Origin of the sequence: Streptomyces sp. NPDC055966 (genome assembly GCF_042269865.1) — a bacterium.
Classification (GTDB): domain Bacteria; phylum Actinomycetota; class Actinomycetes; order Streptomycetales; family Streptomycetaceae; genus Streptomyces.
This window is the reverse complement of sequence record NZ_JBHJYK010000040.1, coordinates 1-46,165: the sequence shown is the minus strand read 5'-3', so window position 1 is coordinate 46,165 and position 46,165 is coordinate 1. Positions and strand designations below refer to the sequence as shown.

42 protein-coding genes and 4 pseudogenes are annotated in these 46,165 nt (G+C 69.4%); 24 read left to right on the top strand and 22 right to left on the bottom strand.

Features of this window, described 5'->3' with window-relative positions; all coding sequences use genetic code 11:
- Positions 1-109 precede the first annotated feature (109 nt).
- Positions 110-1,795 (bottom strand): ISAzo13 family transposase, encoded by a 1,686-nt coding sequence (locus tag ACFC8N_RS46065; RefSeq protein ID WP_376295644.1) that lies wholly within the window; start codon positions 1,793-1,795, stop codon positions 110-112.
- Positions 1,796-2,090: 295 nt separating this feature from the next.
- Between ACFC8N_RS46065 and ACFC8N_RS46060 the strand changes: the two genes are divergently transcribed.
- A complete protein-coding gene (locus ACFC8N_RS46060; protein WP_376295642.1) occupies positions 2,091-2,429 on the top strand; it encodes a cold-shock protein in 339 nt (112 codons plus the stop codon).
- Between the two features lie 72 nt (positions 2,430-2,501).
- Here ACFC8N_RS46060 and ACFC8N_RS46055 read toward each other — a convergent pair.
- A pseudogene (locus tag ACFC8N_RS46055) lies at positions 2,502-2,683 on the bottom strand (SpoIIE family protein phosphatase); the annotation flags it as partial.
- Positions 2,684-4,680: 1,997 nt separating this feature from the next.
- A pseudogene (locus ACFC8N_RS46050) lies at positions 4,681-4,806 on the bottom strand (IS701 family transposase); the annotation flags it as partial.
- Between the two features lie 572 nt (positions 4,807-5,378).
- On the opposite strand from ACFC8N_RS46050, the gene ACFC8N_RS46045 reads away from it, so the two are divergent.
- On the top strand, positions 5,379-6,647 hold the full coding sequence (locus ACFC8N_RS46045) for an MFS transporter (protein WP_376295641.1): 1,269 nt from the start codon (positions 5,379-5,381) through the stop codon (positions 6,645-6,647).
- A gap of 56 nt (positions 6,648-6,703) precedes the next feature.
- Here the strand turns inward: ACFC8N_RS46045 and ACFC8N_RS46040 are convergent, their stop codons facing one another.
- Entirely contained in the window at positions 6,704-7,690 is a 987-nt protein-coding gene (locus ACFC8N_RS46040) for a LysR family transcriptional regulator (protein ID WP_356034403.1), read from the bottom strand.
- Positions 7,691-7,810: 120 nt separating this feature from the next.
- Here ACFC8N_RS46040 and ACFC8N_RS46035 point away from each other — a divergent pair, with 120 nt between their 5' ends.
- The 8 genes from ACFC8N_RS46035 to ACFC8N_RS46000 all read left to right on the top strand — a co-directional run bounded on the left by ACFC8N_RS46035 (position 7,811) and on the right by ACFC8N_RS46000 (position 15,731).
- Entirely contained in the window at positions 7,811-8,794 is a 984-nt protein-coding gene (locus tag ACFC8N_RS46035) for a fumarylacetoacetate hydrolase family protein (RefSeq protein WP_376295639.1), read from the top strand.
- The gene (locus tag ACFC8N_RS46030) at positions 8,791-9,753 is read left to right on the top strand and encodes a cyclase family protein (RefSeq protein ID WP_376295638.1); all 963 of its coding nucleotides are present in this window, start codon (positions 8,791-8,793) and stop codon (positions 9,751-9,753) included. The genes ACFC8N_RS46035 and ACFC8N_RS46030 overlap by 4 nt, the downstream gene beginning before the upstream one ends.
- Positions 9,754-9,901: 148 nt before the next feature.
- Positions 9,902-11,080 (top strand): FAD-dependent oxidoreductase, encoded by a 1,179-nt coding sequence (locus ACFC8N_RS46025; protein ID WP_376295636.1) that lies wholly within the window; start codon positions 9,902-9,904, stop codon positions 11,078-11,080.
- The gene (locus tag ACFC8N_RS46020) at positions 11,077-12,111 is read left to right on the top strand and encodes an amidohydrolase family protein (RefSeq protein WP_376295635.1); all 1,035 of its coding nucleotides are present in this window, start codon (positions 11,077-11,079) and stop codon (positions 12,109-12,111) included. The genes ACFC8N_RS46025 and ACFC8N_RS46020 overlap by 4 nt, the downstream gene beginning before the upstream one ends.
- Before the next feature lie 11 nt (positions 12,112-12,122).
- Positions 12,123-13,073, top strand: coding sequence for a VOC family protein (locus ACFC8N_RS46015; protein ID WP_376295634.1), 951 nt, complete (start codon positions 12,123-12,125; stop codon positions 13,071-13,073).
- Between the two features lie 87 nt (positions 13,074-13,160).
- Complete coding sequence (locus tag ACFC8N_RS46010; RefSeq protein WP_376295632.1) at positions 13,161-14,126, top strand: fumarylacetoacetate hydrolase family protein; 966 nt, start codon at positions 13,161-13,163, stop codon at positions 14,124-14,126.
- A complete protein-coding gene (locus ACFC8N_RS46005; RefSeq protein ID WP_356034385.1) occupies positions 14,123-14,893 on the top strand; it encodes an SDR family oxidoreductase in 771 nt (256 codons plus the stop codon). The genes ACFC8N_RS46010 and ACFC8N_RS46005 overlap by 4 nt, the downstream gene beginning before the upstream one ends.
- A 22-nt stretch (positions 14,894-14,915) precedes the next feature.
- On the top strand, positions 14,916-15,731 hold the full coding sequence (locus ACFC8N_RS46000; RefSeq protein WP_376295630.1) for a CoA transferase subunit A: 816 nt from the start codon (positions 14,916-14,918) through the stop codon (positions 15,729-15,731).
- Between the two features lie 25 nt (positions 15,732-15,756).
- Here ACFC8N_RS46000 and ACFC8N_RS45995 read toward each other — a convergent pair.
- From ACFC8N_RS45995 to ACFC8N_RS45975, 5 genes and pseudogenes are all read right to left on the bottom strand, one after another.
- Positions 15,757-16,461, bottom strand: a pseudogene (locus ACFC8N_RS45995) (AAA family ATPase); the annotation flags it as partial.
- A gap of 323 nt (positions 16,462-16,784) precedes the next feature.
- Positions 16,785-17,297 carry a DUF3291 domain-containing protein gene (locus ACFC8N_RS45990; RefSeq protein WP_356034379.1) on the bottom strand — a complete coding sequence of 171 codons (513 nt, stop codon included), beginning with the start codon at positions 17,295-17,297 and terminating at the stop codon, positions 16,785-16,787.
- Positions 17,298-17,329: 32 nt separating this feature from the next.
- Positions 17,330-18,019 carry a helix-turn-helix transcriptional regulator gene (locus tag ACFC8N_RS45985; protein ID WP_376295629.1) on the bottom strand — a complete coding sequence of 230 codons (690 nt, stop codon included), beginning with the start codon at positions 18,017-18,019 and terminating at the stop codon, positions 17,330-17,332.
- A gap of 88 nt (positions 18,020-18,107) precedes the next feature.
- A pseudogene (locus ACFC8N_RS45980) lies at positions 18,108-18,320 on the bottom strand (IS256 family transposase); the annotation flags it as partial.
- 75 nt (positions 18,321-18,395) lie between these two features.
- Positions 18,396-18,689 (bottom strand): transposase, encoded by a 294-nt coding sequence (locus tag ACFC8N_RS45975; RefSeq protein WP_376295648.1) that lies wholly within the window; start codon positions 18,687-18,689, stop codon positions 18,396-18,398.
- A gap of 847 nt (positions 18,690-19,536) precedes the next feature.
- Here ACFC8N_RS45975 and ACFC8N_RS45970 point away from each other — a divergent pair.
- Positions 19,537-20,133, top strand: a complete 597-nt coding sequence (locus tag ACFC8N_RS45970) for an isochorismatase family protein (protein ID WP_356034358.1) — start codon at positions 19,537-19,539, stop codon at positions 20,131-20,133.
- A 166-nt stretch (positions 20,134-20,299) separates the two neighbouring features.
- On the opposite strand, the gene ACFC8N_RS45965 is transcribed toward ACFC8N_RS45970, so the two are convergent.
- Positions 20,300-21,838 carry a flavin-containing monooxygenase gene (locus ACFC8N_RS45965; RefSeq protein WP_376295628.1) on the bottom strand — a complete coding sequence of 513 codons (1,539 nt, stop codon included), beginning with the start codon at positions 21,836-21,838 and terminating at the stop codon, positions 20,300-20,302.
- Positions 21,839-22,024: 186 nt separating this feature from the next.
- On the opposite strand from ACFC8N_RS45965, the gene ACFC8N_RS45960 reads away from it, so the two are divergent.
- From ACFC8N_RS45960 to ACFC8N_RS45950, 3 genes are all read left to right on the top strand, one after another.
- Complete coding sequence (locus ACFC8N_RS45960) at positions 22,025-23,056, top strand: aromatic ring-hydroxylating dioxygenase subunit alpha (RefSeq protein ID WP_376295627.1); 1,032 nt, start codon at positions 22,025-22,027, stop codon at positions 23,054-23,056.
- Between the two features lie 250 nt (positions 23,057-23,306).
- Entirely contained in the window at positions 23,307-24,524 is a 1,218-nt protein-coding gene (locus ACFC8N_RS45955) for a transposase (protein ID WP_376295626.1), read from the top strand.
- A 404-nt stretch (positions 24,525-24,928) separates the two neighbouring features.
- Positions 24,929-25,114, top strand: coding sequence for a hypothetical protein (locus ACFC8N_RS45950; protein WP_376295624.1), 186 nt, complete (start codon positions 24,929-24,931; stop codon positions 25,112-25,114).
- Positions 25,115-25,312: 198 nt separating this feature from the next.
- On the opposite strand, the gene ACFC8N_RS45945 is transcribed toward ACFC8N_RS45950, so the two are convergent.
- Positions 25,313-25,714: a nucleoside 2-deoxyribosyltransferase domain-containing protein gene (locus tag ACFC8N_RS45945; protein WP_376295646.1), complete on the bottom strand. Its 402-nt coding sequence runs from the start codon at positions 25,712-25,714 to the stop codon at positions 25,313-25,315.
- A gap of 289 nt (positions 25,715-26,003) precedes the next feature.
- Between ACFC8N_RS45945 and ACFC8N_RS45940 the strand changes: the two genes are divergently transcribed.
- Positions 26,004-26,618, top strand: coding sequence for a hypothetical protein (locus tag ACFC8N_RS45940; RefSeq protein WP_376295623.1), 615 nt, complete (start codon positions 26,004-26,006; stop codon positions 26,616-26,618).
- A gap of 326 nt (positions 26,619-26,944) precedes the next feature.
- Here the strand turns inward: ACFC8N_RS45940 and ACFC8N_RS45935 are convergent, their stop codons facing one another.
- Both ACFC8N_RS45935 and ACFC8N_RS45930 read right to left on the bottom strand, forming a co-directional pair.
- Entirely contained in the window at positions 26,945-27,595 is a 651-nt protein-coding gene (locus ACFC8N_RS45935; protein ID WP_356034343.1) for a response regulator transcription factor, read from the bottom strand.
- Positions 27,583-28,842: a histidine kinase gene (locus ACFC8N_RS45930; RefSeq protein WP_376295622.1), complete on the bottom strand. Its 1,260-nt coding sequence runs from the start codon at positions 28,840-28,842 to the stop codon at positions 27,583-27,585. Before ACFC8N_RS45930 ends, ACFC8N_RS45935 begins: the two co-directional genes overlap by 13 nt.
- A gap of 135 nt (positions 28,843-28,977) precedes the next feature.
- Between ACFC8N_RS45930 and ACFC8N_RS45925 the strand changes: the two genes are divergently transcribed.
- Both ACFC8N_RS45925 and ACFC8N_RS45920 read left to right on the top strand, forming a co-directional pair.
- Entirely contained in the window at positions 28,978-29,496 is a 519-nt protein-coding gene (locus tag ACFC8N_RS45925; protein ID WP_376295620.1) for a hypothetical protein, read from the top strand.
- A gap of 53 nt (positions 29,497-29,549) precedes the next feature.
- Complete coding sequence (locus ACFC8N_RS45920) at positions 29,550-30,266, top strand: class I SAM-dependent methyltransferase (RefSeq protein WP_376295619.1); 717 nt, start codon at positions 29,550-29,552, stop codon at positions 30,264-30,266.
- 337 nt (positions 30,267-30,603) lie between these two features.
- On the opposite strand, the gene ACFC8N_RS45915 is transcribed toward ACFC8N_RS45920, so the two are convergent.
- Together ACFC8N_RS45915 and ACFC8N_RS45910 are read right to left on the bottom strand one after the other, a co-directional pair.
- A complete protein-coding gene (locus ACFC8N_RS45915) occupies positions 30,604-31,131 on the bottom strand; it encodes a ricin-type beta-trefoil lectin domain protein (RefSeq protein WP_376295618.1) in 528 nt (175 codons plus the stop codon).
- A 144-nt stretch (positions 31,132-31,275) separates the two neighbouring features.
- Entirely contained in the window at positions 31,276-32,595 is a 1,320-nt protein-coding gene (locus tag ACFC8N_RS45910) for an MFS transporter (protein ID WP_376295617.1), read from the bottom strand.
- A gap of 108 nt (positions 32,596-32,703) precedes the next feature.
- Between ACFC8N_RS45910 and ACFC8N_RS45905 the strand changes: the two genes are divergently transcribed.
- Complete coding sequence (locus ACFC8N_RS45905) at positions 32,704-33,306, top strand: CGNR zinc finger domain-containing protein (RefSeq protein ID WP_376295615.1); 603 nt, start codon at positions 32,704-32,706, stop codon at positions 33,304-33,306.
- A 300-nt stretch (positions 33,307-33,606) separates the two neighbouring features.
- Here ACFC8N_RS45905 and ACFC8N_RS45900 read toward each other — a convergent pair whose 3' ends face one another.
- From ACFC8N_RS45900 to ACFC8N_RS45890, 3 genes are all read right to left on the bottom strand, one after another.
- Positions 33,607-34,368, bottom strand: coding sequence for a maleylpyruvate isomerase family mycothiol-dependent enzyme (locus ACFC8N_RS45900; RefSeq protein ID WP_376295613.1), 762 nt, complete (start codon positions 34,366-34,368; stop codon positions 33,607-33,609).
- A 677-nt stretch (positions 34,369-35,045) separates the two neighbouring features.
- Positions 35,046-35,741, bottom strand: a complete 696-nt coding sequence (locus ACFC8N_RS45895) for a hypothetical protein (RefSeq protein ID WP_376295611.1) — start codon at positions 35,739-35,741, stop codon at positions 35,046-35,048.
- 148 nt (positions 35,742-35,889) lie between these two features.
- Positions 35,890-38,256, bottom strand: coding sequence for a glycoside hydrolase domain-containing protein (locus ACFC8N_RS45890; RefSeq protein ID WP_362821849.1), 2,367 nt, complete (start codon positions 38,254-38,256; stop codon positions 35,890-35,892).
- 314 nt (positions 38,257-38,570) lie between these two features.
- Between ACFC8N_RS45890 and ACFC8N_RS45885 the strand changes: the two genes are divergently transcribed.
- Positions 38,571-38,936: a hypothetical protein gene (locus ACFC8N_RS45885; RefSeq protein WP_356034314.1), complete on the top strand. Its 366-nt coding sequence runs from the start codon at positions 38,571-38,573 to the stop codon at positions 38,934-38,936.
- Positions 38,937-38,965: 29 nt separating this feature from the next.
- Here ACFC8N_RS45885 and ACFC8N_RS45880 read toward each other — a convergent pair whose 3' ends face one another.
- Together ACFC8N_RS45880 and ACFC8N_RS45875 are read right to left on the bottom strand one after the other, a co-directional pair.
- Complete coding sequence (locus ACFC8N_RS45880) at positions 38,966-40,060, bottom strand: DUF4037 domain-containing protein (RefSeq protein ID WP_376295610.1); 1,095 nt, start codon at positions 40,058-40,060, stop codon at positions 38,966-38,968.
- Positions 40,057-40,863: an IS5 family transposase gene (locus tag ACFC8N_RS45875; protein WP_376295609.1), complete on the bottom strand. Its 807-nt coding sequence runs from the start codon at positions 40,861-40,863 to the stop codon at positions 40,057-40,059. The genes ACFC8N_RS45880 and ACFC8N_RS45875 overlap by 4 nt, the downstream gene beginning before the upstream one ends.
- Positions 40,864-41,165: 302 nt before the next feature.
- On the opposite strand from ACFC8N_RS45875, the gene ACFC8N_RS45870 reads away from it, so the two are divergent.
- Both ACFC8N_RS45870 and ACFC8N_RS45865 read left to right on the top strand, forming a co-directional pair.
- Positions 41,166-41,498: a hypothetical protein gene (locus ACFC8N_RS45870; protein ID WP_362821852.1), complete on the top strand. Its 333-nt coding sequence runs from the start codon at positions 41,166-41,168 to the stop codon at positions 41,496-41,498.
- Between the two features lie 614 nt (positions 41,499-42,112).
- Positions 42,113-42,520: a hypothetical protein gene (locus ACFC8N_RS45865; protein ID WP_376295608.1), complete on the top strand. Its 408-nt coding sequence runs from the start codon at positions 42,113-42,115 to the stop codon at positions 42,518-42,520.
- 174 nt (positions 42,521-42,694) lie between these two features.
- Here ACFC8N_RS45865 and ACFC8N_RS45860 read toward each other — a convergent pair whose 3' ends face one another.
- A complete protein-coding gene (locus ACFC8N_RS45860; protein WP_356034301.1) occupies positions 42,695-42,898 on the bottom strand; it encodes a cold-shock protein in 204 nt (67 codons plus the stop codon).
- A gap of 282 nt (positions 42,899-43,180) precedes the next feature.
- Between ACFC8N_RS45860 and ACFC8N_RS45855 the strand changes: the two genes are divergently transcribed.
- Entirely contained in the window at positions 43,181-43,393 is a 213-nt protein-coding gene (locus ACFC8N_RS45855; protein ID WP_376295606.1) for a hypothetical protein, read from the top strand.
- A gap of 273 nt (positions 43,394-43,666) precedes the next feature.
- On the top strand, positions 43,667-44,059 hold the full coding sequence (locus tag ACFC8N_RS45850; RefSeq protein WP_376295605.1) for a hypothetical protein: 393 nt from the start codon (positions 43,667-43,669) through the stop codon (positions 44,057-44,059).
- Positions 44,060-44,325: 266 nt separating this feature from the next.
- On the opposite strand, the gene ACFC8N_RS45845 is transcribed toward ACFC8N_RS45850, so the two are convergent.
- Positions 44,326-44,805 (bottom strand): SRPBCC domain-containing protein, encoded by a 480-nt coding sequence (locus ACFC8N_RS45845; protein WP_356034294.1) that lies wholly within the window; start codon positions 44,803-44,805, stop codon positions 44,326-44,328.
- A gap of 105 nt (positions 44,806-44,910) precedes the next feature.
- Here ACFC8N_RS45845 and ACFC8N_RS45840 point away from each other — a divergent pair, with 105 nt between their 5' ends.
- Positions 44,911-45,642 carry a TetR family transcriptional regulator gene (locus tag ACFC8N_RS45840; RefSeq protein ID WP_376295604.1) on the top strand — a complete coding sequence of 244 codons (732 nt, stop codon included), beginning with the start codon at positions 44,911-44,913 and terminating at the stop codon, positions 45,640-45,642.
- The last annotated feature ends 523 nt before the right edge of the window (positions 45,643-46,165 follow it).

Here is a 46,165-nt window from a genome sequence, read left to right as displayed (position 1 = left end):
CGCACACCGACGGACGTCGCAGCCCACCTCGACCAATACGGAACCCACCTCCCGACCCGGATCAAACCCGCATGTTGATTCTCTGCGGGCCCTTAGGGCTTGCAGAGAATCAACATGCTGATTTGATCTCCGTGGGGCTGCGGTTCGCGAGGAACGCCGTGACGTCAGCGGGGGTGCGGAACCTGGCGGTCGAGGGCGGGATCGTGTAGCCGTGCTCGGCCAGGAGGGGCTGAACTTGGTGGACGGCCCTGGTGAGGGTGCTTCCGGTGACTCCGAAGAGCTGGGCAAGCAGATCTCTGGTGCCGAGTTTGCGCAGGTAGAGCACGGTGGCCAGGACTCTGTCGGCGGTGGTCAGCTTGTCCTTGGCCCCTGCACCGCGAGCACGGATGCGTTCGCCTCCTCGCTGCTGGAGCCGTCCTTGCTCACGTAACTCGTCCAAATCCACGGCCAGTTGGCTGATGAGTTCGTCCAGCGCGGGTTCGGGCATGCCGGTCAGCTCCGGGTCGTGCAGACTCCTTGTGAAGGGCTGCGGGGACGGGCCGCCGGCTGACCGTGGGTTCTGGGCTGCGCCGGTGGTGTCGCGGGGGTGAGGGTGGAGGGTGTAGTTCCAGTCGCCGTGGAAGCGGTGGCGGTGCATGGGCAAGGCGTCGATGTCGCGGTCGGTGACCTTGATGCCCGTGTCGTAAGTGCCCGGGTCGAGTTCGGCGTGAACTTTCAGCCCGGTGCGGGTGGTGGTCGCCGCGATGCTGTTGACGATGACGTCGTGGCTGGTGAGCGGTCGGCCGCGCCAGTTCATGGAGATGTGGGAGAACAGCCGGTGCTCGATCTTGTTCCACTTCGATGTGCCCGGCGGCATGTGGCAGACCGTGACGTCCAAGCCCGTTTCGGCGGCCAGGGCTGCGAGTTCCGTCTTCCAGGCGCGGGTGCGGTAGCCGTTGGACCCGCCCGCGTCCGCAGTGATCAGCAGACGCGTGGCGGCCGGATAGTCGTGCTGGCCCCGGGCCTGCCACCAGCGGCGGATCGAGGCGACAGCGAACGCGGCGGTGTCGTGATCGGTGCCGACGCTGACCCAGCCGGTGTTCGCGGCGATGTCGTAGATCCCGTAAGGGATCGCCTTGCCCGGTCCCTGCCGGTCCAGGAAATCGTGCGTCTTGACCAGTACCGGCTCACCGGCAGGCCGCCACTGGTGGCCCGCGTTCTTGTAGTCGCCGACGAGTTCCTTCTTCTTCGCATCAACGCTGATCACCGGCTGGCCGGCGTCCATATGCTGCCTGGCCCGCTCGTTGATGTAGCGGAACTGGGCGTCACGGTCCGGATGCTGCTTGCCCTCGATGGTCTTGGCACCGGCCTGCAGGCTGAAGCCCTCCTCACGGAGCAAGTCCCCGACCGTGTCCGCGCTCACCTTGTGCCCCTGACGGGTGAGCTCGGCCGCTAGGGTCCTGGTCGATTTCACCGTCCAACGCAGTGGCGACATGGGATCGCCGCGCTCGTCAGGTTCCACCAGTGCCAGCAGCGCGCGCCGCAGTCCCGGATCAAGGTCAGCGACCTTCTTACGGCCACCACCGGGCCTGCGCACCCGGCCCAGAGGCTCCTCGCCGGCCTCCAGCTCGTCCACGCCCTTGCGGACTGTCGTCTCGCTGACCTGGGCCGCCCGTGCGACCGCCCGGATACCGCCGTGCCCCAGGATCCGGGCCTCGGCTCCCATCAGCAGACGCCGCTGCCGCTCGTCCAGGTGTGGGAACAACACCCCGAACTTCACGGCGAGTTGACCACGGACCTCATCGGAGACGCTCATATCACAACAACGAGCCGCATCACACGAAGCAACACCTTGATTCTCCGCAAGCCCTTAGCCGACCCTCCCACGCACGTGGCCAACCTGTTGGGCGTTTCATCCCGTAACTGCACCGCCCCGAGCACCCTGCCGGCCGCGTGCCGCCGCACCGCGGCCGGATGCTCGGCGCGGGCGGTGCGCGGACCATTCACCTCGGGCGCCTGGGTACGCGCGGGTTGCCGCCGTCAGCACACGGGCGGAGGCTGAACCACTTCCTCAACAACGGTTGGGAGTCGTCGTGGTGTGGAGGTTGCCTATGCCCAGCGGAGTGGTGAAGTGGTTCGAGCGCGAACAGGGACGCGGCGTCATCACCCGAAACGGCGACGGTGAAATCACCGCTCAAAGCCCGGCCGTCCGTGACAGTGCAAACCGAGGACTCCTCGCCGGCCAGCAGGTGTGCTTCGACGTCGACCGCGACGCCGACGGTCACCGGGCCGAGAACATCAGCCGTCCGACACCGGGATGCTGCGAGCCAACCGCCAGTCGACAGGCCGAACCCCCGATGTGGCCGGTCCCGAGCATCCCTGGCAATGACGCAGAAGACACCTGCCCGTGGTGCATTCGCATGCAAGAGGCCGACACCACCAAGCAGTGAGGGCCGGCGAGAAACCACAGCAAACAGATCCCGCGCGCCGCTCCGCCACGTAGCGGTGCGGCGGCGCGCGGTTCACAGGCGCAGGACGATCAGCGCGATGTCGTCGCGGGCGCCGCTACTGACGCCGAGGTACGCGAGCAGGGCATCGGCGAGGCGCTCGGGATGTGGCGGGCATGGCAGGCGAGCGCGTCGGTGAGGCGTTGCAGGCCGGCGTCGATGTCCTCGCCGCGGCGTTCGATGAGGCCGTCGGCGAACTGTGCGCGCGAGTAGCGGTCAGGGAGGCCGCGCGTGCGGCATGGGCAGAGGGGATCGAGCACCGACTGCAGCTGCGGGCGCTCTCCGAAGCCGGCCTGGCCGACTCGGCGGGCACGAGGCAGCCTGACGCCCCCTCACCCGGGCCCGCCGACCTTGCCCTGCCAGGAGGCGTCGCCTGCTGTCCGCGACCGACCGCGTCAAGCTCGTGTGCCGTCCGGCCTCGGCCGATGAAAGCTGCAGACCGACTCCGAGGGGCTCTTCACCAGCGCCCAAGCTTGATCACGAACGGGTGCGGAATAAACTTTCAGGTAGCGACTATTCCCACCCTAGGGAAATACTACAAATAGTTGTGATTTGAGGACTTCTCAGAGGGCTACTAGCATCTGGATATGCGTCAATCCGCTGTTCAACTTGTCTTTACGGCTGTCCAGTTGCCTCTCGCAACCATCGCGGTGGGAACTGTTTCGGTATCTGCGTTCAGGAGGCAGGTTGCACGGAACCAGGCCAAGCAGGAGTGGAGAGCTGCCGCCGCCCTCCACGGCCGACGGGGCAAACCTCTGCGGCCAGCCCATGAGTCGGCCGGTCTCCCATCCCGTCATGCCGACGACCCGCGGCGAGGCGGCGGTGATGTCCGAAGCGGCTTGACGCCGAGACACGGCAGATGCCCCGATGCACTCAGGCCGGAGACAGAAAGTCCCGCGAAAAGCCTGGAATCCGTACAGGAGTGGGCCGACGTGCGCAGTGCGGTGAGTAGATCCCAGGACGCACTCCCCCTCGGCCGGAGCCCCCTTGCGGGGACGTGTGACTGACTACTTGTGGCGGTGGCCGCAGCCGGCACAGATCTCATACGCGTCGCCATTCTCGCCACGGCAGAAACTGCAGGTCCACGAACGCCACAGGCTTCCGAGAATTACAGCGCGACGGCATCAGACCGGAACTCAGGCGAGTACTTCGACACCCCCGACGGGAACTCCTGCCCTTCGGATCCTCACGATCCAATGATCAGGGTGTCCACGATCAAGGGCTAATACTCCAGTGCGAGTTTGTGATCTGTGTGCTTCGACCGTGCCTGAGTGCGGGCCGCGACCGGGGGTCACGTCCGGCGTCGGCGGCGCCAGTAATGAACGGTGACTGCCAGTAGCAGCGGCCCCCAGAGGATGATGGGCGCGTAGCAGAGGTTCAGGACCACGACGGAGATGCCGTGGGGAGCGTCGGGGTCCGGATTGACGAACATGTTGTGGATCAGGCCCGCGGAGTACAGCATGACCAGGCCAGCTCCGACCAGGGCGGGGATCACTGCGGCCGGGACCGGCACTGAGCGGCCGCGCAGGCCCGGCACCCAGCGCGGCCAGACCTCGCCCCAGGACTGCACCAGGCCGAGCGTCAGGAAGGCGAAGACCTCCGAGAACACCGTCAGGCCCACGATGTAGAGCGACCCCCAGCCGGGCACGTGGAGCGTCCTTTTGGCCTCCGGCCCGAAGCCCATCATCCAGCCCCAGGCCATCGGGAGCCGCCATAGGCTGGACGGCAGCGGCGTCAGGACCGCCAGGCGCGCTGCGTTGCGCGCCCAGCGCGGGACATCGGGCAGGGTCTGCAGGGCGGAGAATATTGGCATGGCGACGATCCTGGCCGCAGTGCCGACCTCGCCGCGTCGGCCTCCGGTCGCAAATGGATCATGCCCCAGCAGGAGCTGTCCGTCCGCCTCGGGTCGCACGCGCCCGCCCGGCGACCCGGACCCACCCGGTACTCCAGTGCGTTTCGTGATCTGTCCAGCGGGCTCGCCGGCGATTCGGCGACGGTAGTGGCTGCGTCGGGCTGTTGCTTGGTGGCGTCGGCGCCAGTTGGACCAGTGCAGCAGTTTGGTCGCTGTCACGGCTGGTGGGTTGAAGACGGCGGCGAGCAGGTGGCGGATTTCCGGGACGGTCAGCGTGATCGGATCGCAGCTGCGGGCGAAGTGGTGCGTATCTGCGGGCGGTTCGCGGGTCGCGTCGGAGACGAGGGCGGTCAGGAAGGCCAGGGCGAGCATGGCAAGCGTGATGTGCCGGTGCCATGAGGTCCAGTTGCGGACCTGATAGTGGTCGAGTCCGACCTGGCTCTTGGCGGCCTGGAAGCACTCCTCGACGTTCGCCGGTGGACCCGTTGCGTCGGATGAGCAGGTGCCGATGGCTGCCGGTGTCGATGTGGATCCAGGCCCAGTGCACCGGCAGGGGCGGGCGGCGGAATCGAAGGCGGAGAGCGTGGTCGGCGCGGGGAGGTTGAGCCATCGGTTGGCCAGCGGCCGCCTGAGGGCGGGTGCCGATGGTGTGGTGGCAGGCGGATCCGCCGCGGGCAGGATGGCTGTCGCCTCCGCCATGTGGTGGCGGACGGCGGCGAGAACACGCTCCAGCGGGACGGGGACGCGGCGAGTGTGACAGCCAGGATCACCCTGAGACCGGCGCGCTGACCCAGCTGGAGGACGGCCCACAGACGTCTTCCGTCTGCGTGACGGTTGCCCATCCCATCCACCGTGTGGATAACCCGGATACGGGATTCGGATTGCGCTGGGGATGGCACCGGCGCTTTGGCGCCCCCATAGTCGTCGCTACCGCACGCCGCTGTCCGGATGCTGCCGGCATGCGCGTTCCCCCGGCATGCCGTGCGTTGTCGGTGCCCGTGAGGCATGCCCGCTTCCTTACGCCGTCCCCTGGAGTCGACATGCCCGGTTCCGTGCCCCCGCCGCCTCCCGGCGCGATCGATGCCACCGCTCCGTCATCCGCCGCCGTGTCGGGCCCGGCCCATCTGCTGCGGGTGACCCTTCTGATGGCGGGCAGCTGTCTGCCGATCCTGGGGGCGGTGCTGATCGCCCCCGTGCTGCCGAAGATGCAGGACCACTTCGCGTCGGTCCCGGGGGCCAAGGCGCTGGTGCCCCTCGCGTTGACCGTCCCGGCGCTGGCGCTGGCGCTGCTGGCCCCGTTCGCCGGTGTGATCGTGGACCGGGTGGGCCGCAAGCGCCTGCTGATCGTGGCGACTCTCCTGTATGCCGTGCTCGGCACGGCTCCGCTCTGGCTGGACTCGCTGGGCGGCATCATCGCCAGCCGCGCCCTGGTCGGAGTCGCCGAGTCCGCGATCATGACCTGCTGCACGACCCTGATCGGCGACTACTACAGCGGTCACCGGCGGGTGAAGTACCTCGCCCTGCAGACCATGTGCGCCTCCGCGTCGGCCACCGTCTTCTTCGTGCTCGGCGGCGCCGCCGGGTCGGCGGGCTGGCGCGTGCCCTTCTGGGCCTACGCCGTGAGCCTGGTGCTCGCCCCGCTGATGGCAACCGCCCTGCCCAACCCGGCGGTCCGTGCGGACGGCGACGAGGCTCCGGCCGAGACGGAGGCCCTGCGCTCGTTCCCCTGGCGGCAGCTGGCGGGCATCTGCGCCCTCACCTTCTTCGGGGCGATGGTCTTCTACACCGTTCCGGTGGAGATGTCGTACCTGCTTGACGACCTCGGGGTGGAGAACCCCGGCGTGATCGGACTGGCCACCGCGATCGCCAGTGCCGCCACCGTGGGCGGAGCGGTCACCTTCGCCCGGCTCAAGCGTTCTCCCGACCCGATGCTGCCCGTCGTTCTCGCGGTCTGCGCGGTCGGCTTCGGGGTGATCTTCCTCGCGGGCAACGCCCCGCTGCTGGTCATCGGGGCGGTCGTCAACTGTGTGGGAACCGGCATGCTGCTGCCCGCCCTTCTCACCAGTGCCATGTCCCGCCTGGCGTTCGAGGACCGCGGCCGCGGCACGGGGCTGTGGATGGCGGGCTTCTTCGGCGGTGAGTTCGTCTGCCCGCTGGTGCTGCTCGCCGGGGAGTCTGCCGTCGGCAGTCTCGCCGGTGCGGTGGGCGTGCTGGGGCTGGCCGCCGCGCTCGTCGCGGCGGGGCTGTGGGCGGCCCGCCGCCGGGTGGGCGCCGTCGATCCCCGGCCGTTGCCAGAGCAGTTGGCCTGATGGTGCGCAGGACGACCGCCGAGAGCGCGTCGATCACGGGCTGCCGCCGGGCCCGGTCAGAGCCGTCCCGGCGGCAGCAGCCCCGCGCTCTGGTCGACGGGCACAGCCTTTCCTGGGCCCTTGCCATTGCTGTAGCCGTTGCCCGCCAGCGTCGCGCCCACCTCCGCGGCCTTCTGTCGCAGCCAGATGTGGCCCGCGTCCTGCGCGTGCACCGGGTGCCACCACATCGCCTCCCGCACCGGTACCGCCTCGAACGGGCAGGGCAGGACGCGCACCGCCGCGGATCGGACCGCCTTCCGCGCCAGGCGCTCCTGGATCATCGCGACCCGACGGGTGCCTTCGACCATGGGCGGCAGCAGCTGGAAGGTCTGCACGGACACCTCCACCTGGGGACTGATCCCTATCATGCTGAGCTGGCGGGCCGCGGGGGCGTCGTAGGGACGCTGGTAGACGGCCCAGGGCAGACGCCCCAGCTGGTCCAGGGTGAGTTCGTCACCGATCTCAGGGTGATCATCGGCGACCAGGCACAGCCAGCGGTCCTGGTGGAGGTCGACGGCGGGGAAGCCGTCGATGACGCCGTGCGGCATCAGCAGTCCGTCGACGGTGCTCAGCACCGCGGCGGCGTTCTCCACGACGGACGGTGCCGGGTGCTGGAAGGTGAGCCGGATGCCGGGCGCCTCCTCGTGCAGGGTGCGGGCGAGTGCGGCACCGAACACGGCCGCCCCGTAGTCGGAGGCGAGCAGGGTGAACTCACGTGACTCCGCCGCCGGGTCGAAGTCGGCCTGGCTGGCGAAGACCCGCTCCAGCAGGTCGCACGCGGTGGCGCTGCGGTCGCGCAGGGCGGCGCCGAGTGGTGTCAGCTCGTAGGCGTTGCCGGTCCGGGCGAGCAATTCGTCGTCGAAATGGCGGCGCAGCCGGGACAGCGCAGCGCTCATGGCTGGCTGGCTGAGGCCGATGCGCTCGCCGGCCCGGGTGACATTGCGCTCCTCCAGCAGCGCGCGAAGGGCGAGGACCAGATTGAGGTCGAGTCGGGACAGGTTCACCGGGCAACCACCTAGCAACGAGAGTCATCCATGGCATGGATTCGATGCATCCACAGGATTGATTTCCGTGATTGGACGATCGGGGTCAGAGTAGACCCCAACCCCGCAGGAGGAAATCTGATGGCAATGCGCGCGCAATCAGCCGGCCCGTTCGCGCTCGGCACGTTCTCCGCTCCGGACGGGGAGCCGTTTCCCGGCCTCTTGGTCGAAGACCGGGTACTCGATCTGCGCAGCGCCCTGGACTGGGCGCCATCGGATCTGCGCGCCGTGGTGCAGCGGTGGGAGGAGACACTCCCCCTCCTGCACGCCCTGGCAGACGACGACGCCCTCGGCTGGCGGCCACTGGAGGGCCTGCGGGTGCACGCCCCCATCGAGCCGCGGCAGATCTTCCAGTCCGGCGCCAACTACCGGCAGCACGTGATCGACCTGGAAGTCGCCCACCGCTCCCCGGACGACCCGCGCACGGTCGAGGAGGCACGCAAGGAGATCGCCGCGGTCATGGACCGCCGGGCCGCCGAGGACCTGCCGTACGTGTTCATCGGTCTGCCGAGCGCGATCACCGGCCCGTACGACGACGTGCTCCTGCCCGCCTGGGCCGAAAAGCCGGACTGGGAGCTGGAGTTGGCGGCCGTCATCGCAAGGCCCGCCTACCAGGTGACGGTCGAGGAGGCCCTGGAGTACGTCGCCGGGTACACCATCGCCAACGACCTCACCGACCGCGCCACCGTGTTCCGCCGGGACATGAAGGCCATCGGCACCGACTGGCTGCGCAGCAAGAACGCTCCCGGTTTCACGCCGCTCGGCCCGTGGCTCGTACCCGCCGAGTCGATCGCGGACACCGGTGACCTGCGGGTCACGCTCAAGCTGAACGGCGAGACCATGCAGGACGAGTCCACTGAGGACATGCTCTTCGGAGTCGCCCGGTTGGTGTCGTACGCCTCGCAGACGGCTCAACTCCTGTCCGGTGACCTGGTGTTGACGGGCAGCCCGGCCGGCAACGGCATCCACTGGGGACGCCTGCTGCGCGACGGCGACGTCATGGAGGGTTCCATCACCGGTCTGGGCGTGCAGCGCACCCGCTGTGTCGCGGAGGGAACGGCATGAGCCTGGACCGCCGCGACCCGGAGGGCGCGATCGCCGAGGCCGCCAAGGCGTACTCCAACTGGGGGCGTTGGGGTGAGGACGACGTGCTCGGCACTCTGAACTTCCTCGACGAGGCCAAGCGGCGCGAGGGCGCGGCGCTCGTGCGCCGCGGCGTCAGCTTCTCGCTGTCGCAGCGGTTCGACATGCACGGCCCGCAGAAGGGCTGGCGCCGACGGACCAACCCGGTGCACACCATGCTCGACACGGGCACCGACGCGGCGCTGGGCAACCAGGGTTTCCCGCACGGCATCGGCGGCGCCGACGACGTGATCGCGATGCCGCTGCAGTGCTCCACCCAGTGGGACGGCCTCGGGCACATCTTCGACCACGGCAAGGCGTGGAACGGACGGGCCGCCGAGAAGGTGGTCACCTCCGACGGAGACCTTGTCACCGGCATCGAGCACATGGCACCGTACGTCGCCGGCCGCGGCGTGCTGCTCGACTTGGGCCTGGTCGTCGGCACGGACGGAGAGCTGCCCGACGGGTTCGCCGTCACCGAGGAGCACCTCAGGCAGACCGCCGAGGCGCACGGGGTGACCGTCGGCCGCGGCGACATCGTCCTCGTCCGCACCGGACATCTCGCCCGCGCCCGGCGGGCCGGCTGGGGCGACTACGCGGGCGGCCCCGCGCCCGGCCTGTCGTTCACCACCGCCGGCTGGCTGCACGGCACCGAGATCGCCGCCATCGCCACCGACACCTGGGGTTTCGAGGTCCGCCCCAACGAGTTCGACAACTCCTTCCAGCCGCTGCACCAGGTCGTCATCCCCAACATGGGCCTGCTGCTCGGCGAGATGTGGGACCTCGACGCACTCGCCGCCGACTGCGCCGACGACGACGTGTACGAGTTCTGGCTCACCGCCGCTCCCCTCCCCATCACCGGGGCCGTCGGATCCCCGGTCAACCCGATCGCCGTCAAGTAACCCGCACAACTGCCGGATGCGCCGTTCCCCGGACAGCAGCGGCGCATCCGGCCCGCACCCCCGTCCCCCCGGCCCGCACTCCCAGCGGGCGAGCCGCAGCCCCCGCCGCCCGAAGTCGCGCGGCCCAACCCCGGGAGGAATCCCCGACATGGCTGACAGCCGCACTCTCCCCCGACCTCCAGCCGGGGGCACACCCACCGTCCTGGTCATCGGCGGGGGCGCCTCAGGCAACGCCGTCACCATCCTGCTGCGCCGCGCCGGCATCGCCGTCGACCTGATCGAGGCCAAGCCGGACTGGAACGCCACCACCGGCTCCGGCATCACCCTCCAGGGCAACGCCCTGCGGGTCCTGCGCGAACTGGGCGTGTGGGACAAGGTCCGGGAGAGCGGCTACGCCTTCGACTCAGTCGGTCTGGCCACGCCCGACGGCCATGTGTTTCACGTCCAGCAGGACATCCGTACCGGCGGCGAGAACCTGCCCTCGACCATCGGCATGCAGCGCCCCCGGCTCCAGGAGATCCTGTGCGAGGCGGTCCGGGCCAGTGGCGCGACGGTCCGCCTCGGCACCACCGCCGACGGGCTGGTCCAGGACGACACGGGCGTCACCGCCCGCTTCAGCGACGGCACCGAGGGTTGCTACGACCTCGTCATCGCGGCAGACGGTCTCAACTCCCGGACCCGCGCGATGATCGGCATCAGTGAGAAGCCCGAGCCGACCGGCATGGCCATCTGGCGCGTCGCCGCACCCCGCCCGGCGGGCGTGGAGCGCACGGACCTGGCCTACGGCGGGCCCTGTTACATCGCCGGCTACTGCCCGACCAGTGAGAACACCATCTACGCCTATCTCGTCGAGGCCAACCGCGACCGCGCCTCCATCGACCCGGCCTCGTACGCGGACGAGATGCGGCGCCTGGCAGCCCCGTACGGCGGCGCCTGGCCCGAGATCGCCGCGCGCATCACCGACCCGGCCGAGGTCAACTACACCTGGTTCGACCGGCTGCTCGTCGAGGGTTCCTGGCACCGCGGCCGGGTCGTGCTGATCGGCGACGCCGCCCACGCCTGCCCGCCCACCCTCGCGCAGGGCGCGGCCATGTCGCTGGAGGACGCCTCCGTGCTGGCCGAGCTGCTGAGCGCTGAGGAGTCATGGGATTCCCCCGCGTCCCTCGACGACGTTCTGACCCGCTACCACCAGCGCCGCATCGACCGGGTCCGCATGGTCGTCGACGCCTCGATGCAGCTCGGCCAGTGGCAGTTGGACGGCGTCCGTGACGCCGACGTGCCCGGCCTGATCGGCCGCACGATGTCCGTCCTGAAGGAGACCCCGTGACGACCCCGGACACCTCGGACGCCCTGGCCACCTCGGCCATCCCCACCATCGACGTCCACGCGCACGTCCTGCTTCCGCAGGTCGAGGAGGCCGTCGCCGGACACCCCGGACTGGACGCCGCCCGCGGGCTCGACGCCCGCCGCAACGGCCCCGAGGCGCTCGCCGTCAGCGGCCCGATGGTCCGCGACCGCATCCCCCGGCTGACCGACGCCAAGGCCCGGCTCGCCGCGATGGACGCCTCCGGCGTCGACATCCAGCTGGTCTCGCCGTCCCCGTCGCACTACCACTACTGGGCCGACGAGGACCTCGCCCGCACGGTGTGGGAGCTGGCCAACACCGGCACCGCCGCACATGTCACCCAGGCCCCCGACCGGCTGCACGGACTGGGCCTCGTCCCGCTCCAGCACCCGGACCTCGCCGTCAAGGCCCTCGACCACGCCCTCGGCCTGGGCCTTCGCGGAGTGGAGATCTCCAGCCACGCACCCGGACGCGAGCTTTCGGACCCGGCGTACGCCCCGTTCTGGGCGCTGGCCGAGACAACCGGGGCAGTGCTCTTCCTGCACCCATTCGGCTGCACGCTCGACGAGCGCCTGAACCGCTGGTACCTGTCCAACACGGTCGGCCAGCCCACCGAGAACGCGGTCGCGCTCTCCCACCTCGTCTTCTCCGGCGTGCTGGACCGCCACCCCGGCCTGAAGGTGATCGCCGCGCACGGCGGCGGCTACCTGCCCACGCACATCGGCCGCTCCGACCACGCCTGGCGGGCCAGACCGGACACGCGGGGATGCGCGTCCGAGCCGAGCAGCTACCTCAAGCGGCTGTACTTCGACTCGCTCGTCCACGACCCGCACGTCCTGCGCGAACTGATCCGGGTGGCCGGCCCCGACAGAGTCCTGCTCGGCTCGGACTTCCCCTTCGACATGGGCACCGAGGACCCGGTCGGCGCGCTGCGCGCCGCCACGGACCTGCCCGACCCCCACTTCCACGCCGTACGCGGCGGCAACGCGGCAGCGCTGCTGCGCCTCTCCTGAGGAGCCCCGACATGACCAACGACCTGCCCAACCGCCTGCTCACCCATCTGCGGCACGTCGACCTCGCCGTGCCCGACCACGACAAGCAGCTCGACTTCTACGCCGGAGTCTGGGGCCTGACCAAGGTCGCCGAGGACGAGGGCGTCTCCTTCCTGGCCGCCGAGGGCAGCCCCGAGAGTTACGTCGTACGGCTCCGCGAGGCGGACGAGAAGCGGCTCGACCTCGTGTCCTACGGCGCCGCGTCGGCCGCTGACGTGGACACGCTCGCCGAGCAACTCCTCGCGGACGGCGTGCGGTTGATCTCGCAGCCGAGCAAGGTCGACACCCCCGGCGGCGGCTACGGCTTCCGCTTCTTCGACGGCGACGGCCGCACCATCGAGGTCTCGGCGGAGGTCGAGGCCCGGCAGCACCGGCGTATCGAGGAGAAGGAGGCCATCCCGGTCCGCCTATCGCACGTCGTCCTCAACTCCCCCGACCTGGACGCCACCCGCGCCTGGTACGAGCGCCACCTCGGCTTCCGGCTCTCCGACACGCTCGGCACCCCGCACATGGGCGACGTCATGCACTTCATGCGGATCAGCAACCAGCACCACTCGATGGCCATCGCCAAGGGCCCGCACACCTCGCTGCACCACGTCTCGTTCGAGATGCGCGGCCTGGACGAGTACATGCGCGGCTCGGGGCGCGTGATGCGCTCCGGCGCCCGCAAGCTCTGGGGCCCGGGTCGCCACCTGGCCGGCGACAACACCTTCACGTACTTCCTCGACCCGCACGGCAACACCGTCGAGTACACGACGGAGTTGGAGGAGCTCGACGAGGACACCTGGCATCCGCACGTCTACGACTTCTCCCAGCCCGAGGTCACCGACCAGTGGGGCACGGCGAACCCGATGAACGAGCTGATCGTCAAGGAGTCCTTCAACGACGTCGACCGCGGCGTCTTCGTCGCCCCGCCGGTCTGATCCCCCTCGCCTCCGAGGGCGCGGAACAGTCCATGCCCGACTCCCCCGCGCCGCCGGCCCACTCCTACGCCGCACCCCAGGATCGCCATGCGCTTCGCCACGTACGAACACCACGGCCGCCGCAGCGTCGCCACCGTCGACGACGACGGCGCCCTCCACCCCGTCCCCGGCAGCGCCCCGCTGCTCGACCTGCTCCGGGCGGGCCCGGCGGCCCTGCGCGAGGCGGGCAAGGCCACACTGGACGTGCCGGACGGCCCGCATGTCTCGCAGGTGCGACTGCTGCCGCCTCTCCAGCCGCCGTCGGTACGGGACTTCGTCACCTTCGAGGAACACGTCGAGGGCATGCGGCGCAGCATCGACAAAGCGGCCGGGGTCCCCGACGCCTGGTACGACGCGCCGACCTTCTACTTCACCAATCCGTACGCCGTCATCGGCGCGCACGACGACGTGCCCGTGCCGCCCGGCTCCTCGGTCCTGGACTTCGAACTCGAAGTCGCCGCTGTCATCGGCCGCGAGGGCCGCGACCTGACGCCCGAGCAGGCCCGCGACCACATCATCGGCTACACGATCTTCAACGACTGGTCCGCCCGCGACCTGCAATCCGCCGAGATGAAGGTGGGGCTCGGCCCCTGCAAGGGCAAGGACACCGCCACCACCCTCGGCCCGTACCTGGTCACCGCCGACGAGCTGGAGCCGTACCGGGACACCGACGGTTTCCTGCGGCTGGCGCTGACCGCCTCGGTGAACGGCGAGGTGGTCGGCGAGGACCTGCTGTCCAACATGAGCTGGACCTTCGAGGAGATGGTCGCCTACGCCTCGCGCGGCACATACGTCCGTCCCGGCGACGTGCTCGGCTCCGGTACCTGCGGTAACGGCGGCTGCCTGGCCGAGCTGTGGGGCGTACGGGGTGAGCAGTCCCCGCCTCCCCTGAAGCCCGGCGACACGGTCACCCTCACCGTCGAGGGCATCGGCTCCGTCACCAACACCGTGGTGGCCGGCCCGGACCCCATGACCGTTCCCGTCGCCCGACGCCGCACGAGGGAGCGGCCGTGACCGATCTCCATCCCTGGGGGCACCTCCCGGCCGAAGGCTGGGGGAGGCTCCTCGGCAGGGTCGTCGTGGTCACGGGCGCGGCAGGTGGCCAGGGCGCCGCGGAGGCCGAGGCGCTGACCCGCGAGGGCGCCCGGGTGATCGCCACCGACGTCACGCAGGCACCCGGCTGCCGCCGGCTCGACGTCACGAGCGAGAAGGACTGGGCGGAACTCGCCGCCGACCTGCGTGAGGCGCACGGGCAGGTGCACGGCCTGGTCAACAACGCGGGCGTCACCTGGCGGGCCCGGATCGACGACGTACGCCCCGAGGACATGGCCCGGGTCCACGCGGTCAACGTCACCGGCCCGCTGCTGGGCATCCAGCACCTGGCCCCGCTGATGCCACCCGGCTCCTCGATCGTGAACGTCGGCTCGTCCGCCGCGCTCACCGGCCACTACCCGGTCGCCTACACGGCCAGCAAGTGGGCGCTGCGCGGTCTGTCGAAGACCGCCGCCATGGAGCTGGGACTCCGCGGCATCCGCCTGAACACGATCCATCCCGGCTTCATCGAGACGGACATGACCGCCTCCGCAGCGCCCGCGTTCCGCGAGGCGAACATCCGGGAGACGCCACTCGGCCGCACCGGCACGGCCGAGGAGGTCGCCCCGCTCGTGGTCTTCCTCCTGTCCGACGAGTCGTCCTTCATCACCGGCGCCGAGATCCCGGTCGACGGCGGCCTCACGGCGCACGGCGGCGTCAAGTCGATCTCCGACGCCCTTCACCAGTAGCAGCAGAAAGGCCTTCCCACCCATGGACAAGGTCCGCGCGAGCGCGGCCGAGGCGGCCGCCGACATCCCCGACGGTGCGTCACTGGCCGTCGGCGGCTTCGGACTCAGCGGTGTACCCCAGGCCGCGATCCGGGCCCTGCACGAGCAGGGCGCGACCGGCCTCGAAGTCGTGTCGAACAACTGCGGCGTCGACGGGCGCGGGCTGGGCGTGCTGCCGGCCGCTGGACGCATCGCCCGGGTGACCGGGTCCTACGTCGGTAAGAACAAGGAGTTCGCCCGCCAGTACCTGTCCGGTGAGCTGGAGGTGGAACTGGTGCCGCAGGGCACCCTCGCCGAACGGCTGCGCGCGGGCGGCGCGGGCATCCCCGCCTTCTACACCCCGGCGGGCGTGGGAACGCAGGTGGCGTGGGGCCGACTGCCCTGGCGGTACGCCTCCGACGGCTCGGTCGCCGTCGCCTCGCCTCCCAAGGAGACCCGCGACTTCCACGGCCGCCCGCACGTCCTGGAGCACGGCATCACCACCGACTTCGCCCTCGTACGGGCCTGGCGCGGCGGCCCCCACGGCAACCTGGCCTTCCGCCGCGCTGCCGCCAACTTCAACCCCCTCGCCGCGATGGCCGGGCGGACCACCGTCGCCGAGGTCGAAGAGCTAGTGCTGCTCCGCGGAAGTTCGTGGAGGGGTGTCGAAGGCGGGTCTGGGCACGTCGGATGTGTCAGGCGAAGGAGAAGTGCGCGGCGGCTTCGGCGGGCGTGGTCGCTTGGCGGCGTCCAGGTACATCGTGGACGGTGGTTGCGCCTTCGGAGCGGAGCTGGTCGGCACCGGCGTTGCGGGTCATGATGGCGGCGTAGGCGCGGACGTCCGCGGCGGTGAGGTCCGTGCGGCCTCGCTCGGTGTGCTGCTGGAGGAGGCCGGTGACGTCCGGGGTGAATCGCAGCATGGTTACCGGAGCGTTGAAGCGCCTGGCGATGGCGATGAGTCGTGCGCGTGCCTGCGGCGTGACGTTCGTTGACTCGGCGACGGCGCTGTGTCCGGTGGCGAGCCTGGCGGCGATCCTGCGGTCACGTTCCTCGAAGATCCGTGCGTCCGCCGCGTCGGATTCCGCTTCCGTGGGTGAGGTGCCGAAAAGCTCCGCGCGGATCTCGTCGCTGGACACCACGGCTTCCGCGTCGATCTGCCGGCGCGCGATCAGTGCCCGAACGAAGCTGGTCTTGCCCGAGGCTGGTGGACCGACGAGGACAACGAGTCCTGCCGCCACCCGGATGGTCGGCGCGAGAGTGCTGAGGTAGAGGTTGCCTGCGCAGTCGAGGGCTTCCTCCGGGGAGCCGGCTGGCAGTCCGCTGGGCAGGATGTTGTCCCGGTAGCTGTCGTTGCTGGCCAGATAGAGGGCGAAGCCCCAGGTGTGCAGCACGCCGGTGAAGCGCAGGCGGCACAGCGGCAGGCTCTTTTCGCCAGGCAACTCGGCTGCCACGTAGGCGAATCCTGTGCGGAAGCGGACCGTGATGGCGTCCACGTGGGGCCAGCATGCGCGGGCGTGGCGGTTCAGACGCCGGCGCAGGTGGTGCTGCATCGATTCCGGGGGGTTCTTCGGCACGGGCCCCATCCTGCCGGGTGCGGCGGCGGCCCGCCATGATCGTTGGCCGTGGAGGCTGGGCGACGGGCGCGGGCCGCGGGTAGTACTACAGAACTGCGTACGCGCGCATACGCGCGCGCCTGATCGGCATAACTTGCAAGCTGAAGTCCGCTGTGAGTCCCGTACCCGACGAGTACCGGCTCTGTGGCCACTATCGATCTTGCTCGTTCGGCCTCCATCACTGAACGCCAGCCACGATGATGGCTGCAGCTGACGCAGCAGGCGCGCGGCGCGTGGGAGTAATCGTCAAGACCTGTGGATCAGTTAATTGCTTCAGCTTGCGTTGGCGGCGCGGCCTGAAGGTGCTGGACGGCCTCGGCTGCGGTGTAGGGGGAGGCGAAGGTGAACGCGCGGGGGGACGGCCCGTGCGCCCGCAGGTCCGCCAGCCGCTCCAGGGCCTCGTCAACGGTCGGGAGGTGGCCGGCGGGGACCCACCAGAGCACCAGGTGCGCCTCGACGTGCCGTTCAAACCATTCGCGGCGCCGCTGCATGGCCTCCAGGTGCCCGCTGCGGTAGGTGAAGTCCCACAGGGCTTCCTGGGTCTCCCACACCGACAGGGTGACGATGACGTCGTCGCCCGCCGGGCGCAGGCCGGTGGCGTCGGCCGCCCCCTCCTCCACGAGCCGCCACACGAAGCCGGGCGCGGCGTCGGCGGAGGCGTTGACCGGGTCGAGCATCTCGACGAACGGCGCCGTGCGCGGGTCGTCAAGGGGGTGTCGGAGCGTGGCGACGTTGAGGTGGGCGAGGTGGGCGGCATGCACGGATGCGGTCATGACCTCATCCCAGCATGGCCCCCATTTCTATGTCAATCAATGTTGTTTTTAGAACTCTCGACCACCACACAGCACTCCCCCGGCCGGGGGTCCATGCGGGCACGGACGGGACCGTCCGTGCCGAACAGCCCCTCCAGCAGCGCGAGATTCATGCCGCAGACCAGTGGCGGGAAGCGTTCGGCGACGGCATGGAAGGGGCAGTTGCGCATACGCACGACACTCGCGGCCGCCCCCGACACCCCTTTGGCGTCTTCGGCGCCTTCCAGGTGCGGTTCGTAGCCGCGGGCGGCCAGCATCTCCAGGGCCTCTTCAAGACCGCCGCAGGGCGCCGCCGAGCCACGCAGAACCTCACCCCGGCGGCGCGCCGCCGCACACAGCCCGGCATCCAGCCCGGCCTGCTCGGCCGCCTCGGCGAGCAGCTCGGCGGCAGTGCGGTAGTCGCGGGCGGGCAGCGACACCGACAGTTCCGCCTGCGCCCGCGTGTACACCTTGGCGGGACGGCCCGCCCCCGGCCCCGAGCGGCCCGACAGACGGCGGCTGCCGCTCTCCAGCAGCCCGACCTCGGCCAGCCTTTCCAGATGGTGCGCAGCGAGCGTGCGCGCAACCCCGGCCGCCTCGGCGGCCTCGTTGCGCCCGACCTCGCGGCCCTGCGCCGCCACGTACTCGTACAGGCGACGCCGCACCGGATCCTGCAACGCCGCGATCGCGTCAATGTCCTCCACCCGGCCATTCTAGGAACAACACAGGTTGGAGATAGAACGGCGGGGCCGGACCCCGGCCAGTGTGCCCTGGGGGCTTGGTTGAAACCGGTCATGCTGCCATGGCGGTGGGACGCTCGACGAGCTGGCCGCGCTCGAAGCGGGCACCTGCCCGGACAAGAGCATCCAGGTGAGGCGCGTTCACGGCCCGCCACCGCTGCTGGGCAGACTCCACCAGCTTGAAGACCATCGCCAGGGCGGCGATGCGGGAGCCGACCCCGCGGGTGACCTTGGTCCGCAGGCGGACGGTGGAGAAGGTGGACTCGAAGCTCTCTTGTCAAGCTGCGGTGCGGGCGGTCGGTTGGGCGCTCTTCCGCGTCTTTCCACATATGGCGGATGATCACGTTGGCGAGTTGGCGCTTGTGCACTCGGTGCGCGGACCGTTTGGGCACGTTCTCACTGATCTTTCTGGCCATGAAGGAGCGAGCGGGCTCGTAACAGCGGACTTGCGTGACGTGCACGATGTGCAGCACCGAGTTGACCTTGCGGTTGCCGCCGACGTCGAACCGGTGGCGACGTGCCCGACCGTGCCCCCGCCGGAGGAGACGGCCAGCGGAGCGGCACCGCGCCAACGGGCGAACTGGGCCTCGGTTCGGAACCGGCACGGGTCTCCGACCTCGACCAACAGCTCCATGGCGGTGACTGAGCCGATGCCGCAGATCTCGGTCAGCGTGGAGCCCAACGTGGCCAGCAGTGTGGGGACCTTCTTGTCGAGGTCTTTGATCCGCTGGGTCAGCTGACGGATGTCGTTGAGGGCGGCGACCAGCCGGTCGATGTGTGTCAAGGTCGCGGAAGCCACCTCGGGCTGCTGCCGGGCAATGGTCTCCAACGCCTCCAACTGTGGCAGCACGCGGGGTCGTCGGAAGCTCGGCCCGGATGTCCACGGGCAGCGCGACCAGGACGGCCTCGGCCTCTGCCAGCTGGCGTGTCCGCTGCAGGACGAGGGAGGACCGCCAGGTCATGGATGGCGGTGAGTTCGTCCCAGACAGCGTCCGGTGCGCAGCGCTTGCCGGCTGGCGGCAGGTGGGGGTCGGCCAGTGTCTCGCGGGCGATCGCCTCCGCGTCTTCGATGTCGGTTTTGGCGCGGCGTCGCCGCCTGCGACGTTCGGCGGTGCGGTTCGGCTGCACCTCACGCACGTCGTACCCGGCCGCGGCCAGGGCGAAGGCGAGCGGCTGGCCCAACCCGCGCCGCAGGCACTCGGCTTGCGACCGGCTGTCACCCATCGACTACGAGAACCGACACCACATCAGAGAACAGCAGACTCAAGCTGCTTAACGAAACCCTCCACACACAGAGGGGACGGACAAGAGCCGGCCGGTCGCCTTCCGGAGAGCGACGAGCCGACCGAACGCGCGTGACACGAGGGCCGAGCACGTGCGCCGACTGGGCCGGTCGGGTGAATCACGGGCCCGCCATGCGTCCGTTCGCAGCAGTCGGGCAGGCATACGAGCACGGGTTCCCGCGAGGAAGGGATTGCGCTGTGCGTCGTGCTCTGATCGTCGTCGATGTGCAGAAGGACTTCTGCGAGGGCGGCAGCGTCCCGGTGAAGGGCGGCGCCGACCGGGCCCGCGCCATCGCCGAGATGGTCCAACGCTCCGCCGGCAGCAAGTACGCGCACATCGTCGCCACCCGCGACCACCACATCGATCCGGGCGCCCACTTCTCCGACCACCCGGACTACCGGAACTCCTTCCCCGTGCACTGCGTGGCCGGGAGCGAGGGCAGCACCTTCCACCCGCACTTCGCGCAGACCGCCGCCTCCGGTGCCGTCGACGAGGTCTTCTACAAGGGTGCGCACTCCGCTTCGAAGAGCGGCTTCGAGGGCTCGGCCGATGACGGCACGTCCCTGGCCGCATGGCTTCGCGCGCGCAGCGTCGGCGCCGTCGACGTCGTCGGCATCGCCACCGACCACTGCGTGAAGGCCACCGCGTTGGACGGTGCGAAAGCCGGCTTCGCCGTACGGGTTCTGCTCAACTACACCGCTGGTGTCGCCACCGACACCACGGACCACGCCATCGAGGAGCTACGCCAGGCCGGCGTCACACTCACCGGCAAACCCGTCGTCCTCGACGGCTGATCTCTGCGGGTCTCCCGGGAGGAGTGTCGCTCAGGGTTCTGCGACACCGTGTGGCATCGGAACGGCGCAGCCTGGCCACGGACGCCGGGCCTTTTAGCGCCTGGCGCCGCCGGAATTCGCCAGTTCTACCTCGTTACCGCGCCGTCGACGGGGGTGTGACCGGGACCTATTGGAGTCGGCTCGACGGGCTCGCCGGCATTCGATCGCGCTTGGCACGGGTCTGGGCCGGCAGCGGCAGCGCCCAGGTGTAGAGCTCTGGGTCGAAGGCGTGCAGGTGCTTGACGAGCCTGCCCGTCGACCAGGGCCAGCAGAAGGTGTTGATGCCCGGGAGGCCGAAGTAGTAGCCGGTGCCGCCGGCAGCGTTGTAGACGGTGTTGCGCAGTGCCTTGTGCAGGGCCTGCTGGTGGGCTGCTTCCGCCTCGGGCTTGACATCCAGTGCGGTCGCTCCGCTGGTGCGCAGGTGGTTGAGGGCGGTGGTGATGTAGCGGAGTTGGGCTTCGAGGACGGTGGGGACGGCGGTGGTGCCGGTGAGGAGATTCGGGCCGATGAGCAGGAAGAGGTTGGGGTATCCGCTGACGCTGGTGCCGAGGTAGGCACGGCGGTTGTCGGCCCAGGCCTGGGCCAATGAGCCGTCGGTGCCGTGCAGATGGGGGGCCAGGGGGATGTCGCCGATGTGGTATCCGGTCGCGAGGACGATGATGTCGGCGTGGGTGCGGGTGCCGTCGGCGCCGATGACGTCGGAGCCCTCCACGGCGGTCACGCGGGTGGGATGCAGCCGCACGTTGGGCCGGGTGAGGGCGGGGTAGTAGGCGGCCGAGGTGATCAGACGGCGGCCGCCGAGGCGGTAGTCAGGAGTAAGGGCCCGGCGCAGGGCTCGATCCCGTACCGACGTACGCAGGTGGAGGCGGGCCAGGGATTCCAAGGGCCGCAGCAGGTGGGGGTGACGCAGGGGTACGCCGATGGCTTCCTGGGTCCAGTGGTGCAGTCCGCGTAGTGCACGGCGTGCTGCCGGGTGGTGTTCGAAGAAGCGGTGGAGACCCGGAGGGAGAAGGTAGTCGGGTTTCGGGAGTACCCACTGTGGTGTGCTCTGGAAGACGTCGACATGAGCCGCCTTCGGCTGGATCTCGGGCAGGAACTGGACGGTGGACGCTCCGGTGCCCACCACTGCGACGCGCCGTCCGGTCAGGTCGACTTCGTGGTTCCACCGGGCGGAGTGGAAGGCGGTGCCGGGGAAGGTGCTGAGGCCGGGGATGTCGGGATGGCGGGGGCGATGCCAGGGGCCGGTGGCGACGATCACGGCGCGGGCGGTGTATGTGCCCGTTGTGGTCTGCAGGTTCCAGCGGTGCGCTCCCGGCTGCCAGCGGATGCTCAGCACCTCGGTGTCGTAGCGGATCGACTTGTCCACGCCGTGCGTTGCCGCGGTGGTGTCGAGGTAGTCGAGGATCTCGGACCGGTCGGCGAAGCCCCGGCTCCACGAGTGAGGTGCGAAGGAGTATTCGTAGAGGACCGACGGTACGTCGCAGCCGCATCCGGGATAGGTGTTGTCGCGCCAAGTCCCGCCGAGGCGACCCGACTTCTCCAGCACAACGACGTTGTCGAAGCCGGCCCGGCGCAGCGCGATCACGGCGGCCACGCCGGAGAGGCCGGCCCCGATGACGACGACTTCCGCTTCATGGCGATGGTTGTCCATACTGGCGTCGGCCATCGGTCCCCCGTCTGGCTCGTGAGCGTCCCGGCGCTGATGCCGAACCGCTCCAACTGTTTACCCAGAGCGACCGATCGTAGTGTTATCCGTGATCGTTCATGGTGATACGACCGCTGGATACCTCATATGAGTGATCTTGCCGGGTGGGCTGAATTCGGTGCGATTGCCTGTGTTTGGCTGCCGGCCATGACGATGAGGGACGAACTGCCCACGTCTCGTGGTCGACACGCCGCCGTTGACGAGCCGGGACGGCATCTGCCCTACCCCAGTGGCTGGTTCTGCCTGGCGCGGTCACGAGAACTGGCCCCCGGCAGTGTCCTGACCCGCCGCTTCATGGACGAGGACGTCGTTCTTTACCGCACCCGCGACGGCCGGCCCCGCGCAGTGCATCCCTACTGCCCACACCTGGGTGCTCATCTCGGGGCGGGCGGCACCGTGCGGGGTCAGAACCTGGTGTGCCCCTTCCACCGCTTCGCCTTCGCCCCCGACGGCACCTGCGTCGGCACGCCCGACGGCCCACCACCGCGCGCCCGCCTGGAGCACCACCTCCTCGGCGAGCGCAACGGCTTCCTCTTCGCCTGGTACGAACCGGACGGCGCTCCGCCCGGCTGGGAAGTCCCCGGCACCGCCCGGGCCGGGGTCGTTCCGACGGCAGCCTGGAGCACGGAAGTGCACACCTACGCCCAGGAGATCATCGAGAACACCCTCGACTACCGGCATCTGCCCGTCCTGCACCACGTGGCCGTGCAGGAACTCGAACCGCCGGCGACCCAAGGCCCGCTCCTGCGCATGCGTCTGCGTCTCGGGCCGGACCGGCCTCCCGCCCTCAAACAGAAGATCCAGGCCGACCATACGTTCCTCATGGCGGGGCTGGGATATCTCCGGGTCGAACTCCCGCTGCCCTCGCTCGGCCTCGTCAGCTACCTGTGGGCCATGCACACACCGACCGGCCCCCGGCGTACCCGCATGCTGGTCGCGGCGGCCTGTGCGGACATCCACAAGCAGGACGCCGCTGAAGCGTCGCTCCCACGGCGTGGCCTGCACCGGGCCTTCGCCCGTGCGATGCTGCGCACCGCGGTCGGCAAGGTCCATCAGGACCTGAGGATCTGGAACACCAAACGCTACGAGCCGCAGCCCCGCCTCGCGGCGAGCGACGAAGCCATCGGCCTGTTCCGCCACTGGGCCCGCCAGTTCTACCCGGCACCCTCCAGGCCCTGAACCTGCGCGCACTCGCCCGTCTGTACGCCCCGGCCTCGGCGATTGGGAAGGGCTGGCGTGACTCTGACGGGGATCTTGGAGTTTCCCGGTGCAGCGACATGACCGACGGGCGTGATCAAGGCTGTTCCGCAGGCCGATCTAGCTGTTGGGGTGTGCGCTGTCCCTCCGTTCCCGTTCCGGTGAGCAAGTCCCGTCTCTGACCGCGCAGATCGCGCGGGCGAGCAACCCGGACGGTACGACGGCGATGTGGGTGCGGGACCGGCTGGACGGGCTGTGGGACGACGAGGACTTCGCCGGCTGGTACCCGCGCGACGGCCGTCCGGGTCTGTCGCCCGCCCAGCTGGCCACCGTCTGCGTGCTGCAGTTCGTGCTGGGGCTGTCGCACCGCCAGGCGGCGGAAGCGGTCCGCTGCCGCAACGATTTCAAGTACGCCCTGGCCATGGCGCTGGACGATCCCGGTTTCCACCACAGTGTGCTCGCCGACTTCCGTGAGCGCCTCACTCGGGACGGCCGCGCCGACCGTCTTCTCGATCTGGTGCTCGCCCGCCGGAAGGAGGCCGGACTCGTACGCGAGCGCACCACGCAGCGCACCGACTCCACCCACGTCCTGGCCGCGGTACGCGACCTGACCCGGCTGGAACCGGTCACCGAGGCGGTTCGTGCCGCGCTGGAAGAAGCCGCCCGCACGGCCGGGCACCCGCTGGTCGGCCCGGTCGACGAGGACTGGGGGCGCCGTCACGGCCGTCCGGTCCGTCTGGGCAAGAACCCCACCCGGCCCAAGACCAGGATCCTTGCCGCCAGCGACGACGCCTGCCGACTGCTGGAACGTCTCCACCAGCACGGAAGCGGCTACCGGCCCGGCCCGCAGGCCGAGGCCCTGCGGCAGATCGTCGCGCAGAACTACTACCGCGACGCGGCAGGCCGCCTGCGCCGGCGCACGCCGACGACGGCGGGCTGCCGCCCTCCTCCTCGGCAATTGCAGCCCCTGCGGCGTGGTTGCTGCCTGCGAGAGACAGCAACCAGCTGTCCAACACCGCCCGCATTGGCTTCTATGCCGAGCGGCTCAGGATCACTTGGTGCGGTAGACGGCGCTCTCCCAGTCGACGCCGTACGAGCACTCGGCCTTGGCATAGCCATAGCGCCAGGCACTGGTGTTCCGCTGTCCGTCTACGCAGGTGATCGTGATTTGCACGTAGACGCCGGGGCACTTCGCGTGGGCTCGGCCAGCGCCGCCGGGTCCAGCGTTGTCGAACCATGTGCTGCAATTGGCGGCGGCCACCGTGGGGGTCACAGCGACAACAGCGGTTCCGGTTCCGGAGATGGGTGCGGCAGGCGCGGAAGGCGCGGCAACGAAGAGGCTGGTGGCGAGGCCAGCCGCGGCGGCCCCGAAAGCAAGCAGCGTGCGTGCTTTCACGTGCGGTCCTTTCTCCTGGGCTCACATACTCATTGCTCTCCCAGCGTGGTCTGAGCACCGGAGGGAATTTAGCGACTTCACCCCAGGCGTCCGAAAAGCGGGGCTATATCGTCTTAAACAGGCCACCACTCCCGCCGAGGGTCACGTGCGGGCAGTGCGGCGCTGCACCTGGCTTTGCGCCTCCCGATGACCCCGGGGCGACTTCACCACCGGGCCGCCCCCTGCGACTTTTCGAGTCAGGTGACACTTGGTCGACCTAACTGCCACTCAGGGTGAGAGCGCCTGTGGTGGCGGCATGTGCGGACATGCCAGTCCTGCCGGCCACCAACTGCCGCCCCAAGGCTTCCGGTTGGATCCGGTCGGCGGAGCCGTTTCGTCCGCCCCAGCCATTGCGCACACTGGAGCCCGCGCCACCACAGAACGGGATAATCATGAAGCAATCAACGCTCCTCCGAAGCATGGTCGCCGCAGTCGCGCTGGCCGGGTTCGCGGTCGCCGGGCTCGGGTTCACGCACGACCACGGACCGGGCGACGTCACCGGCGGCCTGGCCCAGCCTGCCGCAGTGCACGGACCGGGCGACATGACCGGCGGCCCGGCCCAGCCTGCCGCAGTGCACGGACCGGGCGACTTCAGCGGCGGCTGACCGCTGCAACGCAGAAGGCCCCGCCGCCCGAGCTGGGCAGCCGAGCTCGCGACGCAGAGGATCCGGCGAAGCCGCACCGCGGCCATCCGTCAGAGACTGCGGCCTCCCGCCCACGACCGGCGCGAGCACCCCGACCGCGCGTCACACCAGCCCTCTGACCGGCACGTTCGAGGATGGCGAAGGCTCAGAGACAGGTTCTCAGGGCCGCGGGGGTGCAGCTGGCAGAAGGGCCACAGCCGCGCGGAGGGTTGCCTGAAGAGATTCATGGACCGTCACGTCCGGGCGCACGTGCCGCAGTTGTTCCACCACGTCCAGGCGGCGCGGGTATTGGGGGTGTACGCCGACCGCGAGGCGGGTGCCACGGGCGGCATGGGCTCCCAGCTCGTACAGGGCGATGGGCTGGACGGCGCCCGAGCAGAACCAGAACAGGATGACGTCGACGATGCGCAGGTGCTCGTACTCCCAGCCCAGGCGCGGGCGGTGCGCCTGACGCCCCAGCCGCGCTCGCGAGTCGGGCCGGAGAAGGCGTACCCGGGCAGGGAGGGCGCGACGACGTGAAAGGCGTAGATCGAGCGCGTGGAGAACTCCAGCGCAGGGCATGAGGGCGATCTCCCTCGTCACGCTTACCTCTGCGACGAAATAAGGGAGTTCGGCAGGAATGGCCGGGTAGCCGGAGCGCATTGCTGCTGGGCCGTTCCTGCGCACGCATTGCCACCTTCAGCACCGGATCCCCGGTTGGCGAAACCGGAGATCCTCCGGATCATTGTCCTTCCGTCGCCGCTCGCTCAGCCCGCGGAAGGACGCCCTCGTGCCCAGGCTGGGCCCGGTCCATGTCGGACCCTGTCCGCTTGGTCCGGGCCTGTCGGTGGGGGATGGCACACTCACCGGCATGAAGATGATTGAAGCGATCGAAGAGGTTTTGAAGGCGAACGATCCGGAGGGGGAGCCCGGGTACCTGGGCGAGTTCACGCTGGCCGGACGGCTGTTGAGCCGCGGGGAGATTGCGGTGTGCGGGCTCGACGGCGGGGACTTCTTTACGTTCGACGACGTCGCCGACGGGCTGCACGAGGTGTATCTGGCGTTCGACTGGGACGACGAGCGAGGCGCGGCCGTCTCCGCGGTCGCCCTGGTCGCCGGCGGTGCCACCCCGGAGGCGTTGACAGGTGCGAGCTGGGAGGAGGTGTCGGACGACGTCAACCAGCTGAGTGAGGATGCGTCCGCGATCTACTCCAGCACCCCGGACAACCTGGTCATCGGCGGGGCTCTTCACCGGACCGCCGGGTTTGCCGGGGGCGAGGACCCCGTGGCCCAGGCCGTGGCCGAGTTCGAGGCGCAGCAGGACGCCGGCTCCCGGACCCCGGTGCTCGATGTCGTTGTCGACCCGGCGAGCGGCGCGAATGCCCTGGTCTTCCCCACCTGCGACTTCACGTCGAACAGCATCCTGGTCGGTCGGGACGAGAGTGGTACGGGCATCGGGATCTTCTGGTCCAACTTCGACGGGTGATGTTCGGCGGGGTGTTGGGGCAGGCATTCAAACAGTGGTGTTCAAGAAGAGCGACCTCTCCACGGCGTAGGTCAACGAGTCACCCTGGATACGGCACTGTCGAAGGCGGTCCAGTCATGTGACGCCTGCCGGCCCCAGTCCGATCGTGTCTCGATGATTCGACACCAACGAGCTGTTCAGGAGGCCCTGTTCGTATGCGTCCAGCGCCCCGTCACCACCCGATCGGGACTCCCGATCGACGCGCACTCCTCAAGATCTCAACGACAACAGCTTCTTAAGTGCTGCTCAGCACCGTTGCCGACTGGGCATGCGGGCGTGATCGCGCACTATGCGGTCGCAACGCCCAGGAAGCGCAGCACCGCCAGGACGCGGCGGTGGTCGGCGTCGGCCTTGGGCAGGTCGAGCTTGGTGAAGATGCTGTTGATGTGCTTGGCGACCGCGCTCTCGCTCACGACCAGCTCGGCGGCGATGCCGGAGTTGGACCGGCCGCCCGCCATCAGCTCCAGCACCTCCCGCTCGCGCGGTGTCAGCCGGTCGAGCGGATCGCTGTGCCGGCGCACCAGCAGCTGCGCGACGACCTGCGGGTCGAGCGCGGTGCCGCCATCCGCCACCCGGCGTACCGCCTCGGCGAACTCCTCGACGTCGGCGACCCGTTGCTTGAGCAGATAGCCGACGCCCGAGGTGTTGGCGGCGAGCAGATCGGCGGCGTACCGCTCCTCCACGTACTGCGACAGCAGGAGCACGGCGGTACGCGGGTACTGGCGGCGGATCACCAGCGCGGCACGCACTCCCTCGTCGGTGAAGCCGGGCGGCATGCGCACGTCGACCACGGCGATGTCGGGCCGGTGCTCCTCGACGGCCGCCAGCAGCCCTTCTGCGTCGGCGACTTGCGCGCACATCTCGAAGCCGGCCGCCTCCAGCACCTTGACCACACCGATGCGCAGCAAGAGGGAATCCTCGGCGATCACGGCGCGCACGGCAGCTCCACGGTGATGACGGTCGGGCCCCCGGCGGGGCTGCGGCAGGAGAACGTGCCGTCGACGGACGCGACGCGCTTGGCGAGCCCGGCGAGCCCGGTGCCACCGCCGGCCGCCGCGAGATCCGCGCCGCCCGCGCCGTCGTCCGCGACGACCACCAGCAGTGTCTCCCCGATCCGCTCCACGGTCACGTCCGCCCGGGTCGCCTGGGCGTGTTTGACCACGTTCGTCAGGGCTTCGGAGACCACGAAGTACGCGACGGCCTCGACCGTGGGTGAGGGGCGCTGCGGCAGGTCCACCGCCACGCGCACCGGGATCGGGAGGCGGGCGGCGACCCCGGACAGCGCGGCGTCGAGTCCGCGGTCCTCAAGGACGGCCGGGTGCAGGCCGCGCACCAGGTTGTTCAGCTCGGCGATCGCCTCCTTCGCCTCGCGGTGCGCCTCCTCGATCACCTTGCGGGCGTCCTCCGGCAGGTCGCCGAGGGTGGACCTGGCCAGGCCCAGGTTGACGGCGAGTGAGACGAGGCGCTGCTGTGCGCCGTCGTGCAGGTCGCGCTCGATCCGCCGCCGCTCGGCGTCGGCGGCGTCGAGCACACCGGCCCGGCTCTCGGCGAGGTCGGCGACCCGGCGGGCCAGCTTCTCCGTGCGGCTGGGGCCGAGCAGGACCTCGGCCGCCCGGGTCTCCAGCCGCACCAGAGCGCCGGTCAGCCGGGGCCCGAGGAACAGCAGGGCGAGACCGCCGGCGGTGATGTACGCGGCCTGCGTGGTGTGCCCGAGGTCGGTGACCCGCCACTGCGGGGGCAGCGCCCAGATCCACACGTAGATGGAGGCGGCCACGAGAGCGGCGGCCCAGACGGCGAGGACGGCGAGGTCCAGGACGGCGAACAGCGGACCCGCCACGGCGTGGTAGCAGACCTGCCGCCACAAGGCCCGCGTGGTCAGCCGGCGCACCGCCGACTTCCAGTTGCGTCCCGGCCCGGGGACGGCGGGGCGCGGGAGCTCCTTGCCGACGAGCGCCCGGTAGCGCCGCCGCTGCCCGACGGTCAGCAGGGGTGTCACCACGAGCGTGAGCAGCACGGGCAGCGGAGTCACGGCCGGCACCAACGCCGCCATCGTGCCGAGCAGCCAGAGCCACAGCGGCACCACGGCGAGGTGGAGCGGCAGGCCGGCGGCGACGAGCGCGGTCCGGTGTCCCGCCCTGCGGAACGGCCGGCCCAGCACCAGCTGCAGCCACGTCGTGAGTTGCATGCGTCAAACGGTAAAGCCGCAGGCCATCCCCGTGCCATGACGCTCCCGCCCGGTTCGGGGCTGCACTTCTCTCCACCCCGGGTCGGAACCCTGCGTGACTGACGGCGCCCTGGTGTGCGGCGGAGGGTGGAGCACGTGAAGGGGAGAGCCAGCGGGGAGCGGGGGAAGACGATGCGTCAACTGGCCTTGTGCAATGACGAATTGGCCGGTGCCGAGGGCTTCGACCGCGCCGAGGTCATCCCGCTCCACGAAGAGGCGGAGGAACCGCGCCCGGCGCGGGGCATGCGGCGGGCCGGATGGCTGCTGGTCGCCTGCGGGCTCGCCCTGCTGCCGTGGCTGTACGTGCTGGCCACCGGCCTGCCGGCCACCGCGACCGCGGCGCACTGGCCCGTCGCCTGGGTCGGGCTCGACGCGCTGGAGGCGCTCGGCCTGATCGCCACCGGCCTCCTCGCCGCCCGCGGCGACCGGCGGCACGCCCTCGCAGCCGCCGCGTCCGCGACGTTGCTTGTGGTGGACGCCTGGTTCGACACCACGACCGCGGCGGCCCCGGGCGGCGACTTCGCCACCGCGGTCGCCATGGCGCTCGGCGCCGAGCTGCCGCTCGCCGCGCTGTGCGGCCGGCTGGCGCTGCGGGCGCTGGGCCGGCACGCGTGACGCCGACCGCCCAGCCACATGCCACGGACCAAATCAATCCACCGGAGAACACCATGCACCGCATCACCACCGCCCCCGTCGCCCCGGTCCCGGCCCGGACCCGCTGGGCGGTCGCCGCCGGCGTCGGCGCCGCGTTGGCCGCCGCCTGGTGGCTGGGCGACACGGCGCCCTATCCGTACGCCCAACGCGGCCTCCTCGACGTGCCGTTGCCGTTCCTGACAGCCGACCGGATGGACGCCGTACTGCAACCGCGGCCGGGGGAGCGGATCCTGGAGATCGGCCCGGGGACGGGCCTGCAGTCGCTGCACGTCGCCCCGCAGCTCGGGCCGGAGGGACGGCTCGATGTGCTCGACATCCAGCAGGAGATGCTCGACCACGTGATGTGCCGCGCCGAGCGCGACGGCCTGGCGACGATCACGCCCACCCGCTCGGACGCACGTGAACTGCCCTACGCCGACGGGACATTCGACGCCGTATACGCCGTGACCGCGCTCGGCGAGATCCCCGAGCCGGATCGGGTACTGCGCGAGGCGGCACGGGTGCTGGCACCAGGCGGGCGACTGGTGATCGGTGAGTTCTTCGACCGGCACTGGATCCCCTTCGGCCGGCTGCACCGGCTCGCCGACGCCGCCGGCCTCCACCTGACCGAGCGCCGCGGCCCAAGCCCGGCATACCTCGCCCGCTTCCGACCCTGCGGAGCCCACGCGCCCGTTCGCCAGAGCGAGCACCTCGCCGACGGCGACCGGGGAAGCGACGACGGGAAAGCGTGAGCACCACACGCAGGGACCGCGATCACCGAGCTGAACAACCTGGTTCGCGGTAGGCCGCTCCAAGAGGCGAGCGGGGATGGTCCCACCCTGTCGCACACGGCCGACTCGTGGACGTACCGCTCCCGCACGCGGCCTCTCGCGCGAGCCTCCTGCGCCTCGCGCCCAGCTCGCCGCCGAACAGCTCCCCGACCAACCAGCAGCCGAGGCGGGGCCGTGACGGACCGAACCGGGCCGCAGCCGCGCTTGATCGGGAGGGGCGACGGCCATCAAGAAGTAGGGTGGCCCCGCTGGACAGCGCCAGCGGGGCCAGGGATCGTCGGCACGTCAGCCGGTGGGCTCAGTGCCAGAGCTGGTATTTGCCGCCGTTGCACGGCAGCGCGTAGACGCTTCCACTGCTGCTGTCCAGGCAGTAGCCCGTCTCGCGGTTGACGATGTTCCAGCCGCCGTTGACCTTGACTTCGTTCCACTGCTCGTAGTGGTTCGCAGGGCTGGAGCAGGGTTCAAGGTAGACCGGCGCCGTGGCGTTGGACCCCTGCCAGTAGGAGGTGAGGCACTCGTCGGGGCCATCAGCCCACGGGATCTCCTTGTAGTACTGGCCGTTCGAGTTGTCGGCCAGGCTCGATGTGCTGTTGTTGTCCACCCAGGTCAGGTGCTCAGTGTCGGCTGAACCCCCGGCCGAGGTGGCGCAGTTATCGGCGTAGACACTCCAACCGTCGGTGTTGCTCCAGTAAAGGCACTGGCTGGTCGCGTCGTCCTGCCAGGTCACGTTGTTGCCGTCGGCGCAGGCGTTGCCGGTGGTGGCCAGCATGAGCATGGGGATGGCGGCGGCGATGCCGACGAGTCGGGCTGTGCGAGCCCTCTTCAAGGCTGTTCTCCTCTTTCAACTCCCGGCCGCCGAGCGGGAATGCGCGGCGGGGGATCGTGTGCCGGTTCAGCGGGTAGCAGGTGCTCGACGGCCCGACCGGGTCTGTGCCTGGGTGCGCGGTGGGACGTGTTTGCGGAGGCGGGGTCAGCTTTCGTCGGTGGTCCGCTGCGGCAGCTTCCGCAGCCTGCTGACCGGGGAGAGCAGGACCGGGACCACCATCGCCGCCGAGGCAACGGCCAGCACGGTGATGCCGGTGCGCAGGCCCAGTGCGCCGGCGATGAGCCCGCCGCCGAGGCCGCCCAGGGAGCCGCCGCCGAACAGTACGGTCCGGAAGGCGGCGTTCATCCGGCCCATGAGAGCGGTCGGGGTCAGCGCCTGTCGCAGGCTCACCATGACCACATTGGCCACCCCGAGGCCCACGTAGCTGATGAAGAACGACAGGACGAAGAACCCGATCACCGTGGCCTTGGACCCCGTGGCCAGCGGGATCAGCAGCGGGCCGGTGAAGATCGCCGACATGGCGACGGCGTAGAGGATCCCGAGGCGGAAGCGGTCGATCAGCCAACGGGACAGTGCCGCCCCGAGCAGCCCTCCCAGGCTGGAGGCGGAGAAGACCACGCCGACCTGGGTGGCCGTCAGCCCCTGCACCCGTACTGCATAGAGCAGGAACATGGTCCAGATGGTGACCATCGAGAAGTTGCAGAACGGTGCGATGAACGCAAGGGGCCGCAGCACCTTGTCGCCGAAGACCCAGCGCAGTCCCTCGCGCATCTCCCTGCCGAGGTGCCGCCTGCCCTGCGCCCGGGTCGGATCGGGACGCTCGGGCCGCGGCTCGGGCGTGCGGATCCACAGCAGGGTGGCCAGGGACACCAGGTACGAGGCGGCGTCCGCGATCAGGGCGATCGGCGCGGTCAGGGCACCGACCAGTGCGCCGGCGAGTCCGGGACCGGCGACCTCGGCGGCCGAGGAGGTCGTGCCCAGCTTTTGGTTCGCCTCCAGGTAGCGGTCGCGATGGCGGACCAGTGTGGGCACGAAGGACATCCAGCTCACGTCGAAGAGCACCGAGAAGACGCCGATCGCGCAGGCCAGCGCGAGCAGGGCCGGGAGGGTCAGGAGGTGCGCGGTGGACAGCAGCGGGATCAGCCCGATCAGCACCATTCGCGCGCCGTTGGCCAGGAGCATCACCCGCTTGCGGCGGGCCCGGTCGACCCAGACGCCGAAGACCATGGCGAGCCCGAGGTAGGGCACCAACTGCAGGAAGCGCAGCAGACCGACCTCGGTGGAGGTGGCATGGAAGACCAGCACCGCGGTGAGCGGCAGGGCCAGGTTGGTCACCTGGCTCCCGAACAGCGAGAGGGTCTCCCCCGTCCAGAACTTCAAGAAGTCCGCGTTGCGCCAGAGCGTTCGCGGGGCTGTGGTCGTCGCGTCCGCACTCCGGTGGGGTGCGAGGTGTGTGTCTGACATGCGGGTCCCCCGAAGATTCTAATGGCTAATGCGCACTGCTTCCGTTAGGAGCTGTTCCGATCATGACAGTGGGATCTAATGGATGCAAGTGCGAGCTACCATTAGCCAATGACGACTACAGGACATCCGGCGTCGGCTGCGGGTGCCGAACCGGGCGAGCCGCTGGCCGTGGAGTTCGCGAACACCCTCTTCCGCTCGCGCGGCCGACTGCGGGACGACATCGCCGCGACGGATCAGCTGGCCGCATGGCTGCAAGGCCACGCAACGGCGCTCGGCCTCGCCAACGGCGGACCGCTGGCCGACGTCGAACTGACGGATACCCAGACCGCCGACTTCTTGGCACTACGTGACGCCATCCGCAGTCTGATCAGGGCGGCGACAGAGAACGACCAGGCGCGCGAGGAAGACCTCGCCCATCTGAACGCCTGCGCGGCCGCGGCGCCCCACTGGGTGCGGCTAAGGTTCGGAAAGGACGGCTTCACGACCAACGTTGCGACGGACCGCCCGCCCGTCCCAGCTGCGCTCGCGGCACTGGCCGGCAGCGCCGCCGCCTTGCTGGCCGGCCCGGAGCGCCACGACCTGCGGGCCTGTCACGCACCGGGCTGCATGATGTTCTTCCTCAAGGACCATCCGCGCCGCGAATGGTGCTCCGCCGGATGCGGCAACCGCGCCCGCGCCGCACGGCACTACCTGCGCCACCGCGAGCGCTGAGCTCCCGGCTGTGCCGGCCGGTGTGGTCGGGCTCTGCCACGCGCCTGTTTCCGATCTGCAGACCGCTACGGCCGCTCCCTGCAAGAGCCGATCGCCATGGCCGCCGGGCTGCCGCCGCCGCAAGATCGGCTTCAACTTCATGCACGACAGACTCTCCGGGCGGCTGGCGCAACCGACCTGGCCCAGGCGGACCCGAGCCGTACGAGGCCGTACTGGCCGTCCACCGCGCGGAGGCGGAGCCGTTCGCGATGTTCACCGACGCGGACGTCATCGAGGCCGTCCACTGGCGGCATTGACTGGCTACTCCTCGGGCTCCCAGGCGATCAGCTGCTCGAACACCTGCTGGTCGCCCTCGATCTTCAGGTCACTCAGCGTGAGGCGGCCCCAGACGAAGAGGAGCAGCTGCTCGGCCGTGCCCGTGGCCGAAGCGGAGGGGGGCTCGGCGTCGTCCGTGACGGGTGCGGGCCAGGCGCCGGTGCCGTCCAGCGCGAGGAGCCAGGAGCGGCCCTCGGTGGCGTGGTAGTGGATGGTGGCGGCCTCGTGCGGCCAGGCCGCCGGGGTGGAGTTGCAGGTGTCGAGAAACTCGGCCACGCCGTCGATCGCGACGTCCGCGGGCATCGGCTGCAGGGCGCCTGCGGCAAGCTGGGCGTCGTAGGTGTGCACCAGCACCTCGTGCACCCGGCGCCGGGCAACGCCCCAGGCATTCGCCGGCGACACGCCGGCGCCCCACCACGCCCAGCACTCGCGCTCCGGGCCAGCCTCGCGCAGCGCACTCAGCAGCAGCTCGTTCGACTCGGCGTACCAGGCCAGCAGCGCCTCGAACTCGCGCGGCACCTCCGCGGCATCCTTGGCCGGCGGAGCCTCGGCCGGGCCCGCGGCGACGATCGCGGCCCACCAGCGCTGGCCCGTACCCAGGTGCTGCACCAGATCGAACAACGTCCACTCGGGGCAGGAGGGCACCGGCGCGTCAAGGCTGGGCGCGGCGGCAACCGCACTCCGGAACGCGGCCGACCGCTCGTCGATCAGTTGCAGCAGGGCGGAAAACTCAAGGTTCTCTGTCACATCGCTTGCCTATCACCCCAGTTCGGTCGGCCGCACCCTATATTCCAGGCCGTCAGCTGCGGGAGTTGGTGGTCATGAGGGGCTCGATGGCGTGTCCGATGAGTCAGGGGTGAGAATGATGTTCGCGCCAGCGTGCACGGCGTGCCCGGACAGCAGCCACCGACCATGCTGGAGATCTTCCGGGTGCGCGACGGGCGCATCGCAGAACTGTGGGGTCTGTCGTCCCTGCAACGCTCCTGAAGACCGACAGCGGTTCAACGCACGGGATCCCGCGTGACCACGTACGGCCCGGAGGCAGTCCCTGATCACGCAACGCAAGATCGCACCTTGATGCGCATCGCAACGGCAAGGTCCTCGGAGGCGATGCGCCCCCATGTGAGTCCAGCCGCCGGCAGAGGGGAAGGGGCCACTGCCGAGGACGACTTGAACGTGGGCGGCGAGCCGCCGGACGAGGCCGGGGTCGGTCATCGTCGATTCGGGTGGGCAGTAGCCCGCAGGGGTACCGGAAGCACCCCGTGTCGCCGTCAGGCGACCGGACTACTGACCCGAAGGCCGGACGCGGACGTCGCGCATCAGTGCTGGAACCGAGCGACGGGGCCGGTCCCGGCACCTGCCGGCCCGGCCGGTGCCCCGCCCCTCCGCCGAGGCTCCGGGGCCCGGCCATCGCCTCGCCGGCGTCAGCGCTGGCGGGCCGCCAAGGCGTTGGCCGCCTTCATCCGGGCTGGGGCGGTGGCCTCGATGGTGCCCGCGCCCTCGCCCGGCTTGAGTTCCCAGCCCCGCAGCTTCGCCGCGACCCGGCGCAGCGCCGCGTCACCCGGCTTCACATCGATCTGGAAGTGTGACTCCTTGGCAGGCTTCAGGTCGCCGCCCCACTTCACGACACCCTCCAGGTCGGCGAGGATGTCGCGGACCACGACGAGCTCGTGCGGGAAGAAGCCGCCCTGCGCCCGGGCGGGGTAGAACAGCGGACGGATCGCGATCGCCGTGCCCGAGAGGTAGTTGCTCTCGTACGCGGCCGCCACCGTGCGCGAGGTGGTGTGCCCGGTGACCTCGCCCGCGCCGAGCGTGTCGATCTCGTAGTGGAAACGGCGCACGATGTGCGTCAGCACGGTCGCCACGTCGCCGTCGGCCGCGCCGAAGTGGACGCCGCCCGTGCCCTCGACGCGGTGCGCCGGGGCGGAGTCGAGCACCGGCCAGCCGTTGGCGCTGGTTTTCTTGCGCCACTGGGTGGTGGCGGCCGTAACAGGCGCAGCGGCGGCGGCAGTTGTGGGCAGGCCGCCGGAGGCGAGCACGGCCCCACCGGCAACACCGAGCCCGGCAAGCAGAAAGCGCCGCCGGTCGAGCCGCATGGCCGGGGTCATGACATCACGCATGAATAAGGGGTTCCTTTCAAGGCTGATGGAGGCAGGTGCGTTCCGGGGCGCCTTACGGGGGCGCGGGGGCGTGGCATTTGAGGCTCCGCCGCGTGGGCGCGACCAGCCCCCACCGGCCCGCAGCAAAACAACCGCACCCCGCGGAGCACTACGCGCCCTTCGCGTTCGCTTCCTGCATGACCCGGTCGTGGAACTCGTCGGCGAACGCCTGGCAGAACTCCATCAGCTGCGCCTCCGGCAGATCGCCGGGCATCGTGGCGTTGGGTGCCGTCTGCGTGATGAGGTACCAGCGACCGCCCGTGATCACCGGGTCGATGACGGTCGTGAGCATGCCCTTGGCCATGGCCGCGACATTGTCCACGCTGCCGCCGAACCGCATCTCGAAGAAGTCCCGGAAGCGGGTCAGGGCGCCCATGTCGCGCTCGCCCTTGCCGTAGTGCTCGCGCACCACGTCGAGGAACTGCCCGCCCTGCTCCACCCGCCGGGCGATGAGATAGCCGTCCGCGTCCTCGATGAGGTCGTCCAGCGGGAACGTGGACTGCACGCCGACCTTCGCGAACTTCGCGTGTACGTAGGCGCCTCCGGACGGGTAGCTCTTGATGTCGCGCTGCCACTCGCCGTAGAGCGTCATCAGGTCGCCGCCCCAGCCCGCGACGTCACCCGCGCCGACCGTGCGGATGTTGCTGGTCTGCGGCTTGACGTAGTGGCCGTTGGCCGTGGCCAGCAGGTGCTCGGCGCCCAGCGTGACCCCCGTGACCGGGTCCTTGAACACGTCGAGGACCTTGGCGCCGTGGCTGTCGGCGAACTTGATGAAATCCGCGTCGGGCGAGCCGATCAGCGACGCCCACTGGGCACCGTTGTACCCGATGTGCCGGGCGTACTCCATGGTGAGCCGGTTCGGGTCACCGGTCCCGGTGTTCGTGTACTGCATCGCCAGCGGGAAGACGACCTCCAGGTTCCTGATGAGGTCGTCCGCCGGGTACACGGTCTTGCGGACCGAGTCCTGCCCCTCGTCGCTGCCCTTGCGGTGCGCGTCGTTGTCGAGGTCGAACGAGTCACCGCTGGAGCTGAACTTGAACTCCTTGATCTGATTGAACGCCCAGTTCGGCGGCAGAGGGAAGCCGAGGTTCCCGGAGAAGCCCCAGGACATGCCGGAGACGAAGGAGTAACTGGCGTCCGCGTGCTTGCTGACCTGCGTGCAGACGTTGCGCGAGCCGTACACGCCGTGGTTGTACCACGCGCCCTTGTTGGCGAGGCCCGCCTTGATCCCCTGGAAGTAGGGGACGATGTTGGAGGCGATCTCCTCCGTGGTCGCGTCGTAGTCGACGGCGAAGTAGATGGTCGTGCCCCGGTTGAAGCCGTAACCCTCCGCATGCTCATGGGCGTTGAGCGCGTGGCTGAACCCCTGCTCGTACGTGAAGTCGACCAGGCGCCGGGCGTTGTCCTGGTAGATCGGGAAGACGCGCAGACCGGCGGCGAAGATGTCGTCGAGCTCGCCGTCCTTGATGTTCTTGTCGAGCGTGCTGCCCGGCGGGTCGAACAGGTAGCGGCCGACATAGCGGTAGCCCGCCTTGTACAGCGCGTCGCCGCGCGAGCGGGTGATCCGGAAGCGGGTGTCGCACGCCGCGGTGGAGCGCTCCGGGTCGCCGGTGGAGACCAGCAGCTGCGCCCAGGTGGGGTAGTCGCCCCGGCCGTCACGGCTGTCCAGCTCCGAGAACTCCTGGAAGATCTTGACGAACTCCGTGAGCTTGGAGTCGAAGGTGCTCCGGAACGTGGTGGCGACGTTGGAGGTGCCCTTGACGATCGGGGAGTTGAAGACACAGGCCGCGGAGAAGAGCTGGACGAAGATGCCCGAGTCGCCCTCCTGCATGACGTGCTGCTTCAGACCCGCCTGGGTGCCCGGGCCAAACGATCCGGTCGCCTGGTCGTCGGGTATGCCGATCTCGTACTGGATCGCCTTCATCAGGGACTTCTGTACATCGCGGGAATACACACCGTCGGCGGGCCCGATGAAGAACGACGACTTGCCAAAGTAGCGGCCGTTGAGCCAGCGCTGGACCTCGCGGACCTTGTCGGTGCCGCCCTCGACCGAGACGTAGGCGTCCATGGTCAGGAGCGCCTTGAAGATCTTGGGCTGGACCAGCAGGTCCGAGTTCTCGATGCCCGCGTCGACCTTGAGCTTCCCGACCGACTTGGCTGTGGCCAGGTCGTAGTTGCCGTTGCCGTCGCCGCCCCAGTAGCCCTTGCAGAACAGGGCGTGCTGGACGATCCGCTTGATGTTGGCGTTCGGCTCGTTGGCGCCGATGTCGCCGCGCGCGGCCAGCTTGGCGAGCGTGCCCGGGCCGAAGCTGGCCACGAGCGGGGTGATGCCCAGCTCGACCTGAAGCGCCATGGTCAGCGAGAACATCGTCGACCAGCCGGTGCGCCCGTCCTCGGGGCACCTGACGTAACCGGGGACCGCCGCGTACGTGGCGTTGACCCACTTCTGGGCAGCAAGGACTCTGTCGTCCGCCATATTCCTCTTCCTGATGGGCGGGGCTCGGGACTCGGGGGTGCGTGAATCCTGATGGCGGAAGACAAGCCGACTGCGGGCGCGGCTCAACTGTCCGTCCCGGACAGGTGGTCAGAGCGGCGCCCCGGCAGATTTCCCCGCATCACCTCGGCGTCGGTTTCCCCCGTCGACCGCCGATGGTGCGGTGATCATATCCGACGGATGCGGCATCTTCTGCATGTACAAGCCATGCTCGGATCTGTCGTAGCATCTCCCACTGCAAGTGATCATTTACGATGCAGGGGGAACAACTCATGGGTATGGGAAAGAAGTTCGTCATGGCCGCAGCGACGGGTGCGCTGACCCTCACCGGCCTCGCCGCCGTGAGCGGGACCGCGTTCGCCGGGACCGACGGACAGCAGATCGTCATCGACGACCAGACGCGCAGGGTCGAGTCGATCAAGATCCAGGGCCTCGACCAGCACGGCGCGCCCGCCACGGCGTGCCTGACCACGCCGGGTTACGAGACCCGGATGCCCGGCTGGTGGTGGCGCGACTCGATGCACTTCAGCAAGTGGACCGACAAGACCTGCGGCAAGAGCGGCGGTAGCTGGCTCGGCTCGCAGGACGAGTGGGTTCCGGCGTGGCAGTCGCCGGACCGGGGTGACTGGTACTACATCGGCATCTACAAGAACGACAACTAAGGTCTGTTGGGAAAGTGCCGACGGACGTATCAGGGAACTGCCTCGACGACAGCCCGTCGTAGCTCCTGTGAGCCCAGGAAGTCCGTGTTGTCCGCCCACTGGTCGACGCTCCCGATCCGCGGCAGGCTGCGCAGGTGCGGATCGGTGACCGTCTTGGCCGACGCGGCCGCGAACCGCTCGGCGAACAGCACCCGGTACGGGCGGCCGTGGTACGACCGGCAGGCCGTGGCCAGCGGTGCCGTCAGGCCGGTCTCGTTATGCAGTGTGGCCACGGCCTCGTAGGCGTCGCACAGGAGCTTGGCTCGCTGGCGGTACTGCGTCGCCGCCAGAGCTCCTTGGAGCAACGGCGTCAGCGTCTCGGCCACCGGCAGTTGCCTGAACGTGCTCCCCAGCCACTTGCTGTAGGGCGCATAGCGGCGTTCCAGGAGCAGGCACAGTCGCGTGAGATCGCGGACGAGGCGTCCGGCAACGACCGCTGACCCCAGGGCGTCCCCGACGTCCGCGCAGCGTCCCACGAACGCCTCTTCCTGGGAGATCCGCTGCCACTGACAGGCCAGCAGATATCGCCACACCTGGTCCGGATACCAGGACAGTCGTTCTCGGACCGTCGTGAGCGTGCCGAGGCCGTCGTGGAACACTTCTCCGCCGGTGACTTCGGCGAGGTGCTGCTGCGGTATGGCCAGCCAGTCGCGGACTGTGGGCTCGGCCGATGTGGGATCGACGCCAAGGTGCCCGGTCAGCCACGAGCCGGCGTCCAGCGTAAGCACGCGGTGGTTCACCGGGCCGTCCGTGGGCTGCATGTGGCCGACTCTGTCGTTGATCTGCCGGAAGTGCGTGGGGCGCCCGCGTATCTGCTTGGGCAGCTGCTCGGCCAGCACGCGGTGGATGCGGGTGCCGTGCGCAGTCGCGTCCTGCGGGGTGAGGAAGAGCAGCAGCCGCGGACCCCAGTCGTGGTCGGTCGACCGGGGAGTGTCGAACCCCAGGACCTCCGAGCCCGCACCCACCAGCGCGGCAGCATGCGGCAACCCCGGATACGTCTCCGCCAGGATCGGCTGCACCGCCTCCTCGTAAAGAATGCGCGACAGCGCGAGCCCGGAGAGAAAATCTGCATCGGATGTCGTCACCCAGTTACTCTGGCGCACTCGGTATCCGTCAACCACCGATTTTGACGGTGGCGGTCAGAGCCACTCGTTGATGGCCGCGACCTGGGCGGGCGGCCGCCACGAGAGCCGAGCTTTTGGCGGTTGCGGACCTGGTCGGCCTTCTCCGGAATGGTGCACCGCACACCGCGTCTGCGCAGGTAGGCGCGGTTCGCGCGTGAGCCGTAGGCCCGGTCGGCGCGGACCTTGTCCGGACGGGTACGCGGTCGGCCCGGGCCGATTCGGGGCACCCGGATACCGTTCAAGACCGCCTGGATCTGGGGCTGTCGTGCCGCTGGCCGGCGGTTACGAGCAGGGACAGTGGTTTCTGTTCCTGCTCGACCGCCAGGTGCAGCTTGGTGGTCAGCCCGCCCCGCGAGCGTCCGAGGCCGTGGTCGTCGGGCTCGGTGTCGATCCCGCGGGTGGCTCCTTCTGCAGATCCCCCTTTTATGCGCCCCGGCGGCGTGCTGGTGGGCGCGGGCGATGGTGGAGTCCACGCTCACGTCCCACGTGATCAGGCCCTTCGCGTCGGCGTCGACTTGCAGTTGCTCCAGGATCCGCTTCCAGGTGCCGTCGCGCTGCCACCGCCGGAACAGGTCGTGGGCTCGGTCCCACGGCCCGTAGCACTCCGGGAGATCACGCCACGGCGCACCGGTTCGGGTCCGCCACCGTATGCCGTCGATCAGCTTCCGGTCTGACCAGGTCCGCGGACGGCCCAGCTTCTTGCCCGAGGGTAGGAGCGACTCAAGCCGAGCCCACTGGCCGTTCGTCAGATCACCACGCCTCACAGACGGTGATCATCTACAACCTTGATCCACTTTCGCAACAGACCCTGGAACCCCGACGCCCCTTCGCTGCCCACGTCCGTCTCCTCGTCGGTCGGCACGCGCCTGTGCCTCGCGGTGATGGACTGGCGAGCGAATAACAAGGTGTTGGGCACCTCTGCCCATGAACGCGGCCTGCGGGCCACGGACATCAGCATCGCCGAGCAGGGCACCGGCATCGTTGCCCGCGGCCGTGAAGGCATCACTGTGCGAGCGGCGTTCATCAAGCAGACGGAGGCCGGGGACATCGCCAAGCGGGCCCTCGCGTGCGCACGGCGGCCGGCACCCTGTCTGGTCAGTCCGTTGGCGCGCTGGTCGAGGAGCTGGACGTCGAGACGGTCGTGGACCACGTCCGTGCGATCTGGCCCGACGGCATCGAGGCCGTGCATTCGTATCGGCTCGTCGAGGCCCTCGCCGCTTACCGGGCTGATCTGTACAAGCCGTGGACGGAGATGGACGCAGCCGCGGCGTCGACGGCGCGCAGCGCGGCCCTGAAGCCCTTCAAGGTGTCGACCCGGCAGCTCACCATCCGGGAGTGCTGCGGGGGCGCCAAGGGGTTGCGGAACGCCGATCTGCCCGCCGTCGAGGACGACGAGTAGACCCTGTCGAGCCGGTCTCGGCGAGAGGTAGAGGTTTCACCCGGCCCCGAAACCGGTTTCGCCCCTGATATCGGGGCTGAGCTGGGAAGTTTCGCGTTTCCACGCCGGGAACGGATCGGACTCCAGCGGACCCGCTGACGGCGAATCACCAGGGTCGAGCGCTGGAGACGCGGCCGCCTCGTAACCCCGTCGGAGCGGCCGCCCAATCGCCGCCCGTCCTCAGCACCCCGGGCCCAATGGGGCGGGCGGGCCGCACCGTGCCGCAACACAACCACCCAGCACACCGCCGACAGGAAGGAAGTGTGGGGATGAGTGCTGCCCAAAACCTGCTGAAGTTCGCGTGGCTGGAGGTCACGGGCTTCTGCAAGGAAAGGTGCACGCACTGCTACGCCGACTCGGGCCCGCAGGGGTCCCGCTAGACCCTCTGTCGTTTGCGGGCCCCGCCGAGAGCACCGGAAACTGGTGGATTGCCGGGCAACCGTGTTCCCTCGCTCCCCCTCTGACAGGTTGTCATCGACAAGCTGAAACGGCGGCTGCGGGCCGAGGAGCAGCACCGCGTCCGCCGTCTTTTCACTGTTGCCGAGCAGGAGACCATCCGAACGGGGAGACAGACGATGAACGTTCTCAACCGGCGTGCTGCGCGTGCGGCCGTCGTCACGGCAGCCGGTACAGCGGCACTCGGGCTGAGTGCGGTGACGGCTTCTGCAAAGGTCGATTACGGCTTCGAGGCAAGCCCGCACACCGTGAAGGCCGGCGGCCGTGTCCACGTGAAGGGATACGCCGCGAAGGACGACGACCTCTTTCAGAAATTCTGCGTGCAGGAGCGGCAGGGCAAAGCAACCTGGCGCACGGTGAAGTGCGCTCACGGAGCGGTCTTCGACGGCGGCTCGGTCGACACGTGGGTGAAGGCGCCGCACCGTGGCACGCTGCAGTTCCGCGGCGCGCTCTACGAGACGGACTGGGGCTCGAACAAGCTCCACCTGCAACTGGTCACGCCGACCCGGACCGTCAGGGTGCGCTGACCGCCAAGCCGCACCAGGGGATGCCGGGGCCTGTCGGAGGCCCCGGCGAGTCCCGAAGACCCTCATCGGCGGGACGTCACCAAGGTATCCAGCCGCGCACAGCACGACGCCCCGCCGCTCGGTCCGTACAGCCCCGGCCGGTGGATGCACTGGCCGGGGCTTCTTCGTGCGTCGTCAGGCGGGGGTGACGTTCTCCGCCTGCGGGCCCTTCGGGCCCTGGGTCACGTCGAAGTTCACCAGCTGGTTCTCTTCTAGGGACCGGAAACCGCCGGTGTTGATGGCGGAGTAGTGGACGAAGACGTCGGGACCGCCGCCGTCCTGGGCGATGAAGCCGAAGCCCTTTTCCGCGTTGAACCACTTCACCGTGCCGGTAGCCATGTGCCTGTCTCCTTCGAGGGGACTCGTATCGGGCCCCGCACCGTGCGGGACCCGGAGGTGATCGCCCTGGTCCGGAGAGGCGTTGAACAGCAAAAACGCCCGTGACTGCGATCACGGGCGAACGGGACTTCGGAACCACGACTGCTGACCACGACGCTACTCCGGCTGGTGGAGCCCGGCCACAAAGACCCACGACAGCAACGCGCCTCCGTGGATCGACCGGGCGCCATTGACAGCCGTCTCCCGAGTGCGCCTCCCTTGCCGCTGGGTGAGGCTGAGGCTATGGCTGAGCGTCGCGTGATCGCGGATCCGCCCCGTGAGGGTGGTGGCCGGCATGTCCAGGTCGACAGCGAGACGCTGGGCACCGCATACAGCCTGCACGACCTGAGCGTGCTCCTGGAGCGTGCCGGCCTGGAGGGGCTGGACGTGGTGGACCTGGTGAATTCGCCGCTGATCGAGTGGCATGGCGGCGGCCCGGAGGTATGGGAGCGCTGAACGCCTCTCGGCGGGCGCGGGCTGGCGGCCGTCGTCACTCGTTCGATGCACAGCGGTCGGTATCGCGTTCGCTGGGAGCGAGCCCGGCATCGGACCGGGGCTCAGCCCCCCCATCAAACCAAGGAGACACAGCCATGGACCAGGGCAAGATTCAAGTGTCAACGCTTCGCGAAAATTCACCCCTTGGGTGTCTCGGAAAATTGACCCCGGTTGGTTGTGACGACGCTTGATGCCGGGGTGACGCAGCAGCCCTGGCCGTGAAAGCCTTCGGGCATGTCTGAGCTGCGGGAACCTGCCGACCGTCCGGTCAGGTTGCTCGGTTTCTGGGGGACGCCCGAGAACCAGACGCTGCCGAACCCCGCTGATCTCGTTGATCCCGGCTGGGGCGAGGCGGAACGGCAGTGGGTCGCGGACTACCTGGAGCACGGGCAGATCGCCGGGTCCTGGATGGGCGCATCGAGGTGCAGGCTGTGTTCACGCGCCAACGGTTCCCGCGATCTCACCGACGGCTACTACCTCTGGCCGGAAGGACTCGCCCACTACGTCCTCGATCACGGCGTCAGGCTGCCAGCCGAGTTCCTCAACCACATCGAGCAGAGGTCTCAAGCCTTGGAAGGTCTTGAGAGGGACGCCTCATGGTGGCAGCGGAACGCTGCCAGAACCTAGAGGCGTTGGTCGATCCGCCTCTCTGCGAAGACCTCCCACCATGCTGTCGTGGTTTCTCGCCGCACGAGACGGCTCATCGCATCGTGGTTGCACCCAGCACTGTTGGGACTTCTTGAATCCCCGCCCTGCTCTTCGTCCCCACTTGGTCACACGCTCAACGAATGAGTCGATTTGGGCGGCCGACAGGGGGCGGTCAGTCCTCGTAGGGCATTGGCACATCGGAGGGGAGGTACCCCGTCTGTTGTGTGCTCTGTGGTCGGCAGTCGTCAGATCTTGCGCTTGGGGCTGCTGCCGGGGCGGAGCCTGCCCGCCTCATCGAGGTCGTTGAGTACCGCGGGCAGGCCGACGCGCAGCATCTTGCGCCGGACGTGGCCCAGGATCTGGGCCATGAAGAACCCGCTGGTTCCTGCGAAGCCCGTGTGGTCGTAGGTGAAGCGCGTTCCTGCGGCCTGAGGCTCGATCCGGTAGGTGACCTCGGTGGTTTCGCCGCCGTCGTGGTCGGTCCACGAGTAGCGCAGCAGTCGCGGCTCGTCCACCTCCAGCACGACGCAGTCGACGATCCCGCTCCAGCCCGGCTTCGGCTTCGCGATGAACTGGAACTCGGTGCCGACGGTGGTGGCAAATCCTTTCGGTCGCGCCCCGGCGCCGGTCGCCGTCCACAAGGGGATGAGCGCCGGATCGGTGACGGCGCGCCAGACCTTCGTGGAGGAGTGCGGGTAGTCGCGGACGATGTGGATGGCGCTCATGGGGGCTCCCAAGGCAGTGTGGACGTCCCGCCGGAGAAGAAAGTTACAGCAACTGAAAATATACAGTAGAAGTAATAATCTGGTCGCCGGACTACGCTGTCCCGCGTGAACACGGTGGACTGGACGGGATGGCGCAGACAGGTCGGGGAGCCCGCGGCCGAGGGATTGCGGGAGCGGAAGAAGCGTCTGATGCGGCAACGCCTGTCGGACACCGCGACCGAGATGTTCCTGGAGCACGGCTTCGACAGCGTTCGCGTAGCGGAGATCGCCCAGGCGTGCGGAGTCTCGCAGAAGACGGTTTTCAACTACTTCCCCACCAAGGAATCGCTCATCCTGGACCTCGATGAGACGACGATGACCGCCCTGCGCACCGGCCTGGCCGTCCCTGACCGCTGCCCTGTCGACGCGGTGCTTCGGGTCCTGTCCGACGAGTTGCTCGGCATGACGTCCTGGATCGCCGCACAGGACGACTCGGGTCAGGCCGCCGCCATGATCAGGCGCTTTGGCGAGCTGATCCGGTCCACGCCCTCACTGCGGGCCTATCACCGCGACATGACTGACCGGCTCATCAAAGTCGCAGCCCAGGCGCTGGCCCAGCGCACCGGGATGAGCCCGGATGATCCCGAGCCGCAGATCGCGGCAACGGCTCTGATCGGTCTGTGGCCCATCCAGTTCCGGAGCCTGGGAAAGCACCTGAAGAGCGTTCGCACACCTGAGCAGGTTCACAAGGCGGTGACCGCCGACGTCCGCCGTGCAGCCAAGCTCATCGAGGCCGGCCTGGCCTCGTTCAAGGCTCTGGGGGAACCGGCCGACACCCATGCCCGCAACGCACTGTGAGCCAGAGAAAGGGCTGCCGACTCGTTGACACGCTCAGCCACGACCCCACCCGGAAGGGTGGCGAGCGAACGCGAGCATCTCTGGGAATCCCCGAGCAAGAGATGGGGACTTTCTCCGCTGACGTACTCACGCGGGGAATAGCGCACGTCGCGAATACTGCCTCTCCACCAGTTGGCGACGTCGGCGAGCCCCACGGCCTGCGCGTCCTTGCCGAGCTCGCCCAGAACGCGCACCGCGACGAACACAAGAAGGCCCCCACCGCCCCCGCCTGACCCTCGCCCACCCCCGCAGCGCGCGGGGCGGCCGTCGACCTTGAGTCCGGCCGCCCCGGCGTCTCACCTGGAAGGAATCCTGTGCAACAGCCCCACGCCCCCGAGCGGCCCGCGGTTGTCGTCCTGTGCGGCTCCACCACCTACTGGGACGAACTCGCCGAAGCGGCCCTGTACGAGACTGCGGCCGGCCGCATCGTCCTCGCCCCTGGCTGCAACATGAAGGTCCCCCACCCCCTTTGGGCCGATCCGCA

Coding starts and splice junctions, on each gene's coding strand:
- ACFC8N_RS45860 (WP_356034301.1), bottom strand. CDS start 42,898: ATGGCTACCGGCACGGTGAAGTGGTTCAACGCGGAAAAGGGCTTCGGC.
- ACFC8N_RS46045 (WP_376295641.1), top strand. CDS start 5,379: ATGCCCGGTTCCGTGCCCCCGCCGCCTCCCGGCGCGATCGATGCCACC.
- ACFC8N_RS45865 (WP_376295608.1), top strand. CDS start 42,113: ATGAACGTTCTCAACCGGCGTGCTGCGCGTGCGGCCGTCGTCACGGCA.
- ACFC8N_RS45960 (WP_376295627.1), top strand. CDS start 22,025: ATGACGATGAGGGACGAACTGCCCACGTCTCGTGGTCGACACGCCGCC.
- ACFC8N_RS46035 (WP_376295639.1), top strand. CDS start 7,811: ATGGCAATGCGCGCGCAATCAGCCGGCCCGTTCGCGCTCGGCACGTTC.
- ACFC8N_RS46030 (WP_376295638.1), top strand. CDS start 8,791: ATGAGCCTGGACCGCCGCGACCCGGAGGGCGCGATCGCCGAGGCCGCC.
- ACFC8N_RS45990 (WP_356034379.1), bottom strand. CDS start 17,297: ATGACCGCATCCGTGCATGCCGCCCACCTCGCCCACCTCAACGTCGCC.
- ACFC8N_RS45910 (WP_376295617.1), bottom strand. CDS start 32,595: ATGTCAGACACACACCTCGCACCCCACCGGAGTGCGGACGCGACGACC.
- ACFC8N_RS45905 (WP_376295615.1), top strand. CDS start 32,704: ATGACGACTACAGGACATCCGGCGTCGGCTGCGGGTGCCGAACCGGGC.
- ACFC8N_RS45845 (WP_356034294.1), bottom strand. CDS start 44,805: ATGAGCGCCATCCACATCGTCCGCGACTACCCGCACTCCTCCACGAAG.
- ACFC8N_RS45920 (WP_376295619.1), top strand. CDS start 29,550: ATGCACCGCATCACCACCGCCCCCGTCGCCCCGGTCCCGGCCCGGACC.
- ACFC8N_RS45930 (WP_376295622.1), bottom strand. CDS start 28,842: ATGCAACTCACGACGTGGCTGCAGCTGGTGCTGGGCCGGCCGTTCCGC.
- ACFC8N_RS45890 (WP_362821849.1), bottom strand. CDS start 38,256: ATGGCGGACGACAGAGTCCTTGCTGCCCAGAAGTGGGTCAACGCCACG.
- ACFC8N_RS45965 (WP_376295628.1), bottom strand. CDS start 21,838: ATGGCCGACGCCAGTATGGACAACCATCGCCATGAAGCGGAAGTCGTC.
- ACFC8N_RS45885 (WP_356034314.1), top strand. CDS start 38,571: ATGGCCGCAGCGACGGGTGCGCTGACCCTCACCGGCCTCGCCGCCGTG.
- ACFC8N_RS46060 (WP_376295642.1), top strand. CDS start 2,091: ATGCCCAGCGGAGTGGTGAAGTGGTTCGAGCGCGAACAGGGACGCGGC.
- ACFC8N_RS46000 (WP_376295630.1), top strand. CDS start 14,916: ATGGACAAGGTCCGCGCGAGCGCGGCCGAGGCGGCCGCCGACATCCCC.
- ACFC8N_RS46025 (WP_376295636.1), top strand. CDS start 9,902: ATGGCTGACAGCCGCACTCTCCCCCGACCTCCAGCCGGGGGCACACCC.
- ACFC8N_RS45940 (WP_376295623.1), top strand. CDS start 26,004: ATGAAGATGATTGAAGCGATCGAAGAGGTTTTGAAGGCGAACGATCCG.
- ACFC8N_RS45895 (WP_376295611.1), bottom strand. CDS start 35,741: ATGCGTGATGTCATGACCCCGGCCATGCGGCTCGACCGGCGGCGCTTT.
- ACFC8N_RS45855 (WP_376295606.1), top strand. CDS start 43,181: ATGGCTGAGCGTCGCGTGATCGCGGATCCGCCCCGTGAGGGTGGTGGC.
- ACFC8N_RS46010 (WP_376295632.1), top strand. CDS start 13,161: ATGCGCTTCGCCACGTACGAACACCACGGCCGCCGCAGCGTCGCCACC.
- ACFC8N_RS46015 (WP_376295634.1), top strand. CDS start 12,123: ATGACCAACGACCTGCCCAACCGCCTGCTCACCCATCTGCGGCACGTC.
- ACFC8N_RS46065 (WP_376295644.1), bottom strand. CDS start 1,795: ATGAGCGTCTCCGATGAGGTCCGTGGTCAACTCGCCGTGAAGTTCGGG.
- ACFC8N_RS45850 (WP_376295605.1), top strand. CDS start 43,667: ATGTCTGAGCTGCGGGAACCTGCCGACCGTCCGGTCAGGTTGCTCGGT.
- ACFC8N_RS45950 (WP_376295624.1), top strand. CDS start 24,929: ATGGTCGCCGCAGTCGCGCTGGCCGGGTTCGCGGTCGCCGGGCTCGGG.
- ACFC8N_RS45975 (WP_376295648.1), bottom strand. CDS start 18,689: ATGGAGCTGTTGGTCGAGGTCGGAGACCCGTGCCGGTTCCGAACCGAG.
- ACFC8N_RS45945 (WP_376295646.1), bottom strand. CDS start 25,714: ATGCCCTGCGCTGGAGTTCTCCACGCGCTCGATCTACGCCTTTCACGT.